The sequence below is a fragment of the Sphingobium fontiphilum genome (assembly GCF_014196635.1).
In the GTDB taxonomy this organism is placed as follows: domain Bacteria; phylum Pseudomonadota; class Alphaproteobacteria; order Sphingomonadales; family Sphingomonadaceae; genus Sphingobium; species Sphingobium fontiphilum.
The window spans coordinates 853,223-909,745 of sequence record NZ_JACIEB010000001.1; the positions used below are offsets into that span (position 1 = coordinate 853,223).

Genomic DNA, 56,523 nt, shown 5'->3' on the forward strand with positions numbered 1-56,523 from the left:
TCCCATGCAATGCCGCTGCGCGTGTCATAGACCCGGCCATAGGCGTCGGTCATCACCGCATCGTCATAATAGCGCGACCAGCCATAGCCATAGGCCGGGCGCGGCAGGCCATAGGTCGCATAATTGGCGATGTAGAAACCGGGGTTGATCCAGTAACGCGGCAACACATAGCCATAGACGGGACGACGATAAGCGCCCCAGCCGCCCGGCGCGCGCCATCCGCCCACCCAGCGGCCCTGATGATGGCCGCCCCAGCGATGCCCGCGCATCGGCATCGGCCGCATATGGCCATGGCCGCCGCTATGGGCTGCCCCCATCATCGGCAAAGCCGTGGCGACACCGGCGGCCCGCGCCTGCGGCACGGTGCTGATGGCGGCGATCCCCGCAAGAATGACGATGGACCGGATTTTCATGACTGACGCTCCCTGCTTCCCACAATCAGGCGCGCCGCGCCCTTTAAGTCAGCGCGCGCCCGGGTATTAACGACCTGTTTAGCATCGCAACCCCCGCATTTCCACCGCTCGCCGCGCGCCAGCCTGTCCCGAAACGGGTCAGGGAAAACCGCCTTCCATCCATGCACCATAAGTTATTAAACCGTCACCCCGGCCCTGCGCCGGGGTCCAGCTATCTGGTCGCGATCATCAGGAATCGAACCCGACAAGACCGCCAACGGGCAATCAGCGGTCACGCCACAGATAGACGGCCAGATTCTGGTCCGGAATAACGATCAACGTCGCATGCCCCTTTGCGTTGTAATATGCGCCAGGCGCCTTCAGGGCCGGGATCACCGCCTTGGGCCAGAGCCACGCCCGCGATCCACAATATAGGGAGGGCGGCACCCCATCTGACCACCAGCTTTCCGGCACGGGGGTTTGGACCCAATGCTCGAATGTCCGACTGCCGCCATGGCCTCGCGAATGATGCACATCACGGAAATACCGCAAGCCTTCCCGGCGAATGGCCGCCGACACATCGGGCTTGATGCTGACGGCAAATCCCCCTTCCGTGCCGAACATGCCGCCGCATTCCCCGCGTGTGTAGAACCATCCCGTCTTCAATTTCTCCGGGATCAGCGCCTCCTGATAGAAGCGCGCGAAGGTTTGATAGCCCAGCAAAAGCGCAACGGCCGAGCATATGACCCATGCCAGAGCGGTCCGCTTCACCCCAACCGCCCCGCAATCCGCGCGACCAGCGCCTCCAGCCCTTCCCGGTCCGCCTCGTCAAAGCGCGCCGCCACCGGGCTGTCGAGGTCGAGCACGCCGATCAACCGCTCGCCATCCACCACCGGCACGACGATTTCCGAAGCCGATGCCGCGTCGCAGGCGATGTGGCCGGGAAAGACGTGAACGTCCGCCACCAGTTGCGTCGCCCGCGTCGCCGCCGCCGTGCCGCATACGCCCCGGCCCAGCGGGATGCGGATGCAGGCGGCCTTGCCCTGGAACGGCCCCAGCACCAGTTCGCCATCGACCATGCGGTAAAATCCCGCCCAGTTGAGGTCGGGCAGGAATTGCCAGATCAGCGCCGCGACATTGGCCATATTGGCGACCGCGTCCGCCTCCCCGGCGGTGATCGCGTCGGCCGCCGCAATCAGATCGGCATGGAGGGTCGCCTTGTCGGCGCTGTCGGCGGGGGCGAAATCATACATGGGGCGGATATAGGCGCGCGCGGGCGGCGCGTCATCTTTCAGATTATCCAATAAAAATGCGCGCAGCCCTTTTTTGGTTCGGCGTCAGCCTTCAAGCGCTCCTTCAGAAGGAGTGTCGGCTAGGCGCTTCTCGACGATCCAACCGTTTCTGGAGTCAGTCGAGCACTTCAGCTTCAACCCACCCCACTCGGGAAGGGCCAAGTTGTACCCGCGTGGGGAATTGCCCGGCCTTTTCCAATCGTGCGATGTGCTGCGGTGAGTACAGAACCAACTCCTTGAGCTGACGCTTTGATAGTATCCTCATCACGATGTTCCTATGAAGAGAGCATCGCGATGCCCCGGTTACGACAATACCCAGGCGGGTTGACGCTATCAGGATCGGGAGGTGTCGCCAATGGACTGCGCATAGGTGCGCATAGTGTCTCACCGCTTCGCAGAGCTCAGGGTGGGCCAGAGGGTGGGCCGAATTTAAGGCTAGCCCCTAATGGCTTGAAATATAATAGAATTTTCAATGAAATGGTGCAGAAGAGGGACCGTGATGTCTGAACAAGGCATTATATCACAATGTTTTGTTGCCATGATTCGCTGATTCGATACCGTCAAAAATACCGTATCGCGCTCCGGCTTGGTCCTCGATGAGGACTCAAATCGCTGTGGCCAGTGTTTCAGTGCTCATTGCACTTCAAGGGTCGTCTTCGCAACCATGCACCCAACGTCGACCGACAGCCACTGTGGCCAAGTCATGCATTCACCTCCTGGGCGACAATGACTGGTCCGATCAATCCAGCGAGCTGCTGTTGAACTGCCTTCTTACCAGTGATCAGATTCACGGTTGCGATCCGCAGCCGTTCATCGCCTTCCATTATCGCATAACCGGCGTCCAGTGTCTCGGCTCCCAGGGCGGCATGATGCGGGTACAATAACATCACCTCGCTGCATCGATAGAGGCGGACATACGCCATCATCTGATATACGTCGGATTGCGAAACTCCGCGCTTCTTGTCTTCCGGATTTTGGCCAACCACCTTCCACTTCGTGTCGATCACTATCTGAACCTGGCCATTCCGCTTGATCAGAATGTCCGGTGCCGTCTGGAAGCGTGGCCTGCCTCCTTCGCCCTCCTCCATCAGGCAATAGCGGAGTCCGCCCTGCGAATGGACGGTCAGATCGCTCCCCTGCACCGCCTTTCGCGCCAGAGCGGCAATATAGGCTTCGAACAGATCATTCATGGCGAACAGCAAGGTAATTCCCTGGCCCGCTTTGGCATCATGGTTGGTGCGCTGCCATTCGCGCTTCAGGAATAGCTTCGCCAATCCATACAGGCTTTCCCAGCGACGGTTTGTCCGATCGATGTGCACCTGCGTCCAGGGCAAGGCGCTGACAGCCACATCGCTCACATCGGCAAGAATGAAACGGAGCTCGTCCAGTCGCCTCTGCGTCTCCAGACCACGCGCATGATGGCGGAGCAGCACCACACAGGCCTTCATGATGCGCAGCAATGGGGTGTCTGGATTCAGGGTGTCGAAGCGGCAAGCAAGCCGGTCGGGTCGCACGGCGTGATGGGTGAACTGACGGATGACATCGAGCCGCCCCCTCAGCGCCGCTAGATCGTCTTCCTGAGCTAGATAGCCGCGGGGCAGGCCGCGTCGTGCCTCAGCCAGCAGGCGATCAGTAAACAGGCGGATCAGAATATCGAGCAAGGTTTCCTTCTGTCGCGCCATTGCCAGCGCCTGTCCGTCTCCGAGTTTGAGACCAAGTGCGACGTCGAGCATTGAGACGAGCCGAGTCCGGATTGCCTCGTCGCCCTCAGCGACGCCGGAATCGATCTTCGGCAATATCTCTAGACTACATCCAGGCCCAGCAATGACGCCCACGACCTGTTGGGCCCTTATCTCGCTGTAGCGATCAACAAGGATGTTGGTCCCGGACTGGTTGGCCAGTGCGTGTGACCGCGCAGCCCGCAGTAAGGCATTGGCCTCGGCGCGGGTGAAGGCACCTTTGGGCGCGGGACCGGTGGCATTGTGAACAGGCGTGCGCCCCCATTCGTGAACAGTCAGGTGCGTCACGAATGGAACTGGGCAATGATTCGGTCTGCGTGACCGAAAAACTCAGATGGAAATGTTGCCAACCATTCGCGCCATGAGCAAGCAGCGAAGCGGACCGTTGAACCAGCTACGCCTTGGGCGAAGCGGGCAATCTCGGACCGATGAGCGGAAAAGGCTTCGGCTGGAATGACGCGACCTTCAGTTGGCTCGGCGTAAAGGTAAAGCAGCGCCGGTTGCTTTCCTCGCCGACGTGCTTCGGTAACGAGACCATAGCCATGCTTGACTAGCTGCGCTGCATCGAGGTGACGGAACGCGGAAGGCTCCGATAGCAGCAAGTCACGCATGGCGCACCACGGCTCCATAGCCTCACTCCACCTATGGGATGAGTATTTGGATGAAAGCTTTGCCTGCTTGGAATCGCGGAACGGCTCGAAACGTTTGGACTCAACCCCGATTAGGTGCGTTTCGGTTTCCACGGCGGCATCAAGCCAAGGATGTCGACCGCCTGACCAAGGAAAGCGCATCTGACGCTCAATTTCGACGGACAGAGCTGCCCAATCGAGGTCGGAAAGGCTTGGGAACGCAGGCAAGCCGGTGGGATATTCCAGAAAGTATCCGAACCCATTGACCGCTAGTGCTGCACTGCTTTGTCGGCTACCGAATTTGCCCGAAGCCAGCTCCTGCCCCGCCGCCGAGCCAAGCGCAGCCGCAACGCGCTCGACAGGCACGCCGGGAAGCAGATAGCTGGCCAGCTCATCGATCACTCACCAGGATCCTCTTCTAATTTCATCACTTGACCGGCCAATCGGTCGAAAGCGTCGGCCCTGAATGGTGCGAGTACCGACCAGCTCGACAGACGGTCGCCTTCGATGCCCGGTGGCGGATCAAGCATGTCTTCCCGGATGAACCCGTCACCCAAAACGGCATGAATACGGCTCCAGTCTTCGAAGAAGTATTCCTGCAACAAAGGAATGACCTTGTCGCGCATCGCGGCGTGAACTTGCTCGGCTGTCTCACAGTTAATGAAAAATGCGTGTCCGATGCGGTGCTCGCGATCGATGAGATACTCAATCCGCTGGTTGATGGTGGTCAGAACCCGGACAAGATCGATTCCTGTCCGTTTGCTGGCGTCGGTCAAGAGAGCTGGGTCTGGAGCCATCTCACGAAAATTGAACCGCCGACGCAATGCTGTATCCAGCTGTGCAATGGAGCGGTCCGCCGTATTCATCGTTCCTATGATGTTGAGGTTGGCGGGTACGGAAAATGCCTCGCCTGAATAGGGCAACTTGACGCTTAGCGCATTGGCCATGCCGGCCCGCTTGTCGGGCTCGATCAAGGTGATCAACTCACCGAAGACCTTGGAAACATTCGCGCGGTTGATCTCGTCGATGATCAGCACATATGGTTCAGGTTCACCACTCGTTGCAACAGCATCGCCGCTACTGGAAATGATCTGCCCAAGCGCTTCCCACTCAACAAACGCTGAACGCATCTGGTAAGCCGAGACTTGGCTGAGCGATTTACGGTAGATGCGTTCGCGGGGTAAACTATCCGAACTGTGCCAAAGCCAGCGGACCGAACGGCGATGATTATATTCTCCGTCGGGACCAGGATCATACTGATAGGGTCCAGTGATCTCGGCAATTGCCCGGAATTTCATGTTTCCATCCGAGATGATGATAATCGATCCGATCTCCATATTGGCGCGGAAGGTATACATCTGCGACATATTGGGATCGTTTCCACTCGCGTCGGGATGATCTTGGCGCCAGCGCTTCTTGATTTCCTCCCAATGGTCATATCTTAGATCAGACCAGTCGACATTGCCGCCCCAACCCAACACTACATATTTGTCAGAAAGAGCGTTCTCAAAGATTACATCATCATCAGACGACCAACTACGTCCAAGTGACATCTTGAATATCTTGCGGCTGCCATCCATCGGCGGCAGGTCTGATGTAACCGCCTGCCCCTTATTCTCTGCGGCAACCTTTGAAATCTGCTTGAAGACACCATCACGCGGAACGAGACTAAACCCAGATCCCGCTTTGCCTTCCTCATCAACTTCCGCTTGTTGAGGACGTAGGCCTTCGACGAAATCTTCATAACTGAAATTCTGATGGAAGGTTACGAAGCCAATCCTGCCTTTGCGTTGCAACTCATTGTACCGCTTCATTAGGGCCGCCCGGCCATCTATAGTTTCGGGATAATTGGCGATGCCGTCGCACAACTTCACCGCCTCCAGAGCTGTGTTGTAGGTTTTTCCGGTGCCGGGCGGGCCGTAGAGTATCAGGTTTGTCGGCATGGTCGCTAGCTCCGGCATCGCGCCTTTCTCCTCTTGATCACCTGATGCCCGTTCGATCGACCCAAAAATGCCGCCTTCCGGTGGAACGCCGATTTGCCGAGCAAGTTCAGCATCGAGGCGGTAGCGAGTCAGCTTGGACTTGCCATAGCCGATGTAGTTGGCTGGCCCGGTTCCATCTGTCCGCTTCACTCGCGCAAGTCGCCCATCGAGGAGCATCGCGCGCGCGAAATCAATCGTGTTTTCTACTTCTTCGGCATCTTCGGTGCGGTTGCTGGTGCCAGGCCTTTGCAGACGGAACGCGGATGCACCCGTTTGCCGATTGTATGTGCGGGTGGGCTGATATTCTTGCCCTTCAGTGTCGTAGAGCAGGAATGGACGCTCAATGTTATCAGACCCGCCCTTTTCGACGATCTCATATCCCAGCTTGCGCAGTATCCCATTAGCGGCCTGTTCCCCCTGACCGCCATAGAAGTCTGACGCCTTCAAGGGAGCGCCTCCGGGAACATATCCGTGCGATATGCCAACAACCGCCTTTGCAGGATAGAGCTTCCCGTTGGCCGAACGCTTCACCCAGTATTTTTGGGGTGTACCGAAGCCATATTGTGATTTGAACCCTTCAAGGCCGATGGCGTCAAACTCATCCATTGCGGCTTCGATGGCGTCTGCTGTGATATCTTGCTCCTTGCTGAGCGGCAGGCCATCGGCAGCAGCGCAGAACTTTGAGTAGTATTCGATGGTGCTGCAATAACTTGCCATCGAGTTCCGGATATTCCCGTTGACCGGAAACTTCGCCGGATTAGGCCGGTTGGCGCGCTCATCCGATGTTGAATAGGAGAGTTCGGACTTTAGCGCAGCCAGCTTCCCCTCGCTGTACAGTTCATCGAGGTCGCCATAACTTTGCTCAATGCGCTTGGCGCGAGCGAGCTGAGTGCCAATCGTTGCGCCGTCATAATCGTTGGCTTCGAACCAGGCCCGAAATTCAGCCTCACGCATGCAAGCACCTCAGCGTGGTATAGATTGATGGGTCGACCTCCTTCACGTATCGTGCAGGATGCAGGTTTACTATTGCCTGGTCGCAGGAAGTGAATTCTCCCAGTGAAGGGAGATTCCCTCGCCTATTCATGTGATTTCCTAAGCTTGGCATAAGCCTCAGTCGCAAGCCAGTTGCTTACAAGACCTTGGAAGGCCTTGTCATTCATGAACCGTGCGAAAATCTCTTCATTCTGATCCATGCGCTCAACAAACAGTGATTCAAGCAAATTCTTGAACAACAGCTCGAATTTCTCGCCTGGGTTCGCAATGGCTGCTTGCCGCAAATTGGCGTCGGCCATTGCGGCCTCAACGATCTGATCGAAGAACAACTGGTCGGCATTGTTGAAATCGGTGCCAAAGCGATCATTTACCACATCAATCAGTCGGGAAAGCGGCACTTCCTCCTCGCGCGCCACCTTCGAGCCAACTGAACCTGGTCCGTCGAGCTTGTTGGCAGTCCCGTCAGACAGGCTGATTGAGCCCTCACTGACCTTCTGAAGGCGATAGTAATCGAGCCGGACTTCGTCGTCGAACTGATAGGAGGGGCTGCCTCCCTTCTTCGGTAGCTTTGCGGCCAGATGCCGCAGGAAGACGTACAACTTCTCGAGATCAGAGTCCTGATATGGAATGATCTGGCTAAGGAAGCTGTAGAGACTGCCAAATGCCAGAATCTTTCCGCGCAATACCTCGGCTTCGGCCGGATCGGCTTTCGCAAGATCAGAGAAATTGGACACTGGCCGATCAATGACGGCATTCATTTTTTGGTGATCGGCCGGGCTCTGCTTCAGCTTGGGCTTGAAGTATGTCTCTGAGAAAAGGTCGACATCGCTGAGGGCGTATATGCCGCTCGAATCCAGTTCGCCTTTGATCTGATACATGCGGTTAGGGTCAACTTCCTCGCCGATCTCTGCGCCTTCGTAGAATGTCTTGAAAGCCTCCTGGATCTCGCTTCGGTCATTCACGAAATCGAGAATGAACGTATCTTCCTTGAAAGGGTGAGTGCGATTGAGCCGAGATAGGGTCTGGACGGCCTGAATGCCTGACAGGCGTCGGTCGACATACATCGTGTGGAGAAGCGGCTGGTCAAATCCGGTCTGATATTTCTCTGCGACCAGCAGAACCTGGTATTCAGACGTATCGAAGACGTCCGGCAGCTCCCTTTCACGGACGCCAAGGTTCATTGCCTCCTCGGTGTAGGTAACATCGGGAAGCTTGTCGTCGGCCACCGCACCAGAGAAGGCGACAAGCGACTTGATCGCGTACCCCTTCGCCTTGATGTAGGCGTCAAAGCTCTGCTTGTACCGCACTGCTTCCAGCCGCGAACCGGTAACGACCATGCCTTTGGCGCGGCCGCCAACCTTGTGCTGAGTGGCTGCATGGAAGTGCTCGACCATTACCTCGGTCTTCTGGGCGATATTGTGCGGATGCAGCTTCAGGAAACGCGCTAGAGCCAGTGCCGCCTTTTTCCTGACCACGTTCGGATCGTCGTCACTGGCCTTCAACAGCCGGAAATAAGTGGCGTAGGTGGTGTAGTGCTTGAGGACATCGAGGATGAAACCCTCATCAATTGCCTGGCGCATTGTGTAGCGGTGGGCAGGCTTTCCGCCGTTGCCAAACACCGCCAATGTCTTGTGCTTCGGCGTCGCGGTGAATGCGAAAAAGCTGATGTTGGCCTGGCGACCGCGCTTCGCCATGCTGCGAAACAGCTCGTCTTCGCCCACGCTGTCGTTCTCGGCCATGTAGCGCTGGGCCTCTTCGCGCAGCCGCTGCCCGCCAAGGACTTCCTTCAGGTCCGTCGCCGCTTCACCACCCTGTGAGCTGTGCGCCTCATCGATAATGACCGCGAAATTCCGGGTCTTTAGCACCCCGTCACCATCGTCCCCGCGCTCCTCGGCAAGCCGGATCAGTTGGCGCGAAACGAACGGAAACTTCTGCAAGGTCGTGATGATGATCGGCACTGAGCTTTCCAGAGCTTCCGCTAGCTGCCGGGAATTGTCGTCGATCTTCTGCACCACACCGTGCTTGTGCTCGAACTGGTAGATCGTGTCCTGCAACTGCTTGTCGAGCACCACGCGATCAGTGATGACAATGACGCTGTCGAACACGCGATCATTGGCGCTGTCATGCAGCGACGCGAGACGGTGAGTGAGCCAGCCGATGGTGTTGCTCTTGCCGCTGCCCGCCGAATGCTCGATCAGATAATTGTGGCCTGGGCCTTCGGACTTCGCCCGTGCAACAAGATCGCGGACAGCCTCAAGCTGATGGTAGCGGGGGAAGATCAGGGTTTCCTTCTTGACCTTCCTGCCAGCGTCGTCGCGTTTTTCTTCCACCTGCAAATGGATGAACCGGGCCAGCAGATCGAGCAGGCTGTCGCGCTGAAGCACTTCTTCCCATAGATAGGCCGTGCGATAGCTCCGGCCCTTTGGGTCAGGAGGATTGCCTGCGCCGCCATCGTTCCCGCGATTGAAGGGCAGGAAGTGAGTGGCCGGGCCAGCCAATCGCGTCGTCATAAAGACCGCATCGGTATCCACGGCGAAGTGCGCGAGGATCCGCCGCTTGAACTCAAAAATAGGCTCGCGCGGGTCGCGGTCACGGCGGTACTGCCGAATGGCATCCTCAGCGGTCGATCCCGTCATGGCGTTTTTCAGCTCGACCGAAATCACGGGAATGCCGTTAACGCTCAGCACCAGGTCGAGCTCGTTGTCGTTGCTAAGCGAGTAGCGAAGCTGACGTGTGACGCTGACGATGTTGGCGGCATAGCGCGCTTCCAGCTCGGCATTCAAATCATGCGCCGCTTTGAACGTGGCTACGCGGAGCGTCTTGCCGTAGCATTTGAAGCCGTGCCGCAGCGTAGCAAGAGAGCCGTTGGCATCGATCCATTTGACCAGATCGGCCAGCACTTGGGCACGCGTCTTTTCGCCGTGGAGCGCCTCAAGCGCCTTCCACTCGCGGGGTTGAGTGGCCCGGATAAACTCAATAGCCTGGTCCGGGAACAAAGCGGAAGTCCGGTCGAATTCTGCAGATGGAACCGCAGTATAGCCGTTCGCGAGGAGGTTGCCTTCGATGACGGTCTCGAATGCGGTTTCGGTGTGGCGGGAGGTATTCATAGTCAGATCTGACCTCCCGGCCTGGGCAGTAGGCCTTCATCAGCATCAAAACAGGCAGGCGAAGTTCCGGAAAATGCTTCGCGCAGACGCTTCTTTATATCTGGATCGTCTTTGAATACGTTCCAAAAAATCGAATACATGCCGCGCCCTTTGGCCACCTGGACAACCAAGCTTCGTACCTGTTCGCAGTCATTTTCCTCAACTAATCTTCTACAATATTCCGCCTGCTGCCATGCTTCGCGGCGCCTTTGCCATCGCAGGTCAGCAGCAGTAGGCTCTCTACCAGGGTTTCCAGGGTATTTATCAAGCCCGACCAGCTTAATTGTTGCCAAAGCCTTTGCTGACAGAAGAGGGTTCAATCCAATTTGCGGATCCACGAGTCCGCCCATCGAGTAAGAAAAGGCGGACAGAGTGTTTTCGGAGTCCGGCCACAGATAATCGACGAGGGCGATCGGCGTATCGCCCTTCGAAGAATTGCAGTTCACGCACCCAAGAAGAAAGTTTGACCATTCATTTTCTAGGGCCGGAACCGGACTCTTTGCCTGCACGTGTTCAACAGCAAGATGCGTTTCAATCTGCCTTTCGCAATAGCTACAGTAGTCACCCATACGTTCGACAAGATAGGGGTAGGCATCCCGGTAGCTGGTGAAGACTTGCGGTGCGTCCCCTCGTTCAACTGGACGCATGATCGCCCCCACGCGTTTGCGCTTCCCGTTCAAGCTTCAAAAGAGCCTGAAAGGCCGGATCATCGCTAAACGGCACCGAAAGTTCATTCAATCTAGCCTCAGCGCCGGCGAGGAGGTTTTTGTCCGGCGAAGATTGCCGTAGTAACGTGAAATACTCCTCTGCCGCCTTCATCATATCCTGATACCGTTGGCTCTTCTGCGGCAGGTCGACACCCATCACATTCTCAGAAATGTCCTCGATGCTCTTGTCAGAGTATTCAGCAAACTCCTCAGGGTCGAGATTGACCAGCTCTCCGGGCTCCAGCGACTGGATAATGAAGGGCGAATGGGTTGTCGTGATGAACTGGACGTTGGGGAATGTCGCAAGCAACTTGTCGCGGACTTCGCGTTGCCATCTGGGATGAAGGTGCAACTCAAGCTCGTCAATCAAGGCGACGCCTGCGCCATGCAGCGGATTTGGTAACTCCGGGTTGGCAAGAGCTAGGCGCCGCCCAAGGTCGCAGATCAGGGCAAGAAACGAGCGTTCGCCGTCCGAAAGCTGGGAGAGGTCGAAGCTTTGGCCATCTTTGTCGACGAGCAGCCGTAACGGCTTGTGCTGGACGCGAAGGTTGCGAAATCCCCCCAGGAATGTGGTTAGAGCCTCAGAGATAGCTCTGACGGCACTGTCGCCTAAGTAGTTCGGATTCCTTTGTGTTTCTTCTTCCTGCAGCACAATCGCGTTGCGATAGCGGGCCATGAAGTCGCGAAAATTGACGGTTCTGTTGAACAACGCACCGGCATAGGCTGCGGACTGGTCCCGCGGCAGCGCAGTGGGCAATTTCTTTGGCAGCCGATATCCGGCGCGATCCGTAGTGAAATAGACGACTAGCGGCGCCGCATCGTCGGCTCTGTTCGGATCACCGTAGATGTTGCGGGCGGCCTTCTTGAGAGCGGGAGCGAGTTTTGTAACCGTGGGGGTCTTTGCTCCCGCCTCCAAAGTGACGCCAAATTTGATTGGGATGTCACCGCAGCTGATGTTCATCGCAAGCGACAGAGGGCCATGTCCGTCGTGCAGGTCGAGCGGACTGAGCGTCCTATAGCCGCTACGCGCAGGAGAGATGTGCGGCAGAATGCGCGATGCTAACAGCGCCAGACCATCGAGCAGTGAAGTCTTTCCGCGCCCGTTTACGCCTGCGATGGCGGTGAAGTTTGTAGGAAATGCAAAGGTTCGCTGTTCGCCAAAGGCGCGATAGTTCTGGATCGTAAGTTCTCTTATCCGCATACTATGCGGCCTCCGGAATATCTATCTGGCCGGTGACGGCGGCGGCGATCAGGGCGCTGCGGCGTTCCTTCAGCAGGGCGATAGAGCGTTCGGTGGCTGTTGCCAGCTTGTCGATCTTGATGCGCTCCTCGTCGATGTAGGCGACGATTTGCCCCTGTTCGTCCAGCGGCGGCACGGGCCAGAAGGTTTCGAAGAAGCCTTCCGGGTACAGACGAAGTCGGGAAGACCAGACGCCCTTCGAGTATCGCGTCACTTCCTGCGCGAAAACAGGGATGCGGACCAGTGCGTCGACATAGGCGGGAAGCAGGCGTTGGCCTGGCGTATAAACGTTGTAGGCCGGACTTACGATACCATCTACCGGGGCTGTGCCCATCGCACCCATCCAGGCCCAAAGCGTGTTGATGACGAGGTCGCCGGTGAAGCACAGCTTGTACCCTGCTGTCGTCTCCGCCTCGAACATGTTGACGTCTTTTTCGGACCGGGGCGTGACGCCGGTAATGTGGGAAACCGTCAGCATCTCCTCTTCGCCGGTGTCTGACCGATCATCACGCTCAGTGAAAAGCCAGCGAGACCGCTCGATCCCCCAATGTGCCGGAATGTCGCCGAGCCAGTCTATGCCGGAGGGGCGCAAGGGGGCGGAGCGGACCAGCCCGCGCATGACCGCCTCTGCCACTAGAGTTTGCCGTTTTTCGGCTAGTAGGTTCAGCAGTTTCTGCTTAGCTTCGATCAGGGTGTCCACGACGGCGAGTTCGCTGTCGAGAAATTGCAGTATCTGCGCCTGCTGAGGCAACGGCGGCACTGCAATCTCTGTTGAGGCCATTTCATCGGCATCGAGGCTTTCGACCGTCGCGCCTTCTTTACTCCAAACGCTTAGCAGCTGACGTTGATAACCTTCAATAAACCTCGCCAGATACTTTGGAGAGATTGTTTCGCCACAGATGAACGCACGCATGTCCTGGTTCAGACTGACGGGAACCATGTTTACGGCGACTGGAATAGAGTGCCTCAGGATGCCAGAACGGACAACAACTAAAACCGCATGAGGACCGACCAGATTTGTAGCGCTTGATTGCAGACCTTCCTCTGTGATGCAGTCCTCGGTTTGGAATATCTCTGATTTCTTCATGTCCTTCGGCGAAACCCATGGGATGTCACCACCCCAAAATTCCGATTTAGATTTATCTGGTGTCCCACCTCCGATAACGGTCGTCAAATAGCGAAGCTTTTTCACCTGCCAACTGTTTGGAAGTGGCTGGCTTACCACGCCGCTCACTCCGTTACCTCCCGCAGCAGACGCATGATTTCCTCTTCCGCCTCTTTCAGTTCGGCATCGATCAACGCCAGCGGACGGGGCGGCGTGAACTTGTAGAAGTGACGGTTGAAGTTGATTTCGTAGCCCACCTTGTCCTTGCTCCGGTCCATCCAGGCATCAGGCACGTGGGGCAGGACTTCGCGCGCGAAGAAGGTATCGACATCGACCTTGAGCGGGATATTCTCGAAATCGCGCAGGTCGGGATCAGGCTCAAAACCCTTGCCCTTACGAACTTTCTCCGCGCCCGCATCCTTGGTGGTGAACACACTGCGGAAGAGCTTCTCGTCCGCCGCGCGCCACTTTGATCCGCGTTTATTCAGAATGCGCTCGATGGATTTTGACACGGCATTCCAGTCCATCAGCGGTTCGCGGCCAAGTTCCTTGTCGATTGCCTGGATATCGTCGAGCAGGTGCGGCGCGGCATCGACGAAGCGCGCCTTGTCCTCGACCGTCATCTGATAGCGCAGCCGCAAGGGCCGCTCCACCGTGACGCGGGTATATCCGAAATCGTCGTTGTCGAAGATCTTGGACTGCTCGCCTTGGGCGAACTGACCATAGCGGCGAACAATGTCCGCAATCTGATCCGGCTCGTCCGGACGGTCGTCACCCTCCAACGCGGGGCCTTCGCCGATCTTGCGCCGCTTGTCGCCTTGGCTGCGGCGCATGGGAATCCAGGTGTCGCGCGCATCGACCAGCTGGATTTTTCCCTTGCGAGCCTTCGCCTTCCGGTTGGTGACGATCCAGATGTAGGTGCCAATGCCGGTGTTGTAGAACATCTGTTCCGGCAGGGCGATGATCGCCTCCAGCATATCCTCTTCGATGATCCACTTGCGGATATTGCTTTCGCCGCCGCCAGCGCCGCCGGTGAACAGCGGCGAACCGCTGAAGACGATGGCGGCGCGCGAGCCGTACTTGTTGTTGGCCGGGTCAACGTCTTCGAACTTTGAAATCATATGCTGCAGAAAGAGCAATGAACCGTCGTTGACGCGGGGCAAGCCTGCATGGAACCGGCCAGACTTGCCGCGCTCATGCTCGGAGACGATCGCCTTCTGCTGCTTCTTCCAATCAACGCCGAAAGGTGGGTTGGCGATGAAATAGTCAAACCTGAGGCCTTCGAACCTGTCATCGGTGAAGGTGTCGCCAAACTGCACGTTTTCGCCGTGACCGTTGTGGTCCACCTGCTTCATCAACATATCGGACGCAGCAGTAGCAAAGGCACGCTTGTTATAGTCTTGGCCATAGACATACAGCTTCGCCGGCAGCTCCCACCGCCGCATGTACGCTTGGGCCTCTGCAAGCATCCCACCTGTGCCGCACGCCGGATCGAGGATGGTTCGGACGGCTCCGCCCTGCACAAACAGATCGTTGTCATCATAGAACAGCAGATCGATCATGAGCGTGATAACCTCACGCGGGGTGAAGTGGTCGCCAGCCGTTTCGTTTGCCAGTTCGTTGAACCGCCGGATCAGGTTTTCGAACAGCAGCCCCATCTGGTCGTTCTTGACCTTGTTGGGGTGGAGGTCGACCGCTGCGAACTCTTTGACGATCAGGAACAGGATGCCCGCCTCGTGCATCCGCTCGATTTCTGCAGTGAACTCGAAATATTCGAAGATCTTCCGGACATTGGCAGAGAAGCCGTTGATGTAGGTTTGCAGGTGCTGGTTGATGTTGTCCGGGTCGCCCAGCAGCTTCTTGAAGTCATATGGCGCACGGTTGTGGAAGCGATGCCCCGCTACCTGGTTCAACTTGCTGTCGAGCGCATCGCCCTGGATCTTGCTACCCTCGCGGCGCTTTGCCTCGGCAACCACCGCATCTTTCGTATCGGCTAGCACGCAATCGAAGCGGCGCAGCACGACCAGCGGCAACATGACGCGTTCGTACTGCGGCGGGCGATAGGGGCCGCGCAGCAGGTTGGCAATTTCCCAGATTAGGTTGGCAAGGTCCGTCTGCGTGGCCATCAGGCGTTTGTTCCGTTCTTTTCGCTCTGGGCCGAGAGCCGTTCATACTCCTCCACTGACAGCACGATCACGACCGGTCTGCCGTATTTGTCGATGGAGACGGGGGCTGCGCGGGCTAAATCGATCAGTCGACCAAAGCCATTCTTGGCGTCGCGCGCCGACATATGCTGCATGTGCCCCTCCAGAGTTGGAGCTACTTTAGCCATCACGGTCTGAAATGAAAGCGCATTTCCTTCAAGGACACGGGATGCTCTGGCCGGTTCGTACATCCCGGACGGTCGCACAAACGGTGATAGATTTCACTCGTGGTTTCCAGCCCGTGCCCTCGCCAGCAGGTCCTTTAGCGCATCGAACGGCACCAAGGTGCATCTACCGATCTTGACCGTTTCCAGCTCGCCTGACGCAATCAGCTGGTAGAGCTTTGACCGGCCGATTCCGGTCATCCTCACGGCGTCGGGAATCCGAACGGCAAGCGGTTCGGCACCATTGGTTCTGGCCGTCTTAGGGCGACGATCGAATGGGAGGTCGAGCTGTTCGTCCTTCGCCGGCGTCTTGGCTTCCCGGCTCCTCATTCTCCCTTCTCCTGCGCGAGCTTTTCAAGCTGCCGCTTATGCGCTTCATGCACCTTCGTCCGGAGGGTCGTATCGGGATGGGCAAGCAGAAGGCCGTCGAGAGCGCACATGATGAAGACCAACCGGCGCTTGATGAATTCCGCGTTCTGCCTCGCTTCCTCACGTAGCTCTTGGCCTTGGAACAAGTCCGTGACGATGGCGCCGATCCATTGGCTGCGGCTTTGTTTGGCGCGGGTGGCTTCATCTTGAACCCAGGCGGCGACATGCTTGGGCAGGTAGGTCTGGATGGAAACATTGCGTGTCATGCTGGACTCCATGTTGGCGGAGCCTAGAACGCACTGCGAAAGGCAAGTTTGTTCTACTTATGTTCGAACCGGTCGTCAAGCTCGTTGAAACTGGCAGAGTTCCTTGCCCTCCGGCCAGATGTGATTTGCGTGGATGGACAGGGCTGGTCGCAAGTCAGATTTGACGGAGAAGCTGCCAATTTCTCATACAGTCATTAAGTTACTGTAATATATGAAGTATATTCTGGATATTACCTGCGATTTGTCGCGTAGGGTGTGCTCTGCACTGTGCCCAGCTTTTCGGTCTCACGTCGATTATTTCCCCGCAACAGACCGAACAATATCGGGTCGTCGGCCTTGGGAATCGCAGCCGCTGCGGCGCCTGATGCAGGTTCTGTCAGTGCTTGAAGCAATGCTCTCGATGCCACGCCAAGAAGGCCGGATGCGGGCGTTCTAGTGGTCGCTGGGGCGGGATGGCGAAGCCGGTCCGGTTGATCAGCGAGCGGATGCTATCGGGGTCGTTCGCATGTCGACTGACAAGGATTTCGAGATCGTCGTTTAGTCCGATCAGGCCCCGATCGAACATCCAATGGACGGTTCCCGAAAGGGCGATACCGTTGGTTACGATGTCCGGCCCGCCTCGATCCACGGAGCGGATATGGGCTGCCTCGACCTCGGCGCGGCCGCCGCCGTTGATAAGCTTCAGGCCAGTCACCGCGCAACGGGCATCATAGGCCTCGACCACCCGGCGGCGGAACAGACGGTCACGGACGAGCCTTGAACCGAGATTGGCCACGCGGTCCCGCTCGATTTCGAACTCGAACGGAGAGCGCTCCTCGCGCAGCATGTTGTCGGCCGTCTCATCGACCCTCGGCAGGAAGCTGTCATCTTCCGCAAGACCAAGGTCGATGATGCGGTTGAAGTCCTCGATCGACAGGGGCCGGACTGCCGATTGGGCGCGACCCGAAATCTTGCCCTGCTCATTGAGAACGCCGCGCTCGACCAGCCCCAAAGAGCCATTGAACGGGACCGGATTGGGGAAGTCCAGGTAAGTGCCGGGTTCGATCAGCGCGAGATACATGTCCTTGGCGGTTGGGTCCGGCACGACATGGGCTACTTTGGCCACCGCGAAGTATCCGCGCGTGTCGCGGATCTTGCTTGGCTCGTAGTAGATGATCCAATCGCCAATGCAGGCGCTGACGCGGGTCAGGTATTGGCGCGGGAACTGATACTGCTCCGCCGGGCTGTCGTCGTAGATCGAGTCGGTGCGATGAACGAAGATACCATTGGTCATGGCGCTCCCGCTTCCCCGTCAGCAGAATAGGCGCTCGCGCCGATCATCGGAACCTCCTCCGTGGGCACTTCGGCCACATCCGGCAGGCATTCCTGCCCGGCGTGCGCCCTAACCTCGGTTGCCCGTTCCTCGATCTCCTTTGCAAAGACCTCCAACATCGTCGAACCCACTGGCATTGCTGCCACCTCCTCGACCGCTGCGGGCAGTTCGCGCAGCAACCGTGCCGTCACCTGTTCCACCCGCCGCACCGTTCCTCGCGCTGCCAGTCCTGCGGCTTCGGCCATGCGCCGCCAGTGGCGACCGTAGATGTGCCGACCGCGGCGCTGGCCCCCGATCGCCTGGGCGTGGTTCTGGGTGATGTTCGCCCAAGCGAGCCCGGACATCAGGTCGTAGAGCGGGGCAAGCTGCGGCGCGCCCGGGCCGAGCAGGATCGAGTAATTCTTGGCGTGGGAGTCGACGTTGCCGATGGCGATATTGAAGATAACGGCGTCCAGCAGCCGGGTGATGTCGCGCGCCGTCATATGCTGGCGGACAACCTTGAACATGTCGGCGATCGAGGGGCCGCGCGTGCCGGTGCCGTTGAATTCATACTTGGCGGCGGGCGGGCGGCCGAGGGCTTGGCAGAAATCCTCCTGATGCAGGCGGCGGACATTGGTGCCGGTGCCCGTACGGTCATAACGCTCGACAAGCAGATAGCTGCGCTTCCCCGCAACGCCGGTTGTAACCGGCGCGACATTGAGACCGATCCTGCGAGCGAGAACCATGCACAGCGCCTCATTCTGGACGCTGCCGGGGAGGCGTGGATTGTCGGGCTTGAGGATATGGGTGGATGGCGCGCCGTTGATCGGCACCGCAATCTGCCCTCCGATGACGGCCACCGGCAGCTTTTCCTGCGCGCCGGCAAGGCTCATCGAGACGCCGTCCTCGCAAACCAGAAATGGCCGCGAAGGCAATTCCTCGATGATCCGTTCCAGTGCGTCGGTATCCGGGATCGGACGATAGCCGGGCTTTCCGCGTGGCTGCTGCGGGGCGATGCTGAGCGCGCCTGCCAGATCGTTGCCGGTCTGTGCGATCAGGCCGAGTGCATCTTCCGGCGCAGCGCCGAGCGCCCGCGTCATGGCGCGCAACGGTTCACCCTCCGGCAGAAGGTTCATCAGCCAGGGAAGGACCTGCTCTCCGTCATAGGGCTCCGACCGGATCGGCATCGCCAGCGAGACCGGGAAGCTGTCAGCGGATGAACTCCAGGCATCCGCATAGGCAAGGCGTGTTGCTTGCGCGTCAGCGCTGATCGTGGCGACCAGGCGGTCTTCGTAGTGAACCGGAAGGTCCACCGTCAGGCCTGCGAAATGCCGGTTGCGGTGAGCCGCAGGCCCACAGCCTTGGCTGCGGCGAGTGCCTTGCCGAGTTGCGCGGTGGGCTTGCCTGCTTCCAGATCGACAATGAAGCGTTCGCCGCTGTTGATGGCGAGTGCCAGCTCCCGCTGGGTAAGGCCAAGGGCCTTGCGGGCCGAGGCCACGGCTGCGCCGAATTGGATTGCGTTGTCGATCATGTCAGTCTTACCGAGCGGGAAGTTCTCATATGTGCTGTAGAGTTTCAAGAGCTTTTCTTCCCGATCGGGAAGGAAGCCTCTTGATGCTGAGGTCTATCCGGAAATTCTTACCGCTCGGTAAGTTTATTGATAGCCTGTGCGGAGGTTCCGTGCTATCGAGGACGCGTCGAAGTCAGTGGATCTGTCCATGTCGATCGCGAGCGCTCAATACGACGATGAAGAAATGCTGGCCATGACGCGGGCGGCCGCTGCATTGGTCGCGCGCTGGGGCGTTCAGGATGCAGCAACCGAGCGGCTTCTCAACGGCGAAGGGCGGGCTGCAGCGCTGCTCGGCATTCATCGCGCATTGCGATGCATATTCGCTGACAGCGATAGGGCCGCGCGGTGGATTGGTGCACCTAACGAGGCCTTCAATGGGGCCAGCGCGCTCGATCTCATGCTGGCAGATGGCCTCGCCGGTATGCGGCGCGTCGAGGCCTACCTCGATGCGGAAATCGCTAGCTGAACAGATTGGTGACAGATCCTGAGCGGTGCAGCAGGATCAACCCGGCAATGCGCTCGCAGCGCCCGATGGCTTGCGGAAGCTGCCTTGCAGCACCTTTGCACCGGACCTTAGCTGGTCGAGATAGTCCGCCCAGCTCTGCATCATCCTGATCCGTTCATCCCAGTGCTCTCCGCGTGCATAGGCGCGGCGGACGTCATCGGTCTCGGCATGGCCAAGCTGGCGCTCGATCGCGTCGGGGTTCCAATGGCCTTGTTCGTTCAGCAGCGTGCTGGCCATGGCGCGAAAGCCGTGGGCAGTCATCGTGGTGCCATCAAACCCCATCCGCCGCAGCGCGAGGTTGATCGTGTTTTCGCACATCGGCCGGTCACGCTTCCCCTGGGCGGGGAATAGGTAGCGGCGGTTGCCGGTGATCTCGCGCAGCTCTTCCAGGATGGCGAGCACTTGACGGCTGAGCGGCACACGGTGCGCGACGCGCATCTTGGTCTTGTCGGCGGCGATGGTCCAGATGTTGCGGGTGAAGTCGAACTCGCTCCATTCAGCCTGCCGCAATTCGCCGGGGCGAACGAACACATAGGGCGCAAGCCTCAAGGCTGCATGGGTAACCGGATAGCCTGAATAGGCATCGATCGCGCGCAGCAGAGCGCCCGCTTCTTTCGGCGTGGTGATGGCCGCGCGGTGCGTCACCTTAGGCACGATCAGCGCGCCGCGCAGGTCTGCCGACACGTCGCGGTCCGCGCGGCCGGTGGCAATGGCATAGCGGAAGACCTGTCCGCAGGTGCTACGCAGTCGTCGTGCGGTTTCGTAATGGCCGCGCTTCTCAACCGCGCGTAGCACGGCCAGCAATTCGGGAGCCTTGATCTCGCCCACCTTGCGATCTCCGATGATGGGGTAGGCGAATTCGAGAAGCCATGTCAGCTTGCCCACGGTCACATCGGCACGGCCCTCGCGTCGGGCCTTGTCGAGCCATTCTTCCGCCACGGCCTTGAAGCTGCTCACATTGGCGAGCGGCCCGGTGATCTTGTCGATCTTTCGCTTGGCCGCTGGGTTGATCCCCTCGGCGATCTGCTTCTTGATCTCCAGCCGCTTGGCTCGCGCCTCGGCAAGGGTGATGGTCGGATAGACCCCGAGTGCCGCAGTGGCCCGCTTTTCACCGAAACGATAGTCCATCCGCCAGTATCGTTGACCCGCGGCCGTCACCAGCAGGTACAGCCCGCCCCCATCAGAGAGCTTGTAGGGCTTGTCGCGCGGCGCGGCTTTTCGGACGGCCAGATCGGTCAGCATGGTGCCACCTTTGTCGGTTTTGATACCGTCAGATATACCGTCATGTACCGCCAATTTCAACGATTTCGGCTGGATGCCGATGGACGCCAAACTTGTCGTAAGTAGCTGTTTTCTTGGATTTTTCCGGACACTTGTGGAAGCGTCCGGAAAGAAAAATGGTGCCCAGAAGAGGACTCGAACCTCCACGACCTTGCGATCGCCAGCACCTGAAGCTGGTGCGTCTACCAATTCCGCCATCTGGGCACGGGGTAGGAGGGCGCCTCTAACGGGTGCCTTTCGGGCTGTCAATCGCGCCAAAGCGTTTATTGCATCTTTTTCCCATGCACTTGCCTGCGCCGCTTGCGGCGGGGCATGAGAAACTTTGATTATCGCCATTTCATCTGGATGCGCCCTATGCCGGAAATGCCGCCCCTATCGCTCTTTCCGCGCGCCGACGGCCTGAGCCTTGCCTATCGCCATTCGTTGGGCATCGGCCCGACGATCATTTTCCTGCCTGGCTACATGTCCGACATGGACGGTGGCAAGGCGGTCGCGCTGCATCAATGGGCGCTGGCGCAGGGGCGAGCGATGCTTCGGCTCGACTATAGCGGCAACGGCGCGAGCGAGGGCGCGTTCGAGGATGGAACGCTGGCCAGCTGGCGGGATGATGCGCTGCTGCTGATGGACCGGCTGACGCAGGGCCCGGTGATATTGGTGGGGTCTTCCATGGGCGGCTGGCTGGCGCTGCTCATCGCGTTGGCCCGGCCGGATCGGGTGGTGGGCCTTGTCGGCATCGCCGCCGCGGCCGACTTTACGGACTGGGGCTTTGACGCTGGCGACCATGCTATATTGGCGACCGAAGGGCGGATCGTCGAGGACAGCCCCTATGGCGACCGGCCGACAGTAACGACCCGCGCCTTCTGGGAATCGGGGCAATCGCTGCGGTTGCTGAACAGGCCCATCGCCATCGATTGCCCGGTCCGTCTGCTTCAGGGGCAGGACGACCCCGACGTGCCCTGGCAAACGGCGCTGACCATCGCGGCGCTGGCGCGTTCATCCGACGTGCAGACGATATTGATAAAGGATGGCGACCATCGCCTGTCGCGCGACGCCGACATCGCCCTGTTGATCCGCACCGTCGCGACCCTTGCCGAAAGCCTGTCATGCCCGTGATCCTGCCCCTTGCGCTGATGCTCGCCCCCCAGGCCTATGATCCTGAGATTGAGGCGATCCTGCGCCGCCCGAAGCAGGAGAAGACGCAACCGGCCCTTGCCCCCGCCCTGCCGCCGTCCGATCAAAGCCCGGGCGCGCCCGCCGACGCAAGCGCCCCCGCCCTGCCCGTCCCGCCGGAGATCGCCGGACCATTTCAGGCCTGTCTCGACACGGCCATCGATTCGCCCGACGCGGGGATCGCGGCGGCCAATGACTGGCGTTTGAAGGGCGGCGGATTTTATGCGCGCCATTGCCTGGGTTTCGCCTATGCCCGCGCCGAGCGCTGGGCGCCCGCCATGGTCGCTTTCCAGCAAGCGGCCGAAGAGGCAGAACGCGCGGGCGCGATGCAGCAAAGCGCGCAGCTATGGGCGCAGGCTGGCAATGCGGCGCTGGCCGGGGGAGACGCCGCCAAGGCGCGCGATCATTTCGATGCGGCGCTGGCGCGCGGCCTGCCCGACGGGATGGCGAAGGGCGAGGTTCAACTGGATCGCGCCCGCGCGCTGGTGGCGATCAATGATCTGATCGGCGCGCGCGATTCGATCGACGCCGCGTTGGACCAAGCGCCCCGCGATCCGCTCGGCTGGCTGCTGTCGGCGACACTGGCGCGCCGGACCGGCGAAATGGCACTGGCGCAGGCCCATATCGCGCGCGCCGTGCAATTGTCGCCTGATGACGCGGCGGTGGCGCTGGAGGAGGGCAATATCGCCATCCTCACCGACCATGAAGATATCGCCCGCGCCGCCTGGCAACGGGCTGTCAGGCTGGCCCCGGCCAGCGTCGAAGGCCGCGCGGCGGCGGACAATCTGAGCCGACTGCCCGCCGCGACGCCGATCAATTGAGGTAAAAATCCACGGTCGTGACGACCCGCACCTTCTTGTAGGGCGTATCGCTGGCGCCGTCACCGCCTTCGCCATCGCGGGCGTCGATGGAGAAATAGCCCTGTGTCGCGCTCTTGATGCCGCCGACGCTCGTGCCGCTATCCTGCGCGAACTGCTCGGCGGCGGCGCGCGCGTCCTTGGTCGCAGCGGCGACCATGTCGGGCTTTACGTCGTTCAGCTTGGTGAAGCTGTAACGCATACCCGACCCTTCCTGAAGGGTCACGCCACGGCGGACCAGGTCGAATTGCTGGGCCACGGCCTTCTGCGCGCGGGCGATGTCAGTCGTGCGCAGCAACATGCGCTGGGTGATGGTGATGTTATTGACGCCGTTGTTATAATATTGGCTGACCCCCGCTCCTGTCGGGGTCAGTTCAGCAGGCTTGAAGCCCAGGCTGGTGAAATAGGCGCGCAGTTCGCGGGTGTTGGCGTCGATATCGGCGCGCACGGTCGGGAGGTCGAACCCGGTCGCCGAATAGCTGATCGACCAGGTGGCGAGATCGGCAGTCACATCCTTTTCGGCAAGGCCGCGCACGGTCACCGACCGGTCGGCGGCCTTCGCCCGTTTCAACCCATCGCCCAGCAGATAGCCGCCGCTCACCAGACCAACCGCCAGCAGACCGGCGCAGCCCAGCAGCACCTTGTCGCGCAAATCCATCGCCATGCGTCTCAACCCCTCTTCCAATGGCCCATGGGCCGCCCTATTTCTGAATCACCCTCTAACCACCCCGAGATGAACCGTTGCTTTCCGGCGACGAATGGAGCGGCCCTTGCCCAAATATCTGCATAGCATGATCCGTGTCAGCGACATCGACGAAACAGTCGCCTTCTTCAACCTGTTGGGGCTGGAGGAACAGAAGCGGTTCGACAGCGAGGCCGGGCGCTTCACGCTGGTTTTTCTGGCCGCGCCGGGGGATGAGGATGCGCAGGTCGAACTCACCTATAACTGGCCGCCACAGGATGGCGGCGCGCCAGAAGTCTATGGAGAGGGGCGCAATTTCGGTCATCTCGCCTATCGGGTGGAGGATATTTACGCCACCTGCCAACGCCTGATGGACGCGGGCGTGACGATCAATCGACCGCCGCGCGACGGGCATATGGCCTTCGTCCGCACCCCAGACGGCATTTCCATTGAACTGTTGCAGGACAGTCATCTGGAACCGGCCGAACCCTGGGCCTCCATGCCCAACACCGGCCATTGGTGATCGCCATGCTGGAGGTCGTCCGCATTCCCGTGCTCAACGACAATTATGTCTGGCTGATGCATGATGACGCCAGCGGCGAAACGGTGGTGGTCGACCCGGCGGTGGCCGACCCCTCGCTGGAGGCGGCGGCGGCGCGCGGCTGGCGCATCACCCAGATATGGAACACCCATTGGCATGGCGACCATGTCGGCGGCAATGCGGCGATCAAGGCCGCGACGGGGTGCGCCATTACCGGGCCGGCGGCGGAAGCTGGCAAGATCAGCACGCTGGACGTGCTGGTTGGCGAAGACGACATGGTCCGCATCGGCGATCATCAGGCGCGGGTGATGGCGGTGCCCGCCCATACGGCCGGACATATCGCCTATCATCTGGCGGACGACGCGATGATCTTCGTCGGGGATACGCTGTTCGCCATGGGCTGCGGCCGCCTGTTCGAGGGCACGGCGGCGCAGATGTTCGACGCGATGGCGCGGTTCGCGGCCCTGCCCGATGAGACAATCGTCTATTGCGCGCATGAATATACCCAGTCCAACGGCCGCTTTGCCCTGAGCGTGGAGCCAGACAATGCCGCCCTTGCCGCACGGATGGCGGCCGTTGACGCTGCCCGCGCGCACGGCGAAGCGACGGTGCCGACCAGCATTGGGCTGGAGCGCGCGACCAATATCTTCATGCGTGCGAAAAATGTCGATGAACTGGCGGCGCGACGTGCGGCAAAGGATGCGGCCTGACGGTTTTGGCGTTATCATGGCGTCTTACGAACACAACAATAATGCGGAGTGACGACCATGCGCGGATGGATGCTTCTGGCTCTGGCCCTGCCGCTGTCCGCCTGCACGGGCAGCTATGAACCCGCACCGCTGACCGAAAAACAGCTGGTCAGGCTGGAGAAGGAACTGGCGGGGAAGCAGGCGGGCGAAAAAACAAGCTGTATCAGCCGTTTCCCCTCGACCAACCTGCGCGTGATCAGCGATAATGTGCTGATCTATCGCGTCAGCAGCAAGCTGGTCTATCGCAACGACCTGATCGGCAGTTGCACGGGGATCAGCCGGGGCGACACTCTGGTGGTGCGAAGCTTCAGTTCGCAATATTGTCGGGGCGACATCGCCCGCGCCGTCGACATGACGACGCAAATCGTCGGCGGCTCCTGTGCGCTCGGCGATTTCACCGCCTATCGCACGCCGTCGAAAAAATAGCGCCGGATCGCCGTCAATTCTTGTAAAGCGCGTCCAGCCGGTCTTGGTATCGGGCGCGGATGACGTGGCGCCTGATCTTCATCGACGGCGTCATTTCGCTGTTTTCGACCGTGAAAGGCTCGTCCGCCAACGTCAGGCGCCGGACCTTTTCGATCACCGACAGATCGGTGTTGACCCGGTCGACCGCCGCGCGCAAAGCCGCCATATAGTCGGCGTTCGCCGCAATGCCCTGCACCGCCACGCCATGCGCCGCCGCCCATTCGCGTGTCCAGTCGGCATCCGGCACGATCAGGCCCACCAGATGCGGCCGCCGGTCGCCATGCACCATCGCCTGCCCGATTTCGGGTTGCAGGGTCAGCATCCCCTCTACCTTCTGAGGTGACACATTGTCCCCCTTGTCATTGACGATCAGGTCTTTCTTGCGATCCGTGATGCGGATGCGGCCATGGGCGTCGATTTCGCCAATGTCGCCGGTGTGCAGCCATCCGCCCTGCAACACCCGCTCGCTTTCGACCGGGTTGCGCCAATAGCCGTGCATCACCAGTTCGCCGCGCACCAAAATCTCGCCATCGTCGGCGATCTTCACTTCCACTCCGTCGAGCGGCGGCCCCACCGTGTCCATCGCAATGCCCGCGCGCGGGCGATTGCAACTGATGACCGGCCCGGCTTCTGTCTGGCCATAGCCCTGAAGCAGGGTCAGCCCCAGCGCGTCGAAGAACAGGCCGACATCAGGGTTGAGCGGCGCGCCACCCGACACCAGCGCCTTCATCCGGCCGCCAAAGCGCCCGCGCACCTTGGGCTTGATCGTCCGCTCCAGCAGCGCCTTCATCGGCAGGTCAAGGATGGACGACTTGCCGTCCCGCTCCTTCGCGCCGATCCTCAGAGCCTGCTGCAGCAGGAAAGCGGGCAACCGCCCCTGCTTTTCGATGGCCTTCATCACCCGTGCGCGCAACACTTCGAACAGGCGGGGAACGACGACCATGATGGTCGGGCGCACCTCCTCGATGTTCGCCGCCAGCTTCTCCAGCCCCTCGGCATAATAGATCTGCCCGCCCAGAATCATCGGCAGAAACTGGCCACCGCTATGTTCATAGGCGTGGGAAAGCGGCAGGAAGGACAGGAACACTTCATCCCCCCAGCCGAAATCCTCCGCCACCAGCCCACCCGCGCCCTCCACATTGGCGAGGATCGCGCCATGATGCTGCATAACGCCGCGCGGCGCGCCGCCGGTGCCGCTGGTATAGATGATGCAGGCGAGGTCCTCGCGCCGCGCCGTCTGCGCCGCCGCGCAGGCGGCGACATCGGCGGGGTGCGCGGCGATCAGGTCACGCCACAAATGGCAGGCGACCTGCCCCTGCACCCCGCGCACCGGCTCCATGCCGATGACGAAGGCGGCCTGGGATCGCAGCACGGCGGGCATCATCGTCGCGGCGAGCTTCGCGGTCGATACGATCACGCCGCGCGCGCCGCTGTCGGTCAGGATATGTTGATGATCGCGCGTGGTGTTGGTGGTGTAGGTCGGCACCGTCACCCCGCCCGCCGCCATGATGGCAAGGTCGGCGATGCAGAATTCCGGCCGGTTCTCGCTGACCAGCATGATGGGATCGCCCGCCCGCAGCCCCTGCGCCTTCAGCGCGGCGGCGAGAGATGCCACCTGCGCGGCGACCGCGTTCCAGCTGAGCGATCGCCACTGCCCGTCAACCTTGCGCCACAGGAAGGGCGTATCGCCCTTCTCGCCTGCGCGGGCGAAGAACATCGTCACCAGATTGGGGAATTTTTCTATCGCCTTCAAAGGCTCGCCTCCTGATCGCCGACGCATCTTTTGCGCGCCTGTCCCTGAACGCACGGCTATAACCGCGCAGTTCCCTTACGGCCACGGCTTTCTGCGGAAAATTTCAGTCGAACAGGCCGTCCTGCGCGCCGGGCGGCGGCGCGATCCCCAGATGTTTCCAGCCCGGCCCGTTGAGGCATCGTCCCCGCGCGGTCCGCGCGATCAGGCCCAGTTGGATGAGATAGGGTTCGATCACTTCCTCGATCGTGTCGCGCGCTTCGGAAAGGCCGGCCGCCAGCGTCTCCACGCCCACCGGCCCGCCGCGATAAATGTCGGCGATCATGGTCAGATAGCGCCGGTCCATCAGGTCGAGGCCCAGATTGTCGACCTCCAGCCGCTCAAGCGCCGCATCCGCGGCCTTCGCATCCACTGCCGGCGTCCCGGCGACATGAGCGAAATCGCGCACCCGGCGCAGCAACCGCCCGGCAATGCGGGGGGTGCCGCGCGAACGCCGCGCAATCTCCGCCGCGCCATCGGGCGTGATGGCCAGGTCCAGCAGGCGTGCGGCGCGACGCACCACCAGTTCCAGTTCATCGACGGTATAGAATTGCAAGCGCACGGGAATGCCGAAACGGTCGCGCAGCGGTGTCGTCAGCAGGCCTTGTCGCGTCGTCGCCCCGACCAGGGTGAAGCGCGGCAGGTCGATCCGGACGGAACGCGCCGAAGGCCCCTCCCCGATCATCAGGTCGAGCGCCCGATCCTCCATCGCGGGATAGAGCACTTCTTCGATGGCGGGATTAAGCCGGTGGATTTCATCGACGAACAGCACGTCGCCCTCATCCAGGTTGGTGAGCAGCGCGGCGAGATCGCCGGTCTTGGCGATGACCGGGCCGGACGTGGCGCGGAAGCCAACGCCCATTTCCTTCGCCACGATCTGCGCCAGCGTCGTCTTGCCCAGCCCCGGCGGGCCAAAGAACAGAACATGATCGAGCGCCTCGCCCCGCGCCCGCGCCGCCTCGATAAACACGCGCAGATTGTCGCGCGCCGCCTGCTGCCCAATGAACTCGGCCAGCGACTTGGGCCGCAGCGCCGCGTCGACGTCCTCGGGCCGACGCGCGGAGGTCAGGAGGCGGTCGTCAGTCATTGCAGCAACCGATGGAATTTGCGCATTCCTGCCTTATCCAACAGGAAGCGCGCTGCATTTATCGCACCTCGCGGCGCAGCGCATTGAGCATTAATTTCTGAAAATCGATAACCCCGCTCATCGACACGCTCAAAAACAAGCTGTTCCCCGTCAATGCAAATATCATTTTCATCGGACGATACCCAATGCTCGGGATATAGCTCCCAAAGCTTGGCACTTGACGTTTGCTGGTGAAACTCCGCCATGTCGGCGGCAGAAATTCTGAAAATGCGGGAGATGGTCTTCTGCCTGCGGCCCGACCGACCCAGCGTGACGAGAATAACGTGACCGACAAACTTGCCGTCGGTGCGCTCATCCACTCGGATCACAAGTCGAACGCGCACGATACCGCTGATCGACAGCCTGATTCTACTGGCATTACCGGCGAGGGCATCCGGCAACCACAGTGGCGTTTCACCGACCGGAAGATCTCGCCACCAAACAGAATCAACCACCTCCGGCGGGAAAAACTCCTGTTTCTTTGCCGTGATGGCGCGCGCACCTGATGCTAACAAAGCAACACTCAGGATCGCCATGGCAACATGCTGACGGTAACGCGGAGACATCACTTCGCCGCCTTACGCAACGCCAGCCGCACCAGCGCGTCGAGGCTCGCGCCGTCGCCCAGTTCAGCCTCCGCCGCCGCCACCGCGCTGCTCGCTTCGGCCGGCTTGAACCCCAGATTCTGGAGCGCAGACAGCGCGTCGGCGGCCAGTCCGCCCACAGGCACGACAACGCCGCCGCCGACAACCGCGCCCATCGGGCCGGATGGCGCCGCGCCGATGCGGTCCTTCAGTTCATTGGCGATGCGTTGGGCGAGCTTCGGCCCGACGCCATTGGCCCGCGCGATCATCGCCTTGTCGCCGGTGGCGATGGCGCGGTGCAGTTCGGCGGGCTCCAGCGCCGACAATATCGCCAGCGCCACGCGCGATCCCACGCCCTGCACGCCCACAAGAAGCCGGAACCAGTCGCGCTCGTCGGCGCGGGCGAAGCCGACCAGGCGAATCGAATCCTCCGACACCTGCATCTCGGTGTGAACCGTCACCGCCTCGCCCACCGTGCCCAGCGCGGCCAGCGTGCGCGACGATGCGCTGACCAGATAACCGACCCCGCCCACATCGATAATGGCATGGTCGATGCCGGTGCTGTCCAGCAATCCTTTCAGCTTCGCGATCATGGCCGGCGCCCTTTGGTCATGTTCTGTTCCTTACAGCCAAATGCGCGCCATGCCAGCGGGAAATAATCGCGTGTGCGCGGCACCAAAGCGGCGGCCATGCGTAGTGGAAGCCAAACCCATCCTCAAAAACGCTGGAAACCTGATGTCCCTTCCCCTGCTCACCGCCCGCGATTTCGAATATCCCGCCATCAAACTGTCCGGCGTCGTCGACCATGGCATGTATCTGCATTTCGGCAATTGCCTGGCGGGATCACCGCAGCAGGGGCTGGTCGTCGTCGAAATCTCGACATTGGGCGGCGACCCGGAAATCGCCCGGATGATGGGCGAGGATATTCGCTTTCAGTCCGATCTCTACCCCGACCGTCGCCTCGTCTTCCTCGGCAAGACGGCCGTCTATTCGGCGGGCGCGACCTTCATGAGCTTCTTCGCGCAGGAGAATCGCTATCTGGCGCGCGGCACCCGGGTGATGATCCACGAACGGCTGATTACGAAAGACATTCATCTGCAAGGGCCGCTGTCGACCTGCATCGCCACGCTGAAAGCCGCACTGAACGAGATCGAGGCGTCCATCGAAATCCAGAATGAAGGCTTCGCCAACCTGATCCTGGGGTCACAGGTCAGCATGGAGGACGTTCTGCGCCGCGCGCCGGAAAACTGGTATCTGGAGGCGAATGAGGCCGCATCGCTGGGTCTGGTCGCCGCCGTCCTGTAACGCCGCCGTCGCACAAATATTTCATTGCGAAACGATTGGCTGTTGCATTGCAACAAGGGGTGGCGTTTGATCGCGCCATGTTAAAGGCCGCCCTGCACCACCTGACCGCCTATCGTTACAGCCGCCCGATCCGCCTGGGTCCGCAGGTCATCCGCCTGCGCCCGGCGCCGCACAGCCGGACGAAAATCCCCAATTATGCGCTGAAGATCGAACCGGCGGGCCATTTCCTGAACTGGCAACAGGATCCGCACGGCAACTGGCTGGCGCGGATCGTCTTTCCCGATCCCGTCGATCATTTCTCGATCGAGGTCGACCTGCTCGCCGATCTCGACGTCATCAATCCGTTCGATTTCTTCGTCGAACCCTATGCGGAGGAATATCCCTTCGCCTATGACGAGCAGATCAGGACCGACCTTGCCGCCTATTTCGACACCGAGGCGCAGGGGCCGCTGTTCGAGGAACTGGTCGCCCAACATGCGGGCCATGAAGGGCGCACGGTCGATTTTCTGGTGGAGGTGAACCGCAGGCTTCAGGAACGGATCGGCTATGTCATCCGCATGGAGGCGGGCGTCCAGACGCCGGAGGAAACGCTGGAGGTCGGCACCGGCTCCTGCCGCGATTCGGCCTGGCTTCTGGTGCAGTTGCTCCGCCGCCTGGGCTTTGCCGCGCGTTTCGTGTCGGGCTATTCGATCCAGTTGGTGGCGGATGTCGAACCGCTGGACGGGCCAAAGGGCGTGACGCAGGATGTGGTCGACCTGCACGCCTGGGCTGAAGCCTATGTGCCCGGCGCGGGCTGGATCGCGCTCGACGCCACATCGGGCATGTTTGCGGGCGAAGGCCATATACCGCTGTGCGCCACGCCCCATTATCGCTCGGCCGCGCCGATCACCGGCATGGCCGAACCGGCCGAAGTCGATTTCAATTTCGAAATGAGCGTCAGCCGCATTGCCGAAGCGGTGCGGATCACCAAGCCGTTCACCGATGCCCGCTGGGATGCGGTCATGGCGCTGGGCGCGCAGGTCGACGCCGATCTAATGGCGCAGGATGTGCGGCTGACCACCGGCGGCGAGCCGACCTTCGTCGCGGAAAATGGCGGCGATGCTGGCGAATGGAATGGCGACGCGGTTGGCCCGACCAAGGCGGGCTATGCCGACCGGCTGATCCGCGCGCTGCGCGAAAAATTCGCGCCGGGCGGCATGCTGCACCATGGCCAGGGCAAATGGTATCCGGGCGAAAGCCTGCCGCGCTGGGCCTATAGCGCCTATTGGCGGCAGGATGGCGTGCCGATCTGGCGCGACGGCAGCCTGATCGCGACCGAACAGGCCCCCGAAGGCGCACGCGAACTGACGCCCGACGATGCCGCGCAATTCCTGACGCTGATGGCGACGAACATGGGCTTTTCGGGCGAATATCTCCGCCCGGTTTTTGAAGATCCGGCGGTGTGGGCGGTCAAGGAAGCCGACCTGCCGATCAACGCCACGCCCGAAGACCCGAAAATTGACGATGCCGAAGCGCGCGCGCGCATGGTCCGCACCTTTGCGCGCGGCCTCGACACCCCGGTCGGTTATGTGCTGCCGGTGCAGGCGTGGCAGAGCGAGGTCGCCCGCCCCCGCTGGCAGAGCGAGATATGGAACCTGCGCCGGGGCAAGCTGTTCGCGGTGCCGGGCGATTCGGCGCTGGGCTATCGGCTGCCGTTGGGATCGCTGCCCTATGTGCCGCCCGCTTCCTTCCCCTATATCCATCCGCGCGACACCAGCGAGCCGCGCGAGCCGCTGCCCGATTTCCGCAAGCAGGTAACCGAATCCGCCACGGCCGAGGAGGTGAAGGCGCAGCAGGTCCGGCATGTGCCCGCGGCCGAGGGCGGCGCCAACGCCCAGTTGCGGATCGAACAGGAATTTGTCGAGGGCGCGGTCCGCACCGCGATCACCGTCGAACCGCGCGGCCATTTCCTGTCGGTTTTCATTCCGCCCGTTCAGCGGCTGGAGGATTATCTGGAGCTGATCGCCGAGGTGGAGGCGGCGGCGGAGGCCACGCGGATGCCGGTGCGGATCGAGGGCTATGCCCCGCCGCCCGACCACCGGCTGCAAGTGCTCAAAGCCACGCCCGACCCCGGCGTGATCGAGGTGAACATCCAGCCTTCGTCCACCTGGGACGAAACGGTGCATATCACCGAAGAGCTTTACGCCATCGCCCGCACATGCGACCTGACCGCCGACAAGTTCATGGTCGACGGCCGGTCGGTGGGCACGGGCGGGGGCAATCATATCGTGCTGGGCGGCCCGACGCTCAACGATTCGCCCTTCATTCGGCGGCCGGATTTGCTGAAGAGCTTCGTCCTCTACTGGCAACGGCACCCTTCGCTATCCTATCTCTTCTCCGGCCTGTGCATCGGCCCGACCAGTCAGGCCCCCCGCATCGACGAGGCGCGGCATGACGGGCTGTACGAGCTTGAAATCGCGCTGGCGCAGGTGCCCGCGCCGGGCGAAGGAGTGCAGCCCCCCGCATGGCTGGTGGACCGGCTGTTCCGCAACCTGCTGGTCGACGTGACCGGCAACACCCACCGCACCGAAATCTGCATCGACAAGATGTTCTCGCCCGATGGCCCGACCGGGCGACTCGGTCTGCTGGAGTTTCGCGGTTTTGAAATGCCGCCGGAACCGAAGATGAGCCTGGCCCAGCAATTGCTGCTGCGCGCGATGACGGCGTGGTTCTGGCGCCAGCCGCAACAGGGGCATCTGGTCCGCTGGGGCACCACCCTGCACGACCGTTTCATGCTGCCCCATTTCGTCTGGGCCGATTTCCTTGAGGTGCTGACCGACCTGCGCGGCGCGGGTTATGATTTCGATCCCAACTGGTTCGAGGCGCAGCGCCAGTTCCGCTTTCCCGTCCATGGCGAAGTCGATGCGGGCGGCGTGGGCCTGGAAATCACCCATGCGCTCGAACCCTGGAACGTGCTGGGTGAAACCGGGGCGATTGGTGGCACGGTGCGCTACGTCGACAGTTCGACCGAACGGTTGCAGGTGCGCGCCACGGGTTTGGTCGCGGGTCGCCACATCATCGCCTGCAACGGCCGCCGCGTACCGATGACACCGACTGCGGTGCCCGGCGAAGCGGTCGGCGGCGTGCGGTACAAGGCATGGTCGCCCGCCAATTGCATGCACCCCAATCTGCCGACCAACGCGCCGCTGACCTTCGATGTGCTGGACAGTTGGAACGGCCGGTCGCTGGGCGGCTGCGTCTATCATGTCGCCCATCCGGGCGGGCGCAATTACGACACCGTGCCGATCAACGCCTATGAAGCCGAAGCCCGGCGCAAGGCGCGGTTCCAGGATTATGGCCATACGCCTGGGCAGGTCGACATGCCGCCGCCCGAACCGGCGAGCGAATTTCCGATGACGCTGGATCTGCGCTGGTGGCATCGGGGCCTGTAACCACTACGGACGCGCCGCGCCGGGACAGGATCGCCGACTGGGCGTCCGACTATCTGGGCCGCGCGCCTGCCGGAGACCTGTTCGCCGCCGCGCCCGCCGAAACGCGCGACCATTGGCGCGCGATGATGGCGCGCCTGTCGACGACGACCCAGGGGCGCCCGGCCGCACTGGCTGAACTCATCGAGCGACAGGCGGTGGACCTCGGCATGGCGTTCCGCCTGACCGGCGACCAGCAGGAAAGGGCCTGGCCGCTCAGCCCCCTGCCCCTGCTTGTCGGCGCCAGCGAATGGGCGCTGATCGAACGCGGCCTTTCGCAGCGGGCCGAGTTGCTGGAACGGGTGCTGAGCGACATTTACGGCGCACAGGCGCTGATCAGCGACGGCAGCCTGCCCGCCGCCATCGTGACGGGCAGCCCGCATCACTGGCCGGTGGTGAATGGCGTCCGCCCGCCGGGCGACCATCATCTGCATTTCTACGCCGCCGATCTGGCGCGCGGGCCAGAAGGCGAATGGCGGGTGCTGGCCGATCGGGTGCGAACCCCGGTGGGCGTGGGCTATGCGCTGGAAAACCGGCTCGCCCTGTCGCGCGCGACCGGCGACCTGATGGCGTTGATGCACACACGCCGCCTTGCCCCTTTCTTTGCCGACATGCGCCGGGGCCTTGCCGCCGATTGCGCGCGGGCGGAACCTCGCATCGGCCTGCTGACCCCCGGCCGTTTCAACCAGAGCTATGCCGAACAGGCGCATCTGGCCCGTTATCTGGGTTTCCTGCTGGTCGACGGCGAAGATCTGATCGTCAGCGAAGGCCAGCTTTATGTTCGCACCATTCAGGGGTTGAAACGGGTCGATGGCCTGTGGCGATGGATGGACAGCCGCTTCCTCGATCCGTTGGCCTTTGACGGCCGCTCGACCATCGGCGTGCCCGACCTGTTCGATGCCTGCCAGCATGGCAGGCTGATGCTGAGCAACTGGCCGGGTGCGGGCGTGATCGAATCGCGCGCCTTCGCCGCCTTCATGCCGCGCCTGTCCGAAGCGCTGACCGGCGAGCCGCTGATTCTGCCCAACATCGCGACATGGTGGTGCGGGCAGGATGCCGAGCATGACCATGTCGCCGACCATCTGGACGATCTGGTGATCGGCTCCGCCTTTGACCGCGAGGTGGCGGGGCTGGAGGGGCGGCATTTCCTGCCGGGGTCGGCGATGGCGCCCGAACGGCGCGACCGGCTGCTGCGCGCCATGGCCCGGCGGCCGATGGATTATGTGGGTCAGGAAGTTGTCCGCCTGTCGACCACGCCCGCCATTGTCGACGGCGATCTGACCCCGCTTCCCTTCACCCTGCGCGTCTTCGTGGCGCGCGATGGCGATGGCCAGTGGAAGATCATGCCCGGCGCATTCGCCCGCCTTGCCGCCCATGGCGACATACGCGCCGCGCTGATGGGCGAAGGCGACCTGTCGGCCGACATGTGCGTCATCGACGCCGCGCCGGTGCCGCCCGACAGCCTTCTGGGATCATCGGGACAACCCGCCATCCGCCGGGTCGTCGGCATGTTGCCCGCCAAGGCGGCGGACAATCTCTACTGGCTGGGCCGCTATATCGAACGGGCCGAATCGACCCTGCGCATCGTGCGGGCCATTGTCGGCGGATCGCTGGAGGCGGATATGGGGCTGGCGCTCGATATGGCGACCAAGGATCGGTTGCTCGAAGCGCTGGTTTCCCGCGGCGCCATCGCGTCAACCGCCGGACCGATCGGCGCGCTGTGCGCCACGGCCATGGGCGACGCCGCCCAGCCCGGCAGCGCCCGCGCCCTGATGACCGCCATCGCCACCATCGGCGCAGGGTTGCGCGACCGGCTGGCGGTCGATTTCTGGCGCATCGTGCGCCTGCCGCTGCCCCATTTCGACGCCGGATCGACCGAAAGCCTGCTGGAAGCCTCATCAAAGCTAATCGACCGCCTGTCCGCCCTGTCGGGCCTTGCCGCCGAGAACATGCTGCGCACCGATGGCTGGCGTTTTCACGACATGGGCCGCCGGATCGAGCGCGCCATCAACGCCTGTCGTCTCGCCAGCGCCTTTGGCGGCGATTCTGCCAGCGACGACGACCTTTCGGTGCTGCTCGACCTCAACGACAGCCAGATCAGCTATCGCAACCGTTATCTGGCGGGGCCGTCGCTGCTGCCGGTTCGCGATCTGGTGCTGCTGGACCCGGCCAATCCCCATTCGCTGGCCTTTCAGGTCGCGCGGCTGGCCGAGCATCTGGCGGTGCTGCCGGTGCTGGCGCGCGACGGGTTGCCCGAAATTCCCCAGCGGCTATCCGGCGCGCTGGCGGCGGAACTGGCGCCGATGACGGGCGACAATCTGACCATGGACGCGGTCGAGGACTTGGAATATCGGCTGCTGACCCTCTCCGATGCGATCGGGCAGCGTTACTTCCTGCAATATCGCAAGACGGACAAGGCGGAAGGATCGGCGCTGCTGTCATGATCTATGATGTCCGGCACCTGACGACGGTGCGTTACGACGCGCCGGTCCGGCTGGCGCGCTTCAACCTGCGCTTGCGCCCGGTCGCCTGGCCGGGGCAATGGACGGACGACTATAGCCTCAGCATCGACCCGCAACCGCAATCGATGCAGGAGCGGTCGTCGCCCTGGCCGGTTCACGTCGTCCGGCTGCTCATCGAAAACCCGCTGCGCGAAATAGGCATCGAAAGCCGCTTTCGCGCGGGCGTCAGCGGCGGCGCCATCGAGCCGCAGGCCGGCGACCCCACCATCGGCGCAGTGGCGGCGGCGGCCCTGCTCGACCCCGCCATCGACCCGTCAGCTCCGGCCCGCTACCTCTATGCTTCGCCCCGCATTCCGCTGCTGGCGGAAATCGACCTGTGGACCGGCATCGACCTGTCGCCCGACCGGCCGGTCATCGCCGCCGCGCTGGCGCTCGCCCGTCGCATTCAGGGCGAATTTTCCTATGATCCCGATGCGACCGATGCGGCCACGCCGACCGCTGAAGCCTTTGCCGCGCGCCATGGCGTGTGTCAGGATTTCGCCCATGTCATGGTCGCCGCGCTGCGCCTTGCCGGCCTTCCCGCCGCCTATGTCAGCGGTTACCTTCGCACCGATCCGCCGCCCGGAATGCCGCGCCTGGTGGGCGCGGACGCCATGCACGCCTGGGTCATGCTGTGGTGCGGGCCGACGCGCGGGTGGATCGGGTTCGATCCGACCAATGGCTGCATCGCGGGGGACGCGCATCTTTTCGTCGCCATGGGTCGCGATTATGCCGATGTGACGCCCATCGACGGCCTGTTCGTCGGCAATGCCGGGCAGCATATCGACACTTCCGTCGACGTCATGCCGATCAGCAAATGATCCGGTTCAACCCAGCCGCTCGAACAGCAATTTCATGCCATGGCGCGGGCGAATGGTCAGGCGGCTGATCGGCTCGGGCTTGTAACCCGGCTTCACCGACAGGCGGAAGCGGCGCAGGATCGTCGCCATCACGATCATCACCTCCTGCTGGGCAAAGCCCGCGCCCACGCACACGCGCGGCCCCCGACCAAAGGGGAACCAGGCCTGCTTGACCATCTCGGCATTGGCCGGATCGTCGAAGCGGTCGGGATCGAAACTGTGCGGGCAGGCCCAGTTATTCTTGTTCCGCTGCGTCAGCCAGGGCGCGACGACCAGCATGGATCCGGTTTCCAGATGCTTGTCGCGCATGTCCACCGGACAGCTCACCTCGCGCGGCAGGAAGGCGACCGGCGGGTAAAGCCGCAATGTTTCGCGAAAGACGTTCCGCAAATGATGGAAATCCCTGAGCATATGAGGCTCCAGCGGCTTGCCGTCCGAAACGCTCGCGACTTCCTCACGCAGCTTGTCCTGAATATGCTGGCATTCGGCCAGGATATAGAGGCCCCAGGTCATGGTGCTGGCCGACGTTTCATGCCCCGCCAGAAACACGGTCGACACCTGATTCATCACCTGTTCCAGCGTGAAATGCTCGCCCGTCGTCTCGCTCTTCACCTCGATCAGGCGCTGAAGAATGTCGTCATGCGGGGCAGCGCCGGTCGCGTGATAATCGTCATAGCGTTTCTTCACGATGCCGAAGAAGACGCTGTGAATGTCGGCCGCCGGGCGCAGCGAGCGTTTTTCGAACCAGCGCGAAGGCAGTCCGTAAAGGCCCAGCATCGACGCCGAGTGGCTGAGACGCTGAAACTTGCCGAAGGCGCGATGGATGATGGCGGAGCCTTGCGGGCTCAGCGGCTCGGAAAAGAGCGTGCGGAAAATGATGTCGGCCGCGACATGGGTCATCAGCGGGTCGATGTCGATCGGGCGGCGATGGTCCAGCCCGTCCAGCCGGTCGGCCAGATCATTGGCGGCGGCGACCATGGACGGCATGGATTTGTGCAGGGCGGTGGTGGCGAAAGCCGGGTTCACCATCGCCCGCTGATTCGCCCAATCCTCGCCATTGGCGGAAAAGACGCTGTTGCCGATCAGCGGCCACAGGCTGTTGGACAGTTCGCGATGCTTGGGAAAGGTGATGTTGTCGCGCAGGATGCGGTCGACCAGCGGCAATTCATTCGCGATATACATGGTGATGCCGGGCATTCGCAGCTCGCCCATCATCATCGTATAGCTTTTTTCGAATAGCACATGGATCCAGCTGTGCCAGGCGACGGCAAAGCGGCGCAGGCGCGTGCGCTTGTTCTTGGGCGGTTCGGGAAATGGCGGCGTGAACAATTCGGTCAAGGGATCGTCCTGAAGGCTGCGACGGATTGGTCCAGGCGAAGCGGCCCGGCCGTCAGGCTGATGAAATCGACCGGCGAAATGCGATCGCCGACCCGCAGATAGTCGAAATGCGCCTCATATTTGTTCGACCAGCCGCCATGATAATTTTCCGGATCGTAAAACAGGTGGAAACGCGGCGAAAGCATGTCGACGCGCGCCGCGCATTGATCCGAAACAAGGGTCAGCGGATTGACGTTGAAATAGGCGGCGCCATCGGGCGGCGACGAGATGTCGACATAACGAAACGCCCGGTCGGTGAGCGCGGCAAGGTCGGCATGATACCAGGCCGCATCGGTGCGCAGCGCGATGACCGGCACCACCTGCCCCAGCCCCAGCACCGCGAAATTGTCCGGCACGCGGCCATCCCGATATTCCATCACCCGCCGCATCACCGACATGGACAGGATAGTCCCTGCGCTATGCCCGATCAGCAGCACCTCATCCCACGGCCCGTCCATTTCCTGCGCGATCCGCCGGGCGAACAGGTCAAGTCGCTCGTCCAGCGCCTCTCCCGGTCCGCCTGCCGCCAGACAATGATGATAATAGGTGAAGCGCAGCAGCCAAGGCACGACCAGCTTGTTCAGCCAGCGCCCCGAAAGCGCGACGCTGACCGCAATCCCCGCCAGCGCCGCCAGCCAGAAGGGCAGCACCGTCCACAGCAGCAAGGCGGGGACCAGCGCGAAAAGCAGCGGGATCATCACCGCGAGAAAAGGCGGATAGCAGATGGTGAGCACCGGCCCGGGGCGCAGTTTCTTCATCCGCCCGAACTGCATGAAGCGGCTGTGGCCGACATAGGTGGCGATGGAGCGCCAGGCGAGAATCAGAGGGTTCCTGATCCACACCTTGCCGACCATATCTTCCCAGCGGAGATATTCATAATCCGTCTCGACGCCGTCGGCCGGATTGTCGACCGTCCATTGCGCGGATGAAGCCGGACCGGAGCGCCGTGCGCTGACGCTCACCGGCTTGCCTGTCGCCGCCGACCAGCGTTCGGCCTGCTCGCGATAGAGCTGATGGTAAAAACGCACGCCTCTGGGGTCGAATCCGCCCAGGTAGAAGACTTTCCGCTTGAACTTTTCCATGGCCCCCGTCCTAATCGGGCCATGACAACACCCGAACGCGACTACTGCTATTTCATCGACCACCGGAAATACAACCGAAATGTCGGTTGTCGGCGGCATGACAATATGTATGGCATCAATGGCGGGGGCAGCGAACGGGATCGCTGGCGGGCGGATTTTCATTTTTTCCGCCATATGCGCGACAATGGCGATCCCATGGCGCTACCCGCGCTGCTCGCCTGCCTCAGCTTCGGCTGGTTCTGCTGGAATTATCACCCCGGCAAGGGGCTATGGCGCGGCCAGTTGCTGCGCCGCTTCGTCAAGGCGCCCGATCAGAAGGGGAAATAGGCGCTCAAGACGGATCGGGAATCGCCGCGCCGAACAGCAGCACCGGCTCGCCCGGCGACGACAGCGCGACCTCGCCGCCGACCCCCGTCACCAGCGATCGCACCATCCAGGCGGCGGCCGTGCGCGACCCCAGACCGCCGGGCGGCAATGTGCCCGCCAGCGCGGCGCGCAGTTCCGGGTCGAGCACCAGCTTGGGGCCTTCGGCCCGCACCACGATTTCGGTGACACCCGGCCGCTTTTCCGCGCCCACGTCCAGTTGCCCGCCGCGCACCAGCGCATCCCCCGCAATCAGCGCCAGATTGAGCAGCACCTTGACCGGCAGTTTGCCCAGCATATCGTCGGCCACCAGCCAGCCTAACTTCACCCGGCCCGACTGGGCGAACATGCCCTCGATCGCGACCCTCGCCTCATGGGTGGGCACGGCGTCGCCAAAGCCACCGGCAGACCCGAAAGCGAGACGGAAAAATTTAAGCTTGTTGGCCGAGGTCCGCGCGCTGTCGCCCAGCAGGTCCAGACAACGCTGGCGCATGTCGGGATCGGTTTCGTCCGCCATCAATTCCAGCCCATTGTTCAGCGCACCCACGGGGCTGAGCAGGTCATGGCACAGGCGCGAGCAAAGAAGGCTCGCAAATTCAATGCTTTCTATGGCATTGCTGGTATCGGACATCAGTATCGGTCTGCCTGGCGGTTTTTGGTTTTGGGCATGATCGGCGCAAAACGCCTGTGAAGGCTCATGCGCTCCGGCGACGAACGATGCAACCCCGCCTTGCATAACATGCGATCATTCGATCCGTATCGGCGCTTCATCGAAATGCACGCCCCCCGACCCGTCCGACGCCGCGCGCCAGCACCGCGCCAGTCCGCCGCCGACGATGATCCACAATGCTCCATCGGGCGCGGCGCAGGCGGTATCGGTCGCGGATGGTTTGGCAATGCCTGATGGATGGGAATGATAATGGCCGATCACCGCCGGCCCGCCGCGCCGGGCATCGCGATGAGCGGCGATCAGGACCGCCGGGTCGATCTCGAAATGGCGGGATGGATCGGGCGCGACATTGGCCGCCGGGCCGATGGTCTGCACATGGTCCGGAACGCCCAGCAACAGTCCGCAAACTTCGTCGCGCGACTCCCCCGCCAGAGCGATGATCCGGTCGATCAGCGATCTTGATATTCGAACGGTCATTCCTACATGCTAGGCAATGGAATTGGGGGTTTCCACTCTTCACGCAACGATTTCCGAAGCCCATGGCGGCATTCGGCTGGATCGCGCCCTTGCAGAGCTGTTGCCACAGCTTTCGCGGGAGCGGCTGAAGGCGTTGATCCTCGATGGACAGGTGGTGTCGGCGCGCGGCGCCGTGGCCCGCAACCCCTCGCAAAAGGTGAGCCCCGGCGACAGTTTCGCCGTCACCCTGCCCCCGCCGACCGAGGCCGAGGCCGCGCCGCAGGATATTCCGCTCAATATCGTTCATGAGGATGCCGACCTGATCGTGGTCGACAAGCCTGCGGGGCTGGTCGTCCACCCGGCGGCAGGCAATCTGGACGGCACACTGGTCAACGCCCTGCTCCACCATTGCGCGGGGCGGTTGTCCGGCATTGGCGGGGTCGCGCGCCCCGGCATCGTCCACCGAATCGACAAGGACACGTCCGGCCTGCTGGTCGTGGCCAAGACCGACGCCGCCCATGAAGGATTGGCCCGCCAGTTCAAGGATCATTCGATCCAGCGCCTCTATGCCGCCATCGTCTATGGCGCTCCCGTCCCGGCGGCGGGCACGGTCGACACCTGGATCGGCCGCAGCGACGCCGATCGAAAGAAGATGGCGGTTCATCGGGAAGGGCGCGGCAAACATGCCGTCACCCATTATCGAGTGACAAAACCCCTGCGCGGCGCGGCGCTGGTCGAATGTCGGCTGGAAACCGGGCGGACGCATCAGGTGCGCGTCCACATGGCGCATCTGGGACACCCCTTGATCGGCGACCCGGTCTATGGCAAAAAGAGAAAAGGTTTCAAATCAATACTGGAAACGCTGGGTTTCAAAAGACAGGCATTGCACGCAAGGACACTGGGATTCATACATCCAATACGCCATGAACATATGCAGTTCGAAAGCGCGATTCCTGCCGACATGCAGGAACTGTTAAGCCAGCTTTTCGTATAGGGTTCGTCAAGTTTGCGGCGGTTTGCCGGATGCCTCATCTGGGTCCGGACCGCGCATGAAAGGGAAAGGTGAAGAGACATGGCTGCAAAGAGCAATGTCCCCGCGGTGCCGGCGCTGGGCGGTGAAGCCAGCCTGAACCGCTATCTGACGGAAATTCGGAAGTTTCCGCTGCTGACGCCGGAGCAGGAATATATGCTGGCGAAACGCTATGCCGAGCATCAGGATCCTGAGGCTGCGGCGCAACTGGTCACGTCGCACCTGCGGCTGGTGGCCAAGATCGCCATGGGCTATCGCGGCTATGGCCTGCCGGTCAGCGAACTGATTTCAGAAGGCAATATCGGCCTGATGCAGGGCGTGAAGAAATTCGAACCCGATCGCGGCTTCCGTCTGGCGACCTACGCCATGTGGTGGATTCGCGCGTCAATCCAGGAATTCATCCTGCGCTCGTGGAGCCTGGTGAAGATGGGCACCACAGCCGCGCAGAAGAAGCTGTTCTTCAACCTGCGCCGGATGAAGAACAATATCGAGGCGTTCGAGGATGGCGACCTGCGCCCGGAGGACGTGACCAAAATCGCGACCGACCTGGGCGTTACCGAGGAAGAGGTCATCTCCATGAACCGCCGCATGGCGATGGGCGGCGACACGTCGCTTAACGTCCCCATGCGCGAAGATGGCGAGGGCCAGTGGCAGGACTGGCTGGCCGACACTGATCCCTTGCAGGACGAACGGGTCGCCGACGCGCAGGAAAAGGATATGCGCCACGCCATGCTGGTGGAGGCGATGGACGATCTCAATGACCGGGAAAAGCATATCCTGGCCGAACGGCGGCTGGCCGAAGAGCCCAAGACGCTGGAGGAACTCTCGCAGGTCTATGGCGTGTCGCGCGAACGCGTCCGCCAGATCGAGGTTCGGGCGTTTGAAAAGTTGCAAAAGGCAATGATCCGCATCGCCGGCGACAAGCTGGGCAAGATGCGTATGGCGCTCGCCTGATTGTCGTCAATGTTCCCAAGCGAAAAGCCCCGGAGCGATCCGGGGCTTTTTTTTGTTGCGTTCGCCGCTCCGAATTATAGCGGCGACGTGGGACTGCAACGCCCCGTCCGACCCGCAATTGCGCTCCCCGTGGTTGCATCGGCCGGATTGATCGGGCAAAGCCATTGGCGACGGTGCCGAAATATCGGAATTTGCCGCCGAAATTGAGACGACCAACAAGAACAGCAACGACAAGAACCGATTATCTGAGGTGAAAATGGCGGAATATCCCCTTTACGAAATGTCGAGTTTTTCGCGTTCCGGTGAAACATTGATGCTCCGCTGCCTTCAGGCGCATCCCGATATCGAAGTCATCAGCCAGATCCGCGAGCCCGATGAGGAGCGCGATGTCGACCTGTTTTGGTCGGTCATCAACAAGGGCAAGCTGGCGATCGACGCCGCCGACCCGCTGACCGCCCATCGTTCGCCTCATCCCGGCACCCGCTTCATAGTCAAGAATTTCGCCTGGACGACGCGCGGCCATCGCCAGGGCTTTGTGTTGATCCGCAACCCCTTTTCGGTGGTGGTCAGCGCCCATCGCCATACCGAAGATCCCAAGAAGGAAGCCAAGCAGCGCGCCCAGCAGATCCGCTGGTGCCGCAATATCGACAAGCTGATGGTGCCCTTTATCGAGAGCATCGACAACCTCACCGCCTATCTGGCGCTCTACAACCGCAAGATGATGCATGACCGCCGTTCGGGCATGCCCTTTGTGCGCTATGAGGATTTTGTCAGCGACCCGGAAACCTGGCTGCGCAAGATCATCGCCCATCTGGGCCTGGAATGGAGCCCGCGCGTCCTTGAATCGCACCTCGATTACAAGGAAGGCGAGACCGGCCATGGCGGCATCAAATTGTGGCAGCCGATCAACATGGGCTCGATGGACAAATATAAGGCGCTGGAGCCTGAACTGGCGAGCAAGGTCTACAGCCTGACGCAGGATGTGCTGCGCGTCTATGGCTATCGCTGGAATGGCGACGAGATCAAGTTGGTCAACGCCAAGGGACTTCTCTAACCATGGATCCGGGCGGGCGCTCTCCTGGAAAAGGAGCAAAGTCCGCCCGGTTCATTGGGTTTCCAGCAGGCGCTCCGCCTGCGCCCGCGCTTCTGCGGTGATCTGCGCGCCCGAGAGCATCCGGGCGATTTCTTCCCGCCGTTCGCTGGCATCGAGCGCATGGACGCCGGTGCGGGTCACCGTTCCTTCGCTCGACTTGGCGATCAGCATATGACCCGCGCCGCGCGCCGCCACCTGCGGGCTGTGCGTCACGACCAATATCTGATTGCTCTGCGCCAGTCGCGCCAGCCGGTCGCCGATAGCGGACGCCACCGCGCCGCCCACGCCCCGGTCGATCTCATCGAAAATCAGCGTATCCGCCCCGCCCTGCTGCGCCAGAGCGACTTTCAGCGCCAATATGAAACGCGACAGTTCACCGCCTGAAGCCACCTTCACCAATGGTGCAAACGGCGCGCCTGGATTGGTGGAGATGGTGAATTCCACCCGGTCGACGCCATGGGCCGCGCCCTGCCCTTCTTCCAGAGGTTCGACGACGGTGCGGAACCGCGCGGCGTCCAGCTTCAACGGCGCCAGTTCGGCCGCGACCGCCGCGTCCAGCCTTTCCGCCGCCGCCAGTCGCTGCGCCGACAGGGCCTGCGCGGCGACCCGATAGGCGCGAGCCTTCGCTGCGACATCCGCCTCGAGCGCCGCCAGTTCCGCCTCACCACCCTCTATGGAGGCAAGGCGGCCGACCATGTCGTCGCGCAGCGCCGCCAGATCATCCGGCTGCACCTGATGCTTGCGGGCAAGGCCGCGCAGGTCGAACAGGCGCGTTTCCATGGCGTCCAGACGCGCAGGATCGAAACTGAGCGCCTCGGCCGCTTCGCCCAGCCGATCTTCCGCCTCGCCCGCTTCGATCAGCGCCCTGTCCAACGCTTCCAGCAATAAGGTCAGGACCGGATGTTCGCCCGCAATCCGGTCCAGCCGCCGCGCCGCCTGCCTCAGCCGCGCGATGCCGCCATCCGACCCGGTCAGGCAATCGGCGACCACAGACAGGTCGTCAGCCAGTCGTGCGCCCTTCTGCATGGTCGCCCGTTCGGCCGCCAGCATCGCCTCCTCGCCCGCTTCCGGCGCGAATCGGGACAGTTCCTCTACCGCATGGGTCAGATAGTCCCGATCACGAGCCGCCTCTTCCACGCCCGCGCGCGCCGCGATGAGCCGCTCTTCCGCCGCGCGCCAGGCGCCATGGGCCACCGCAACTGTCGCCGTTTCGCACGCCCCGAAAGCGTCAAGCAAAATCCTGTGGCCACGCGGGTTGAGCAAGCCCCTATCGTCATGCTGCCCGTGAATTTCGACCAATGCAGCGCCCAGTTCGCGCAACAACGCCGCCGAACAGGGCTGATCGTTGATGAAGGCACGGCTGCCGCCATCAGCCTTCACCAGGCGGCGGATCATGATCGGCTCCCCCGCCTCCACTTCCAATCCATTATCGGTCAGAAGTTCAAGTGCGCGATGGCCCACGCCAGGAGCATCGAATGTGGCGGTGACGCTGGCCTGCGCCTCGCCGCTGCGCACCAATCCACTATCGGCGCGCGCGCCCAGCGCCAGCCCCAGAGAATCGAGCAATATGGATTTGCCCGCCCCCGTCTCGCCGGTCAGCACCGACAGGCCGTCGCCGAATTCAAGGTCCAGCGCCTCGATCAGCACCACGTTACGGATCGACAGGGCGGTCAGCATGAACGGCTTTTACCCCAAAAAGAACATAAGGGAAACATTGACCGTGTCTGGTCGCCCCCTCACCCCTTTATCAGCCGGGCGTCATGCCGAAGGAGCATGTTCCTGCATCAGTTTGAAGGAGCGTTCATACCATTCGCTGCCGGGGTAATTCGCGCCGAGCACGGCTGCGGCCTTCTTAGCTTCGTCGGGAATGCCCAGCGACAGATAACTTTCGACGAGGCGTTCCAGCGCTTCTGGCGTGTGCGTGGTGGTCTGATATTTGTCAACGACAGTGCGGAAACGCAGCGTCGCCGCCAGCCACTGTCCGCGCCGCTGATAAAAACGGCCCAGTTCCATTTCCTTGCCCGCCAGATGGTCATTGACCAGGTCGACCTTCAACCGGGCGTCCGCAGCATAGCGGCTCTGGGGATAACGGCGAATGAGTTCGCCCAGCGCATCGAGCGCCTGTTGCGTGATCTTCTGGTCGCGGGTCACGTCGGCAATCTGCTCATAATAGCAGAGCGCGATCAGATAATAAGCGTAGGGGGCGTCCTTGTTCCCGGGGTGAATCGACAGGAAACGCTGCGCCGCGCCAACTGACTCGCTATAGTCGGTGTTCATATAATAGCTGAAAGCCGACATAAGCTGCGCCCGCCGCGCCCAAGGCGAATAGGGGTGTTGACGCTCCACTTCGTCGAACAGCGCCGCCGACAGCTTGTACTGCCCCTTTTCCAGCCGCGCCTTGCCCGCATTATAGAGGGTGGAAACATCGCGCGCGACATATTGCGTGTCCGCCTTGTTCTTCGAAGTCGAACAGCCTGCAAGCAGAGCGAGGGCAAGGGCGGGAGCGCACAGGCGCCACGACGTCATCTGTTTCCTGAACATGGCGCGGTCATAGCCGAGCCGACGCGCCGCGCCAAGCGACAGATTGCGATCCGTCATCATCTCCTCGCGGGAAAATCGAGCATCGCCATCGCGCCACCGCTGGCCGAAGGCGTGAGCATGAACCGCCCGCCCAACTGGCTCGCCAACACGTCCGCAATGCGCAGACCCAGGCTGGATCGCGCATCCGGATCGAAACCGGCTGGCAGGCCCCGGCCATCGTCGCTGACCCGCAGCCGCAACATGCCATCGTCATCCTTTGCCAACGCAATATGGATATTGCCCTTTCGTTCAGAGTCGAATCCATGTTCAAAGGCATTGCTGACCGCTTCGGCCGTCACCAGCGCGAGCGGCACCATGGTGTCGGCCTCCACCACCAGATCGCCGGGCACATCGACGACAAGGCCGATGTCCTCGCGTCCGGCCGCCTCGGCCAGATCGCGCGACAGCATGTCCAGCAACGCGCCAATCTCCTGCCCCGTGTCATCAGGGCGATACAGCGCCCGGCTGATCTTGCCGATCAGCGCCAGACGCCCCGCCGCCTCCTCCATCACCTTGCGCGCCTCTTCATCGCGCACCTGCCGCCGATGCAGCGATAGCAATGCGGCGACCACCTGAAGATTGTTCGACACGCGATGCTGCAATTCATGAAACAGCAACTCGCGATTATCGGCCAATTTGCGGTTACGCTCGCGCTCGACCGCCAGGTTGTAATTGGCGCGCTGCATCCAGTGGATGACGAGAATGTCGACGGCAACAACCCCGATATAAAAGGCCATCGCCGTCACAACCGCCGAATTGACGCCGAAAGAGGATTGCGGCGCGATGAAGAAATACCAGGACAGAAGGCCGCAGATCAGCGCCGCGAAAATACCCGGCCTGACCCCGAACAGGAATGAGGACAGGATGACAGCGGGGAAGAAGGAAAGAAAGGGATAGCCCGGCGGCAACAATGGTTCCGCCAGCTCACGCAGGAAGAAGCAGATCGCGCAGAGCGACGCCACACAGGCATAGCTGTGCCAGGCACGAGGAAGCCGGAGCGGCAGGCGCTCAATAAAACGCTCATTGGCGCGCTGCATCAGACCCTCATAGCAGGGCGCGTCAATATGAAGCCCCGGACTTGCAATGCATATAGCCAATCAGGGTATTGATCTATCGACAAAAAAAACGGCTCGTCGCAATATTGCCGGAACGCGAAAAGGCCCGGCGAGAATATTTTCGCCGGGCCTTTTACTTCAATTGCAATGCCTTTTCACGATCAGTCGCGATCGCCCGTCAGGAAGGAAGGCGCGAATTCAGGATCCGGCCCCTCATCCTTGCCGCCTTCGCGGCGCGGGCCACGATCGCCACGGCCACCACCGCGACGGTTGCGGTCGCCACGGCCTTCGCCATCACGGCGCGGACCGCGATCGCCACGGTCGCCGCGCGGTTCACGCGGTTCGCGGGCGGGACGGGTGTCTTCCAGTTCCTCGCCGGTTTCCTGATCGACGACGCGCATCGACAGGCGAACCTTGCCGCGCGGGTCGATTTCCAGAACCTTGACCTTCACTTCCTGGCCTTCCGACACAACGTCGGTCGGCTTTTCCACGCGCTCATTCTTCATTTCGGAGACGTGGACGAGACCGTCCTTGCCACCCATGAAGTTCACGAACGCGCCGAAGTCGACGATGTTGACGACCTTGCCGGTGTAGACCTTGCCGACTTCCGCTTCCTCGACGATGCCGAGAATCCACTTCTTGGCGGCTTCGATCTGAGCGATGTCGGACGAGCTGATCTTGATGATGCCCTCGTCGTCGATGTCGACCTTGGCGCCGGTTTCCGCGACGATTTCGCGGATAACCTTGCCGCCGGTGCCGATGACGTCACGGATCTTCGACTTGTCGATCTGGATCGTTTCGATGCGCGGGGCGTGCGCCGACAGTTCGGTGCGGGTCGAGGACAGCGCCTTGCTCATTTCACCCAATATGTGGGCGCGGCCTTCCTTGGCCTGGCGCAGCGCGACTTCGAAGATTTCCTGCGTGATGCCGGCAACCTTGATGTCCATCTGCATGGTGGTGATGCCGGCTTCGGTGCCCGCAACCTTGAAGTCCATGTCGCCCAGATGATCCTCGTCACCCAGAATGTCGCTGAGCACAGCGAATTCCTTGCCTTCCAGGATCAGGCCCATGGCGATGCCCGACACCGGGCGCTTCAGCGGAACGCCCGCGTCCATCATCGACAGCGAACCGCCGCACACCGTCGCCATAGACGAAGAGCCGTTGGATTCGGTGATGTCGGACAGAACACGGATGGTGTAGGGGAACTCGTCCTTGCTCGGCAGCACCGGGTGGAGCGCGCGCCATGCCAGCTTGCCATGGCCGACTTCGCGGCGGCCCGGGGCGCCGAAGCGGCCGACTTCACCGACCGAATAGGGCGGGAAGTTGTAGTGCAGCATGAAGTTTTCATAATGCAGGCCGGTGAGGCCGTCGATCATCTGCTCGGCGTCCTTGGTGCCCAGCGTGGTGGTGCAGATCGCCTGCGTTTCGCCACGGGTGAACAGCGCCGAACCATGGGTGCGCGGCAGGAAGCCCACCATCGCCTCGATCGGGCGGATCTGCGTGGTGGTGCGACCGTCGATGCGCTGGCCTTCCTTCAGGATGGCGGTGCGGACGATCTCGGCTTCCAGCTTCTTGGTCAGCTTGATGCCGGCCATCACCGTCTGGGCGTCGAGGCCGTCCTCCGCGAACATCGCCTTCGCCTTGGCGCGGGCTTCGTTCAGCGCGTTCGAACGGGCGGACTTATCGGTCAGCTTGTAGGCGGCGGCGATGTCGGCGCCGATCAGGCCCTTCAGCTTCGCCTTGAGGTCGCCCAGATCATCGCTCCTGGCCATGTCCCAGGGTTCCTTGGCGGCCTTTTCAGCGAGCTTGATGATCGCTTCGACGACCTTCTTCGACGCATCATGGGCGAACATCACGGCGCCCAGCATGACGTCTTCGGACAGTTCCTTGGCTTCCGATTCGACCATCATCACCGCGTCATGGGTGGCGGCGACGACCAGATCGAGTTCCCCGGTCTTCACTTCGTCCAGGCTGGGGTTCAGCTGATATTCGCCATCCTTGTAACCCACGCGCGCCGCGCCGATGGGCCCCAGGAAAGGCACGCCCGACAGGGTCAGGGCGGCCGACGCGGCGATCATCGCCACAATGTCGGGCTCGCTTTCGCCATCAAAGCTCAGAACCTGAGCGATGACGTTGATTTCGTTATAGAAGCCTTCGGGGAACAGCGGGCGGATCGGGCGGTCGATCAGGCGGGAAACCAGCGTTTCCTTTTCCGTGGCGCCGCGTTCGCGCTTGAAGAAGCCGCCGGGGATGCGGCCGGCGGCGGAATATTTTTCCTGATAGTGAACGGTCAGCGGGAAGAAATCCTGCCCTTCCTTCACCGACTTGGCGGCCGTCACGGCGCACAGCACCACGGTTTCGCCATAGGTGGCCAGCACGGCGGCGTCGGCCTGACGCGCGATGCGGCCGGTTTCGAGGGTCAGCGTCTTGCCGCCCAGCTCGATGGAGACTTTCTTTACATCAAACATGTGTTTTCCTTTGCCCGCCCGGCCCTATTGCCCGGCGGGGCCTCTTCTTGCGGGCTATCCGGCCCGCTGCGGCGTGGGGCATCATCTGGCCCCGTTTGCGAGGATCACGCCGGATTGCGCGATCTCCCCTTGGTCTTGCTCTCCGTGGGAGAGCAGGCGTTCAAGCCGAACGCCCTATATCGCTTATCGTGCTCCGGCGAAAGCCGGAGCCCAGGGTTACGAAGGCTGTGCCCGGAACCCCGGATCCCGGCCTTCGCCGGGATGACCTGATACGTAAACGGCCCGCCGAAGCGGGCCGAACGATCAGGTCACTTGCGCAGGCCCAGCTTGCCGATGAGGTCGGTATAACGCGCCCCATCCTTTTTCTTCAGATAGTCCAGCAGCGAACGACGCTTGTTGACCAGCATCAGCAGGCCGCGACGGCTGTGGTTATCCTTGTGATGACCCTTAAAATGCTCGGTCAGGTTCGAAATGCGTTCCGACAGGATCGCAACCTGAACTTCCGGCGAACCGGTATCGCCTTCGGCGCGGGCATATTCCTTGATCAGCGCGTCCTTGCGCTCTGCAGTGATCGACATCGGGCTTCCTTTCGTATCTAGAGATTGAAGCCGCGCACCACCCGCATTTCCGGGCCACTGGACTCCACCAGCGCGACGGGCGTTTCGCCCAACATCGCCAGCAGGAGACCGGTGTGCGGTTTCCCGGTCAGCACCTTCCCCTGGCGGAGAGCCAATGCTTCATCGGGAGTGACGGAAAGGGCCGGGATGTCGTCCAGCCCCGCCGTCAACGGCAGCATATACTGGCCGATGCCGCCGCCATTAGCGGCTTGGTTCAATTTGTCCAGCGAAATCGCGGATTGCAGCGTGAACGGCCCGGCCTTCACCCGACGCAACATGGCGACATGCCCCACCGTGCCGAGCGCCAGCGCGATGTCGCGGGCAAGGGAGCGGATATAGGTGCCCTTCGAAACATGGGCGGTCAGGGTGACGTCCCCGACCCGATCGTCACCCTGAACTTGTTTCGGGGTCCATTTCACCGGATCGTGCGGTGGTTCATGGGGCGCGATGGATGCTGAAACAAGTTCAGCATGACGAAGGGCAAGGGAATGGATCACGACATTCCGCATCTTCATTTCGACCTCTTCGCCTTTCCGCGCAAGGTCGTAGGCGCGCTGGCCGTCGATCAGGATCGCGCTATAGGCGGGCGGCGCCTGCTCAATCGGCCCGGTGAAGCGCGGCAGCACCGCCTCCACCTGCGCCAAAGTCGGCCGCAAATCGCTCATCGCGATAACCTGCCCCTCCAGATCCAGCGTGTCGGTCTGTTCCCCGAAAGCGATGGTGAAGTCATAAATCTTGTCGCTGTCGAGCATCCGCCCCGCCAGCTTGGTCGCTTCGCCAATGGCCACGGGCAGCACGCCGGTCGCCAGCGGATCGAGCGTGCCGCCATGGCCCACCTTCACCTTGCCCGCGCCGCATTGGCGCAGCACGCGCTTCACCGCGCTCACCGCCTGGGTCGATCCCAGGCCGTGGGGTTTGTCCATGATGATCCAGCCATGCATGGCGGCCGCCCTTATCGCTCCCGTCTTTCCCTGTCAGCCTTTATTGCGCTATTCGGGCGGCATGACGATCAAGCTCATCTGCCTGGATGCCGACGACACGCTCTGGCACAATATGCGGCACTTCAACGCGACCGAGGATGCGCTGCTCGACATGCTGCATCCCTTTGCCGAGGCGCATGTAACCCGCGAGCGGCTGATCACCTGCGAAACGCGCAACCTGCCGCTTTATGGCTATGGCGCCAAGGGCTTTACCCTGTCGATGATCGAAACGGCGGTGGAACTGGCCGGAGACGCGCTGACAAAGCAGATGATCGAGGAGATATTGGCGGCGGGACGCGCCCTGCTCGCCCATCCGGTGCAGTTGTTCGACGGGGTGGAAGAGACGCTGGATCGGCTTGCCCGTTTCGGCCCGGTGGTGCTGGTGACGAAGGGCGACCTGCTGCATCAGGAAAGCAAGCTCGCCGCGTCGGGCCTGGGCGACCTGTTCAGCGGCATCGAGATTGTCAGCGACAAGACCAGTGACACTTTCCGCAACATCTTCGCCCGCTTCGGCGTAGCGCCTCAACAGGCGGTGATGGCGGGCGATTCGATGCGGTCCGACATATTGCCCGCGCTGGAAGCGGGCGCATGGGCCGCCTTCATCCCGCAGGAGGGCGCATGGGCGCATGAACAGGCGCAAGCCCCCGCCGCCCATGACCATTTCACCCAACTATCGCGCCTCGCCGACCTGCCTGACTGGGTCGCGGGGATAAGTTAAGCGACGCGAGACGCAGAGCCACCTCTCAATCGGGATCACTTTCCGCTGAGCCATGAATAAACCCGGTTTTCAGGGGAAAGCCTGCCCGCTGCATGGTGTAAATCGTTGATCCAATGCAACGATAGGGCACGTCCTCAGCCCCACCCTTCAGAACCATTTCCTGCCCGGAAGGTCGCTCTGCGAACTTCTGCAAAAGCTCGTTATCATCCATCTTTCGACCATCAATGTGGATGGAACAGCGCCCCGCAGGGTCGAGCGCGATCTCTATTTCGAGCGGAGCGCGCACCGCCGATCCCGCATTGCAAGCGCAGAGGAACGACAAGGACGAAAGCCACAATCCAAGGCTCCGAAAAATCACGACCCCATCCGTTCGACAAAATGGCGGCGGCACAGCGCGACATAGAGGTCATTACCACCGATTTCCGTCTGCTCGCCCTGGCGCACGGCCCTGCCCTGCCCGTCCACGCGCAGGTTCATCGTCGCCTTGCGCCCGCATTCGCAGATCGTCTTGATCTCGGTCAGCGTATCGGCAAGACCCAGCAGCATCGCCGCCCCTTCGAACAGCGCACCCTGAAAATCGGTGCGGATGCCATAGCAGAGCACCGGAATGGACAGGTCGTCGCACACCCGCGCCAATTGCCACACCTGCCCTTGCGTCAGGAACTGCGCCTCATCGATCAGCACGCAGGACAAGGGGGCTTCCGCATGGCAGGCAGCGATGGCGGCCAGGATGTCGGTGTCGGGATCGAACAGATGCGCCCCCGCCTCCAGCCCGATGCGCGACGCGATGCGTCCCCGTCCATAGCGGTCGTCCAGCGCGGCGGTCCACAACATGGTGGCCATGCCGCGTTCCTGATAGTTGAAGCTCGATTGCAGCAGCGTGGTCGATTTCCCCGCATTCATCGAGCTATAATAGAAATAGAGCTTCGCCATCGCGGGGTCAGCGGATCGTCGGCGCGACGCGATGGAGGAAGCGGACCAGCGCGTCGGCCAGTGCGATGCGCCGGTCGGAAAAACTATGGTCGGTCGGCCAGACCATCAGCGCCGCTTCCGGATTGGCGGCCTGCGCGTCGGCGGCGACTTTGCGCGCCATGGCGGCGATGCCTCGCTCCGCCCCGATGATCGACACTGGCCTGCGCCCCATGGCGGCCAGACGGCGGCCAAGGTCGAAATGCGCGCCATCGCCCCGGATTTCGGCGGTCAGGCTGTCATAACTGGCCCCGGCCAGCGGCGGCAGGTCGCCCGCCACTTCTTCCTTCCATGCGGCTTCGCCCTCCGGCGTGGCGAGGGCAGCGACCGTCTGCGCCGGGTCCCATGGGTCGATCAGGAACAGTCCAGCGACGCGCGGATCGTCAGCGACGGCATCGGCCGCCATGAAGCCGCCCATGCTGTGCCCCGCAACCACGATGGCCCCGGTGTCGATGCGGTATCGCGCGACATTGGCCGGTTCGCGCAGGAAGGCGAGCGCGCCATGGGCGTCCTGCGCCGCATGGGCGAAGGAAAATGCGCCCGGACTGCCCCAGGAGCCGCGATAATGCAGCGTCAGCACATGCCATCCGGCGCGGCGGGCCGCCTGCGCCAGGTCCAGATTCTGCTCGTTGCCCGGAAAGCCGTGCAGCAGCAGCAAGGTCGGGTGCAGCCCCGGCCCGGCGGCGGCATAGAGCAGCGCATTCATCGCCCCGTCCTGCGCGGGAATGACGAAAGCGTGCATAGCGGCGGGATAGGCGGCGTCGGGCGCGGGATCGCTGACGACCGCCGGATGGATGGCGGATTCCCTTGCCATGGCGGGGGCAGCGATAAGGGACGCCGCCGCCAGCATCGTCCAGCATTTCGTCATTCGCCATCCACCTTTTCGCCGATCCTGCTTCGCCTATCCATCACTGGCAGCATTTGAATTCCGTCGCCCCGCACGATCCATTCGACCCGGTCGCCTTCCGCCAAACCAAGTTCCTCGCGCAGAGCTTTGGACAGAGTGATCCGCCCTCGCTTGTCCATCCTGATCTTCTTCGCCTGACTATGCCCGAGCCGACGCTGGCGAACAACCGATCCTCTTATGCTTTGGATGCTTCCCGCTCAGGCGAGCCAGGATTGACGGCGCGCGACCAACAGCCAGTGCTTGCCGGTCCAGCGATAGATACGCAATTCGCCACTGCCGCACAGGCTCCCACAGGTCGAGCCGACATCAATGAACATATATGGGTCCACGAAACTCGGGAGCGAATAGCTGATCCGGACCGGGCATTCGGGATCGTCATGAGTGGACGCCATCCGCGCGCCGACAGGAAGCCATTTAGGATCTATCTCGAACCGCGCCAATTTCGTCGGGAGCCCCGTCCCGCTCTCTTCAAGACGGTCATATTGAGCGCGCTCGATGCGCTCCAGTGGCTCGCCATCGGGCGAACGCCAGTCGGATGGCTCTCTCCACAGCCCCTGAAACCAGGTCCACATATTCCGGGACATGCGCGGACCTTCCAGCGCTGGCGCGCCGAGGGCCGGAGCGAAGCACAGGCCTCGACCGTCGCGCAGTTCACCCGCCACCTTCAGCACGCTCAGGGATCGCTCCGCCTTGCGGCGATCGCCACCTGCGGCGACCCATGCCCATTGCCGTAGCATCAACTCAGGCTCAGCTTGCAAGACAGACCGGATCGCCGCCTGCCCCTGCATAGGATTGGGCGGCGGGGGCGACCGGTCGCACGCTGTCACCAGAGCGGCTAGACCGAGGGCCGCCAAACATAGTGGGAGCCTCTGGACAACGGCAGGCAAATCAATCCTCCGTGTCACCCTCGTCCGACGCCAGATCGCGCGCCACCTTCGGGTCGCGCAGCAGCTTGTCGATATGGCTGCCCTCGTCGAAGCTCTCGTCGGCCAGGAATTTGAGCTTCGCCGCATATTTCAGGCGGGTGCGGTGCGCCACCTCGCGCTGGAGATAGGCGGTGTTGGTGCGCAGCGCCTTCAGCACCGCTTCCTCGTCCTGGCCCAGCAAGGATTTCACGAACACCGTGGCATGGCGCAGGTCGGGCGACATGCGCACCTCGGTGACGCTGACGACATGGGCCGCCAGCACATCGTCATGCACGTCCCCGCGCTGGAGGATGTCCGACAGGATATGGCGCACCTGTTCGCCCACGCGCAGCAGGCGGACGGACGGGCCTTCGGATTGCTGTTGAGCCATATATGATCCTCGTCACCCCAGCGAAAGCTGGGGTTTCAGGCGAAAGCAGAGCCAGGCCGCACGAGACCCCAGCTTGCGCTGGGGTGACGCGCCTTTCCATTTACAGCGTGCGGACGCGTTCCTCGACCTCGAACAGTTCGAGCGTGTCGCCAACCTTGATGTCGTTGGTGTCCTGCAACACCGCGCCGCATTCCATGCCCGCGCGGACTTCGGACACATCGTCCTTGAACCGGCGAAGCGAGGCGATGACCGTCTTCGACACGATGACATCGTCGCGGGTAAGGCGCGCGTTGAGCCCCTTGCGAATGATGCCGTCCATGACGAGCAGGCCCGCCGCCTTGTCCTTCTTGCCGGCCGGGAAGACCTGAAGCACTTCGGCGCGGCCGACGACCGTTTCGATGCGTTCGGGGGCAAGCTGGCCCGCCATTTCGTTGCGGACTTCCTCCAGCAGGTCGTAGATCACGTCATAATAGCGCAGCGAGATTTTCTCGCGCTCCGCCAACTGGCGCGCCTTGGCGTTGGGGCGGACGTTAAAGCCGATCAGCGGCGCGCGGCTGGCGGCGGCCAGCGTGACGTCGCTTTCGGTGATCGCGCCAACGCCCGAATGCAGGATGCGGACCTTGATCTCGTCGGTAGAGATGCGGTTCAGCGAAGACACGATGGCCTCCACCGACCCCTGAACGTCGCCCTTCACCACCACCGGATATTCGATGACCTTGGTGCTGAGCGCCGAGAACATGCTCTCGAAGCTGGTCGGCGCGGCGGTCGTGCGCTTCTTCGTCGCCTGTTCCTGACGATAGGCGGCGACTTCGCGCGCCCGCGCCTCGTTCTCGACGACCGTCAACTGATCGCCGGCCATCGGCACGCCCGACAGGCCCAAAACCTCGACCGGGGTCGAAGGACCGGCGGTCTTCACCTGTTGCCCCTTGTCGTTGAT

At 62.0% G+C, this 56,523-nt stretch carries 56 protein-coding genes and 1 tRNA gene (2 of these 57 only partly in view); 15 read left to right on the plus strand and 42 right to left on the minus strand.

All coding sequences use genetic code 11. From position 1 onward, the window contains the following. The 18 genes from GGR44_RS03945 to GGR44_RS04030 form a co-directional block, all read right to left on the minus strand. Positions 1-413 carry the beginning of an RcnB family protein gene (locus tag GGR44_RS03945; RefSeq protein ID WP_183954100.1) on the minus strand. The gene continues 622 nt to the left of window position 1, outside the view, so the window shows 413 of its 1,035 coding nt (coding positions 1-413); the start codon lies at positions 411-413; its stop codon lies beyond the left edge, outside the window. Positions 414-677: 264 nt separating this feature from the next. Further along, positions 678-1,163, minus strand: a complete 486-nt coding sequence (locus tag GGR44_RS03950) for a hypothetical protein (protein WP_183954101.1) — start codon at positions 1,161-1,163, stop codon at positions 678-680. Then, positions 1,160-1,645, minus strand: a complete 486-nt coding sequence (locus GGR44_RS03955) for a GAF domain-containing protein (protein WP_183954246.1) — start codon at positions 1,643-1,645, stop codon at positions 1,160-1,162. The genes GGR44_RS03950 and GGR44_RS03955 overlap by 4 nt, the downstream gene beginning before the upstream one ends. A 154-nt stretch (positions 1,646-1,799) precedes the next feature. After that, a complete protein-coding gene (locus tag GGR44_RS17195) occupies positions 1,800-1,949 on the minus strand; it encodes a helix-turn-helix transcriptional regulator (protein WP_183954102.1) in 150 nt (49 codons plus the stop codon). Between the two features lie 436 nt (positions 1,950-2,385). Next, positions 2,386-3,711, minus strand: a complete 1,326-nt coding sequence (locus GGR44_RS03965) for a 5-methylcytosine restriction system specificity protein McrC (protein WP_183954103.1) — start codon at positions 3,709-3,711, stop codon at positions 2,386-2,388. Then, positions 3,708-4,454, minus strand: coding sequence for a PGN_0703 family putative restriction endonuclease (locus GGR44_RS03970; RefSeq protein ID WP_183954104.1), 747 nt, complete (start codon positions 4,452-4,454; stop codon positions 3,708-3,710). The genes GGR44_RS03965 and GGR44_RS03970 overlap by 4 nt, the downstream gene beginning before the upstream one ends. Beyond that, the gene (locus tag GGR44_RS17055) at positions 4,451-6,988 is read right to left on the minus strand and encodes a ScoMcrA-related endonuclease (RefSeq protein ID WP_281374179.1); all 2,538 of its coding nucleotides are present in this window, start codon (positions 6,986-6,988) and stop codon (positions 4,451-4,453) included. The genes GGR44_RS03970 and GGR44_RS17055 overlap by 4 nt, the downstream gene beginning before the upstream one ends. Before the next feature lie 122 nt (positions 6,989-7,110). After that, entirely contained in the window at positions 7,111-10,134 is a 3,024-nt protein-coding gene (locus GGR44_RS03980; RefSeq protein ID WP_183954105.1) for a type I restriction endonuclease subunit R, read from the minus strand. 2 nt (positions 10,135-10,136) lie between these two features. Further along, the gene (locus GGR44_RS03985; RefSeq protein WP_183954106.1) at positions 10,137-10,820 is read right to left on the minus strand and encodes an HNH endonuclease; all 684 of its coding nucleotides are present in this window, start codon (positions 10,818-10,820) and stop codon (positions 10,137-10,139) included. Continuing rightward, on the minus strand, positions 10,807-12,081 hold the full coding sequence (locus tag GGR44_RS03990) for an AAA family ATPase (protein WP_183954107.1): 1,275 nt from the start codon (positions 12,079-12,081) through the stop codon (positions 10,807-10,809). The genes GGR44_RS03985 and GGR44_RS03990 overlap by 14 nt, the downstream gene beginning before the upstream one ends. A 1-nt stretch (position 12,082) precedes the next feature. Continuing rightward, positions 12,083-13,354: a restriction endonuclease subunit S gene (locus tag GGR44_RS03995; protein WP_183954108.1), complete on the minus strand. Its 1,272-nt coding sequence runs from the start codon at positions 13,352-13,354 to the stop codon at positions 12,083-12,085. Beyond that, positions 13,351-15,351 (minus strand): type I restriction-modification system subunit M, encoded by a 2,001-nt coding sequence (locus GGR44_RS04000; RefSeq protein WP_183954109.1) that lies wholly within the window; start codon positions 15,349-15,351, stop codon positions 13,351-13,353. Before GGR44_RS04000 ends, GGR44_RS03995 begins: the two co-directional genes overlap by 4 nt. Further along, complete coding sequence (locus tag GGR44_RS16790; protein ID WP_246344288.1) at positions 15,351-15,620, minus strand: type II toxin-antitoxin system Phd/YefM family antitoxin; 270 nt, start codon at positions 15,618-15,620, stop codon at positions 15,351-15,353. The genes GGR44_RS04000 and GGR44_RS16790 overlap by 1 nt, the downstream gene beginning before the upstream one ends. A 30-nt stretch (positions 15,621-15,650) precedes the next feature. Continuing rightward, positions 15,651-15,923, minus strand: a complete 273-nt coding sequence (locus GGR44_RS17060) for a helix-turn-helix domain-containing protein (RefSeq protein ID WP_183954110.1) — start codon at positions 15,921-15,923, stop codon at positions 15,651-15,653. Then, positions 15,920-16,228, minus strand: coding sequence for a hypothetical protein (locus tag GGR44_RS04015; RefSeq protein ID WP_183954111.1), 309 nt, complete (start codon positions 16,226-16,228; stop codon positions 15,920-15,922). The genes GGR44_RS17060 and GGR44_RS04015 overlap by 4 nt, the downstream gene beginning before the upstream one ends. Positions 16,229-16,604: 376 nt before the next feature. Continuing rightward, positions 16,605-17,501, minus strand: a complete 897-nt coding sequence (locus GGR44_RS04020; RefSeq protein WP_183954112.1) for an HNH endonuclease — start codon at positions 17,499-17,501, stop codon at positions 16,605-16,607. Then, the gene (locus tag GGR44_RS04025) at positions 17,498-18,832 is read right to left on the minus strand and encodes a HipA domain-containing protein (protein ID WP_183954113.1); all 1,335 of its coding nucleotides are present in this window, start codon (positions 18,830-18,832) and stop codon (positions 17,498-17,500) included. Before GGR44_RS04025 ends, GGR44_RS04020 begins: the two co-directional genes overlap by 4 nt. Positions 18,833-18,834: 2 nt before the next feature. Next, positions 18,835-19,050 carry a helix-turn-helix domain-containing protein gene (locus GGR44_RS04030; protein WP_183954114.1) on the minus strand — a complete coding sequence of 72 codons (216 nt, stop codon included), beginning with the start codon at positions 19,048-19,050 and terminating at the stop codon, positions 18,835-18,837. Between the two features lie 187 nt (positions 19,051-19,237). Here GGR44_RS04030 and GGR44_RS04035 point away from each other — a divergent pair, with 187 nt between their 5' ends. Continuing rightward, on the plus strand, positions 19,238-19,555 hold the full coding sequence (locus GGR44_RS04035; protein WP_183954115.1) for an MbcA/ParS/Xre antitoxin family protein: 318 nt from the start codon (positions 19,238-19,240) through the stop codon (positions 19,553-19,555). A gap of 36 nt (positions 19,556-19,591) precedes the next feature. On the opposite strand, the gene GGR44_RS04040 is transcribed toward GGR44_RS04035, so the two are convergent. Both GGR44_RS04040 and GGR44_RS04045 read right to left on the minus strand, forming a co-directional pair. After that, positions 19,592-20,836, minus strand: coding sequence for a tyrosine-type recombinase/integrase (locus GGR44_RS04040; protein ID WP_183954116.1), 1,245 nt, complete (start codon positions 20,834-20,836; stop codon positions 19,592-19,594). Positions 20,837-20,992: 156 nt separating this feature from the next. Continuing rightward, a tRNA-Leu gene (locus tag GGR44_RS04045) sits at positions 20,993-21,079 on the minus strand. 159 nt (positions 21,080-21,238) lie between these two features. Between GGR44_RS04045 and GGR44_RS04050 the strand changes: the two genes are divergently transcribed. Together GGR44_RS04050 and GGR44_RS04055 are read left to right on the plus strand one after the other, a co-directional pair. Further along, positions 21,239-21,988, plus strand: a complete 750-nt coding sequence (locus GGR44_RS04050) for an alpha/beta fold hydrolase (RefSeq protein WP_183954249.1) — start codon at positions 21,239-21,241, stop codon at positions 21,986-21,988. Further along, the gene (locus tag GGR44_RS04055) at positions 21,979-22,866 is read left to right on the plus strand and encodes a tetratricopeptide repeat protein (protein ID WP_183954117.1); all 888 of its coding nucleotides are present in this window, start codon (positions 21,979-21,981) and stop codon (positions 22,864-22,866) included. The genes GGR44_RS04050 and GGR44_RS04055 overlap by 10 nt, the downstream gene beginning before the upstream one ends. Here GGR44_RS04055 and GGR44_RS04060 read toward each other — a convergent pair. Next, a complete protein-coding gene (locus tag GGR44_RS04060) occupies positions 22,859-23,566 on the minus strand; it encodes an SIMPL domain-containing protein (protein ID WP_183954118.1) in 708 nt (235 codons plus the stop codon). The genes GGR44_RS04055 and GGR44_RS04060 overlap by 8 nt on opposite strands. A 106-nt stretch (positions 23,567-23,672) precedes the next feature. Between GGR44_RS04060 and GGR44_RS04065 the strand changes: the two genes are divergently transcribed. Genes GGR44_RS04065 through GGR44_RS04075 form a run of 3 tightly spaced genes read left to right on the plus strand, consistent with a single transcriptional unit; the run spans position 23,673 to position 25,300 of the window. Continuing rightward, a complete protein-coding gene (locus GGR44_RS04065; protein WP_183954119.1) occupies positions 23,673-24,107 on the plus strand; it encodes a VOC family protein in 435 nt (144 codons plus the stop codon). Between the two features lie 5 nt (positions 24,108-24,112). Further along, positions 24,113-24,835 carry a hydroxyacylglutathione hydrolase gene (gene gloB / locus GGR44_RS04070; RefSeq protein ID WP_183954250.1) on the plus strand — a complete coding sequence of 241 codons (723 nt, stop codon included), beginning with the start codon at positions 24,113-24,115 and terminating at the stop codon, positions 24,833-24,835. Positions 24,836-24,892: 57 nt separating this feature from the next. Further along, entirely contained in the window at positions 24,893-25,300 is a 408-nt protein-coding gene (locus GGR44_RS04075) for a hypothetical protein (protein WP_183954120.1), read from the plus strand. Between the two features lie 13 nt (positions 25,301-25,313). Here GGR44_RS04075 and GGR44_RS04080 read toward each other — a convergent pair whose 3' ends face one another. From GGR44_RS04080 to ruvA, 4 genes are all read right to left on the minus strand, one after another. Next, positions 25,314-27,056 carry an AMP-dependent synthetase/ligase gene (locus tag GGR44_RS04080; protein WP_183954251.1) on the minus strand — a complete coding sequence of 581 codons (1,743 nt, stop codon included), beginning with the start codon at positions 27,054-27,056 and terminating at the stop codon, positions 25,314-25,316. A gap of 139 nt (positions 27,057-27,195) precedes the next feature. Further along, on the minus strand, positions 27,196-28,215 hold the full coding sequence (gene ruvB / locus GGR44_RS04085; protein ID WP_183954121.1) for a Holliday junction branch migration DNA helicase RuvB: 1,020 nt from the start codon (positions 28,213-28,215) through the stop codon (positions 27,196-27,198). Then, positions 28,212-28,820, minus strand: a complete 609-nt coding sequence (locus tag GGR44_RS04090; RefSeq protein WP_183954122.1) for a hypothetical protein — start codon at positions 28,818-28,820, stop codon at positions 28,212-28,214. Before GGR44_RS04090 ends, ruvB begins: the two co-directional genes overlap by 4 nt. Further along, entirely contained in the window at positions 28,820-29,431 is a 612-nt protein-coding gene (gene ruvA / locus GGR44_RS04095; protein ID WP_183954123.1) for a Holliday junction branch migration protein RuvA, read from the minus strand. Before ruvA ends, GGR44_RS04090 begins: the two co-directional genes overlap by 1 nt. Positions 29,432-29,573: 142 nt before the next feature. Between ruvA and GGR44_RS04100 the strand changes: the two genes are divergently transcribed. From GGR44_RS04100 to GGR44_RS04115, 4 genes are all read left to right on the plus strand, one after another. Continuing rightward, on the plus strand, positions 29,574-30,143 hold the full coding sequence (locus GGR44_RS04100; protein ID WP_183954124.1) for a Clp protease/crotonase-like domain-containing protein: 570 nt from the start codon (positions 29,574-29,576) through the stop codon (positions 30,141-30,143). Positions 30,144-30,220: 77 nt separating this feature from the next. Beyond that, complete coding sequence (locus GGR44_RS04105) at positions 30,221-33,574, plus strand: transglutaminase family protein (RefSeq protein WP_183954125.1); 3,354 nt, start codon at positions 30,221-30,223, stop codon at positions 33,572-33,574. Further along, positions 33,556-36,054 (plus strand): circularly permuted type 2 ATP-grasp protein, encoded by a 2,499-nt coding sequence (locus GGR44_RS04110; RefSeq protein ID WP_343052291.1) that lies wholly within the window; start codon positions 33,556-33,558, stop codon positions 36,052-36,054. The genes GGR44_RS04105 and GGR44_RS04110 overlap by 19 nt, the downstream gene beginning before the upstream one ends. Beyond that, positions 36,051-36,932 (plus strand): transglutaminase family protein, encoded by an 882-nt coding sequence (locus tag GGR44_RS04115; RefSeq protein ID WP_183954126.1) that lies wholly within the window; start codon positions 36,051-36,053, stop codon positions 36,930-36,932. The genes GGR44_RS04110 and GGR44_RS04115 overlap by 4 nt, the downstream gene beginning before the upstream one ends. 6 nt (positions 36,933-36,938) lie before the next feature. On the opposite strand, the gene GGR44_RS04120 is transcribed toward GGR44_RS04115, so the two are convergent. Further along, on the minus strand, positions 36,939-38,309 hold the full coding sequence (locus GGR44_RS04120) for a cytochrome P450 (protein ID WP_183954127.1): 1,371 nt from the start codon (positions 38,307-38,309) through the stop codon (positions 36,939-36,941). Continuing rightward, entirely contained in the window at positions 38,306-39,430 is a 1,125-nt protein-coding gene (locus tag GGR44_RS04125) for a hypothetical protein (protein WP_183954128.1), read from the minus strand. Before GGR44_RS04125 ends, GGR44_RS04120 begins: the two co-directional genes overlap by 4 nt. Positions 39,431-39,451: 21 nt before the next feature. On the opposite strand from GGR44_RS04125, the gene GGR44_RS04130 reads away from it, so the two are divergent. Then, entirely contained in the window at positions 39,452-39,757 is a 306-nt protein-coding gene (locus GGR44_RS04130) for a hypothetical protein (protein ID WP_183954129.1), read from the plus strand. Between the two features lie 4 nt (positions 39,758-39,761). On the opposite strand, the gene GGR44_RS04135 is transcribed toward GGR44_RS04130, so the two are convergent. Further along, entirely contained in the window at positions 39,762-40,424 is a 663-nt protein-coding gene (locus tag GGR44_RS04135; RefSeq protein ID WP_183954130.1) for a histidine phosphotransferase family protein, read from the minus strand. A gap of 114 nt (positions 40,425-40,538) precedes the next feature. After that, positions 40,539-40,940, minus strand: coding sequence for a M67 family metallopeptidase (locus tag GGR44_RS04140; RefSeq protein WP_183954131.1), 402 nt, complete (start codon positions 40,938-40,940; stop codon positions 40,539-40,541). A 16-nt stretch (positions 40,941-40,956) separates the two neighbouring features. Between GGR44_RS04140 and GGR44_RS04145 the strand changes: the two genes are divergently transcribed. From GGR44_RS04145 to GGR44_RS04155, 3 genes are all read left to right on the plus strand, one after another. Continuing rightward, complete coding sequence (locus GGR44_RS04145; RefSeq protein ID WP_183954132.1) at positions 40,957-41,913, plus strand: RluA family pseudouridine synthase; 957 nt, start codon at positions 40,957-40,959, stop codon at positions 41,911-41,913. A gap of 78 nt (positions 41,914-41,991) precedes the next feature. Then, positions 41,992-42,903: an RNA polymerase sigma factor RpoH gene (gene rpoH, locus GGR44_RS04150; RefSeq protein ID WP_183954133.1), complete on the plus strand. Its 912-nt coding sequence runs from the start codon at positions 41,992-41,994 to the stop codon at positions 42,901-42,903. 256 nt (positions 42,904-43,159) lie between these two features. Then, a complete protein-coding gene (locus GGR44_RS04155) occupies positions 43,160-43,957 on the plus strand; it encodes a sulfotransferase family protein (RefSeq protein WP_183954134.1) in 798 nt (265 codons plus the stop codon). Between the two features lie 51 nt (positions 43,958-44,008). Here GGR44_RS04155 and recN read toward each other — a convergent pair whose 3' ends face one another. The 6 genes from recN to truB all read right to left on the minus strand — a co-directional run bounded on the left by recN (position 44,009) and on the right by truB (position 51,657). Next, complete coding sequence (gene recN / locus GGR44_RS04160; RefSeq protein WP_183954135.1) at positions 44,009-45,673, minus strand: DNA repair protein RecN; 1,665 nt, start codon at positions 45,671-45,673, stop codon at positions 44,009-44,011. Positions 45,674-45,754: 81 nt separating this feature from the next. Next, complete coding sequence (locus GGR44_RS04165) at positions 45,755-46,537, minus strand: outer membrane protein assembly factor BamD (RefSeq protein WP_183954253.1); 783 nt, start codon at positions 46,535-46,537, stop codon at positions 45,755-45,757. A 56-nt stretch (positions 46,538-46,593) separates the two neighbouring features. Beyond that, on the minus strand, positions 46,594-47,613 hold the full coding sequence (locus GGR44_RS04170) for a sensor histidine kinase (RefSeq protein ID WP_183954136.1): 1,020 nt from the start codon (positions 47,611-47,613) through the stop codon (positions 46,594-46,596). 179 nt (positions 47,614-47,792) lie between these two features. Further along, positions 47,793-50,099: a polyribonucleotide nucleotidyltransferase gene (gene pnp, locus GGR44_RS04175; RefSeq protein WP_183954137.1), complete on the minus strand. Its 2,307-nt coding sequence runs from the start codon at positions 50,097-50,099 to the stop codon at positions 47,793-47,795. 308 nt (positions 50,100-50,407) lie between these two features. Beyond that, positions 50,408-50,677 carry a 30S ribosomal protein S15 gene (gene rpsO / locus GGR44_RS04180; protein ID WP_183954138.1) on the minus strand — a complete coding sequence of 90 codons (270 nt, stop codon included), beginning with the start codon at positions 50,675-50,677 and terminating at the stop codon, positions 50,408-50,410. A gap of 17 nt (positions 50,678-50,694) precedes the next feature. Continuing rightward, positions 50,695-51,657, minus strand: a complete 963-nt coding sequence (gene truB / locus GGR44_RS04185; protein ID WP_183954139.1) for a tRNA pseudouridine(55) synthase TruB — start codon at positions 51,655-51,657, stop codon at positions 50,695-50,697. 61 nt (positions 51,658-51,718) lie between these two features. On the opposite strand from truB, the gene GGR44_RS04190 reads away from it, so the two are divergent. Next, the gene (locus GGR44_RS04190) at positions 51,719-52,414 is read left to right on the plus strand and encodes an HAD family hydrolase (protein ID WP_183954140.1); all 696 of its coding nucleotides are present in this window, start codon (positions 51,719-51,721) and stop codon (positions 52,412-52,414) included. A 25-nt stretch (positions 52,415-52,439) separates the two neighbouring features. Here GGR44_RS04190 and GGR44_RS04195 read toward each other — a convergent pair whose 3' ends face one another. From GGR44_RS04195 to infB, 7 genes are all read right to left on the minus strand, one after another. Continuing rightward, complete coding sequence (locus GGR44_RS04195; protein ID WP_183954255.1) at positions 52,440-52,700, minus strand: ExbD/TolR family protein; 261 nt, start codon at positions 52,698-52,700, stop codon at positions 52,440-52,442. Between the two features lie 68 nt (positions 52,701-52,768). Then, positions 52,769-53,347: a thymidine kinase gene (locus tag GGR44_RS04200; RefSeq protein WP_183954141.1), complete on the minus strand. Its 579-nt coding sequence runs from the start codon at positions 53,345-53,347 to the stop codon at positions 52,769-52,771. A gap of 7 nt (positions 53,348-53,354) precedes the next feature. After that, entirely contained in the window at positions 53,355-54,251 is an 897-nt protein-coding gene (locus GGR44_RS04205; protein ID WP_183954142.1) for an alpha/beta hydrolase family protein, read from the minus strand. Next, positions 54,248-54,409 (minus strand): AbrB/MazE/SpoVT family DNA-binding domain-containing protein, encoded by a 162-nt coding sequence (locus GGR44_RS04210; RefSeq protein WP_183954143.1) that lies wholly within the window; start codon positions 54,407-54,409, stop codon positions 54,248-54,250. The genes GGR44_RS04205 and GGR44_RS04210 overlap by 4 nt, the downstream gene beginning before the upstream one ends. Before the next feature lie 78 nt (positions 54,410-54,487). Beyond that, positions 54,488-55,048, minus strand: a complete 561-nt coding sequence (locus GGR44_RS04215; RefSeq protein WP_183954144.1) for a hypothetical protein — start codon at positions 55,046-55,048, stop codon at positions 54,488-54,490. 130 nt (positions 55,049-55,178) lie between these two features. Continuing rightward, on the minus strand, positions 55,179-55,586 hold the full coding sequence (gene rbfA, locus GGR44_RS04220; protein ID WP_183954145.1) for a 30S ribosome-binding factor RbfA: 408 nt from the start codon (positions 55,584-55,586) through the stop codon (positions 55,179-55,181). 100 nt (positions 55,587-55,686) lie between these two features. After that, on the minus strand, positions 55,687-56,523 hold the final stretch of the coding sequence (gene infB / locus GGR44_RS04225; RefSeq protein ID WP_183954146.1) for a translation initiation factor IF-2. It continues 1,752 nt past the right edge of the window; 837 of the gene's 2,589 nt are visible here — the last part of the coding sequence; its start codon lies beyond the right edge, outside the window; the stop codon is at positions 55,687-55,689.

What these genes read in the sequence shown, in the direction of transcription:
- GGR44_RS03955 (WP_183954246.1), bottom strand. Translation starts at nt 1,645, where the DNA reads ATGTATGATTTCGCCCCCGCCGACAGCGCCGACAAGGCGACCCTCCAT.
- GGR44_RS17195 (WP_183954102.1), bottom strand. Translation starts at nt 1,949, where the DNA reads ATGAGGATACTATCAAAGCGTCAGCTCAAGGAGTTGGTTCTGTACTCA.
- GGR44_RS17055 (WP_281374179.1), bottom strand. Translation starts at nt 6,988, where the DNA reads ATGCGTGAGGCTGAATTTCGGGCCTGGTTCGAAGCCAACGATTATGAC.
- GGR44_RS03980 (WP_183954105.1), bottom strand. Translation starts at nt 10,134, where the DNA reads ATGAATACCTCCCGCCACACCGAAACCGCATTCGAGACCGTCATCGAA.
- GGR44_RS03985 (WP_183954106.1), bottom strand. Translation starts at nt 10,820, where the DNA reads ATGCGTCCAGTTGAACGAGGGGACGCACCGCAAGTCTTCACCAGCTAC.
- GGR44_RS03990 (WP_183954107.1), bottom strand. Translation starts at nt 12,081, where the DNA reads ATGCGGATAAGAGAACTTACGATCCAGAACTATCGCGCCTTTGGCGAA.
- GGR44_RS04000 (WP_183954109.1), bottom strand. Translation starts at nt 15,351, where the DNA reads ATGGCCACGCAGACGGACCTTGCCAACCTAATCTGGGAAATTGCCAAC.
- GGR44_RS16790 (WP_246344288.1), bottom strand. Translation starts at nt 15,620, where the DNA reads ATGTACGAACCGGCCAGAGCATCCCGTGTCCTTGAAGGAAATGCGCTT.
- GGR44_RS17060 (WP_183954110.1), bottom strand. Translation starts at nt 15,923, where the DNA reads ATGAGGAGCCGGGAAGCCAAGACGCCGGCGAAGGACGAACAGCTCGAC.
- GGR44_RS04015 (WP_183954111.1), bottom strand. Translation starts at nt 16,228, where the DNA reads ATGACACGCAATGTTTCCATCCAGACCTACCTGCCCAAGCATGTCGCC.
- GGR44_RS04020 (WP_183954112.1), bottom strand. Translation starts at nt 17,501, where the DNA reads ATGACCAATGGTATCTTCGTTCATCGCACCGACTCGATCTACGACGAC.
- GGR44_RS04030 (WP_183954114.1), bottom strand. Translation starts at nt 19,050, where the DNA reads ATGATCGACAACGCAATCCAATTCGGCGCAGCCGTGGCCTCGGCCCGC.
- GGR44_RS04035 (WP_183954115.1), top strand. Translation starts at nt 19,238, where the DNA reads ATGTCGATCGCGAGCGCTCAATACGACGATGAAGAAATGCTGGCCATG.
- GGR44_RS04040 (WP_183954116.1), bottom strand. Translation starts at nt 20,836, where the DNA reads ATGCTGACCGATCTGGCCGTCCGAAAAGCCGCGCCGCGCGACAAGCCC.
- GGR44_RS04050 (WP_183954249.1), top strand. Translation starts at nt 21,239, where the DNA reads ATGCCGCCCCTATCGCTCTTTCCGCGCGCCGACGGCCTGAGCCTTGCC.
- GGR44_RS04055 (WP_183954117.1), top strand. Translation starts at nt 21,979, where the DNA reads ATGCCCGTGATCCTGCCCCTTGCGCTGATGCTCGCCCCCCAGGCCTAT.
- GGR44_RS04060 (WP_183954118.1), bottom strand. Translation starts at nt 23,566, where the DNA reads ATGGCGATGGATTTGCGCGACAAGGTGCTGCTGGGCTGCGCCGGTCTG.
- gloB (WP_183954250.1), top strand. Translation starts at nt 24,113, where the DNA reads ATGCTGGAGGTCGTCCGCATTCCCGTGCTCAACGACAATTATGTCTGG.
- GGR44_RS04075 (WP_183954120.1), top strand. Translation starts at nt 24,893, where the DNA reads ATGCGCGGATGGATGCTTCTGGCTCTGGCCCTGCCGCTGTCCGCCTGC.
- GGR44_RS04080 (WP_183954251.1), bottom strand. Translation starts at nt 27,056, where the DNA reads ATGTTCTTCGCCCGCGCAGGCGAGAAGGGCGATACGCCCTTCCTGTGG.
- ruvB (WP_183954121.1), bottom strand. Translation starts at nt 28,215, where the DNA reads ATGACTGACGACCGCCTCCTGACCTCCGCGCGTCGGCCCGAGGACGTC.
- GGR44_RS04090 (WP_183954122.1), bottom strand. Translation starts at nt 28,820, where the DNA reads ATGTCTCCGCGTTACCGTCAGCATGTTGCCATGGCGATCCTGAGTGTT.
- ruvA (WP_183954123.1), bottom strand. Translation starts at nt 29,431, where the DNA reads ATGATCGCGAAGCTGAAAGGATTGCTGGACAGCACCGGCATCGACCAT.
- GGR44_RS04100 (WP_183954124.1), top strand. Translation starts at nt 29,574, where the DNA reads ATGTCCCTTCCCCTGCTCACCGCCCGCGATTTCGAATATCCCGCCATC.
- GGR44_RS04105 (WP_183954125.1), top strand. Translation starts at nt 30,221, where the DNA reads ATGTTAAAGGCCGCCCTGCACCACCTGACCGCCTATCGTTACAGCCGC.
- GGR44_RS04115 (WP_183954126.1), top strand. Translation starts at nt 36,051, where the DNA reads ATGATCTATGATGTCCGGCACCTGACGACGGTGCGTTACGACGCGCCG.
- GGR44_RS04125 (WP_183954128.1), bottom strand. Translation starts at nt 39,430, where the DNA reads ATGGAAAAGTTCAAGCGGAAAGTCTTCTACCTGGGCGGATTCGACCCC.
- GGR44_RS04130 (WP_183954129.1), top strand. Translation starts at nt 39,452, where the DNA reads ATGACAACACCCGAACGCGACTACTGCTATTTCATCGACCACCGGAAA.
- GGR44_RS04135 (WP_183954130.1), bottom strand. Translation starts at nt 40,424, where the DNA reads ATGTCCGATACCAGCAATGCCATAGAAAGCATTGAATTTGCGAGCCTT.
- GGR44_RS04140 (WP_183954131.1), bottom strand. Translation starts at nt 40,940, where the DNA reads ATGACCGTTCGAATATCAAGATCGCTGATCGACCGGATCATCGCTCTG.
- GGR44_RS04145 (WP_183954132.1), top strand. Translation starts at nt 40,957, where the DNA reads ATGGAATTGGGGGTTTCCACTCTTCACGCAACGATTTCCGAAGCCCAT.
- rpoH (WP_183954133.1), top strand. Translation starts at nt 41,992, where the DNA reads ATGGCTGCAAAGAGCAATGTCCCCGCGGTGCCGGCGCTGGGCGGTGAA.
- GGR44_RS04155 (WP_183954134.1), top strand. Translation starts at nt 43,160, where the DNA reads ATGGCGGAATATCCCCTTTACGAAATGTCGAGTTTTTCGCGTTCCGGT.
- recN (WP_183954135.1), bottom strand. Translation starts at nt 45,673, where the DNA reads ATGCTGACCGCCCTGTCGATCCGTAACGTGGTGCTGATCGAGGCGCTG.
- GGR44_RS04165 (WP_183954253.1), bottom strand. Translation starts at nt 46,537, where the DNA reads ATGTTCAGGAAACAGATGACGTCGTGGCGCCTGTGCGCTCCCGCCCTT.
- GGR44_RS04170 (WP_183954136.1), bottom strand. Translation starts at nt 47,613, where the DNA reads ATGCAGCGCGCCAATGAGCGTTTTATTGAGCGCCTGCCGCTCCGGCTT.
- pnp (WP_183954137.1), bottom strand. Translation starts at nt 50,099, where the DNA reads ATGTTTGATGTAAAGAAAGTCTCCATCGAGCTGGGCGGCAAGACGCTG.
- rpsO (WP_183954138.1), bottom strand. Translation starts at nt 50,677, where the DNA reads ATGTCGATCACTGCAGAGCGCAAGGACGCGCTGATCAAGGAATATGCC.
- truB (WP_183954139.1), bottom strand. Translation starts at nt 51,657, where the DNA reads ATGCATGGCTGGATCATCATGGACAAACCCCACGGCCTGGGATCGACC.
- GGR44_RS04190 (WP_183954140.1), top strand. Translation starts at nt 51,719, where the DNA reads ATGACGATCAAGCTCATCTGCCTGGATGCCGACGACACGCTCTGGCAC.
- GGR44_RS04200 (WP_183954141.1), bottom strand. Translation starts at nt 53,347, where the DNA reads ATGGCGAAGCTCTATTTCTATTATAGCTCGATGAATGCGGGGAAATCG.
- GGR44_RS04205 (WP_183954142.1), bottom strand. Translation starts at nt 54,251, where the DNA reads ATGACGAAATGCTGGACGATGCTGGCGGCGGCGTCCCTTATCGCTGCC.
- GGR44_RS04210 (WP_183954143.1), bottom strand. Translation starts at nt 54,409, where the DNA reads ATGGACAAGCGAGGGCGGATCACTCTGTCCAAAGCTCTGCGCGAGGAA.
- rbfA (WP_183954145.1), bottom strand. Translation starts at nt 55,586, where the DNA reads ATGGCTCAACAGCAATCCGAAGGCCCGTCCGTCCGCCTGCTGCGCGTG.